This is a genomic window from Cryobacterium sp. BB736 (assembly GCF_014980265.1).
GTDB lineage: Bacteria > Actinomycetota > Actinomycetes > Actinomycetales > Microbacteriaceae > Terrimesophilobacter.
Genome location: NZ_JABXWQ010000002.1, coordinates 1 through 55,635, shown reverse-complemented (window position 1 = coordinate 55,635; position 55,635 = coordinate 1). Strand labels below are relative to the sequence as shown.

The following is a 55,635-nucleotide window of genomic DNA, read 5'->3' as shown; positions in this document are numbered from 1 at the left end:
TTCGACAAGCGCCTCGATCTCTTCCGGTGTTAGCGGCCTGGCAGGCTCCTCGTACTCGGGTCGGTGGGTGGAATACTCTTCCGGTTCATCGACCCATCGCCAGGTCGCGTGGCCCTTGAGTTCGTTCGTCTCATCGTCGAAGAGGTGGCCGACAACGGCTTCCTCCTCGCTGCGCGACTTTCCGAGATGCTGGCCCTCGGGAATATGGGGTTCGTAGGGCATCGTCAGAGCGTATCCTCGCGTGCCAGCGCCACAGCAGCCCCACAACTGAGGGCATCGACAATGCGTGGCGCTCGCGGGAGCTCCTCAACATCCAAAGACGGTGCGTGCTGCTGGACGCGCGAGGGTTACCAGCGGCTCGTCGCTGACTGTCTCGAAGAACAGTGGGACATCACGTTCCAGCAGGCCGAAGGCGGCTCGGGTCGCGAGATCCTCTTCGACATCGGTACTGGCCCGGACGCTCAGCAACGGATGAGCCAGTACCGGGACGCATCGCATGGTGTGCGGGTGCGCTTCCGCCGGTGCCCGAGCCTCAGACCGACGACGACGTTCGCGCCATGTACGACCACAAGCTCGAGTAGTACGAGTGCCTGCGGGAGAGCGGCTTCTCCCCTGCCGAGCCGTCGTCGTTCCAGACCCACCTCGACGACTTCTAGGCACCGGCGCGATCTGGGATCCGATTGGCTCACTGCTCCAGGATGAGACCGGCCTTGGCCAGCGTGCCTGCCCGCTCAACCCGGCAAGCTGGTGGTGAGGTTCCGCCTGATAAGTGCGCTTATGTCGCATGCCTCGGGATTACGCAAAGAGTTAGATCTGCTGGAAACCTCGTGTCGGTAAAAGCCAAGCGCTCATCGCCAAGTAGCGGACACAGTCGGGGCGTAATGCGACCACGTTCACCCGCTTCTTTGAACACTTGTCTTAAATATCGGCGGTGACCACGCTTAGCTAGTCCGGCCGATGAAGTTATCGCTTGACGATCACTGGCTGGCGATCTCGTGCCACGCAAACACCTTCCTTGACAACGTAGACCTCTACGTAATGTCGACCAACGTACTTGGTGGTCTCGTAGCGGGTTAGCGAACCTTGGTCGCGCTCTACTTGTCCCCGAATCTGGTTCGCGTCCATCGCGTCTTTTCCCGTGTTTCGCACCTTCCAGTACAGCTCGTACGGTTCTTGGACGGTGCAGGACTCCACCCTGAAGTCAACGCCTTGTCGCCTTTCGACAACGTTGCCGCGACTAGGAAGGTCATATGGTCTACGGATTCCGTTCCCTCGAACGCGGCCGACCACGCGCACTCCGACTTGAGGGTTGATTCGCACAGGGATCCCCCAACGAGCGTGGATGTCCTCGTTCGTGTCGGTAACGTCGCTTCTGAGGCGGTGGGCGGCCGACGCGCTGATCGCAGTCTCGGATGCGTGTGTGCCGAAGTCCGATCCGAACACCCTGCGCCACTTCACATAACTTTCCTCGCGTTCAGGATCGTCGTACGCCTCGCGGATCCACAGCGTGTAGGTGTGAATCCAGTTGCGAAAATTGGCGTAAAGGTCTTGGTCCCAACGGTGGTTGAAGGTTTCGCCCTCGCAGCTTGGGTCGTCGATGTTCGGCATTAGCTCGTTGGACTGGAGGTACTCATCGAGGTCCTCGAAGAGATTCACTAGGGCGGTTGGCAGATCTTTGTAGCGCTCAGGGTCCGCCCAAAGTGCGGCATCACTGACTCGCTCGCCCAGAAGGATCGTGAGGATAACCGATGGGACACTAAACGTGTTCTTGAGATCACGGAGGAACTTTGCGAGGCGGATGACCTTTACGAGGCGCCCGCTTGTAATCCTGTTTCGCTCGTCAAGCCAGTCGTTGAAACCTTCCGGGTTGGTCCGCTCGAACTGGTTGGTGTTGCGATTTGTAATGTATTTTTCGCCTGCCCGTGCGAGGTAGGGAACGACATCCATGTGGAACTCGCCGGAGTAGTTGAGCGTCACACAGCGGCTACGCCGGGTGACCTTTTCACGGTAGGTGCCGCTCTCTCGGAAGCGCTTGTAAAGCTCCTCAACGTAGGAATCGGCTCCCCAGCCGTCGACCTCTGTCAACTCGAGCAGCACGTCGGCATCGAACCCGTCCCCTGCGGAGACCGGATTGATGATGGTGCGGTGTGCATACGACCCCTGAGCGATAAGGTCGAGGAAACTCTCGGCTATAGTCCCGTCGCCTCCGGCGAGAAAGTCACGCACTGCACTTACGTGACCGTCGAGCCGATCAATACGTGATTCGTTGAGGTCAACGCGCTGCTTCATGAATACGTTGAACGTTTGAACTAGCTTCATCTTGCGCCCTTCTGCCGGACACACTTCACGTGAGTGCTCCTCGTGTCCAACGCTACTGTGGAGCACTGACATAAAGGAGTGACGTGACAGATTCAAGAGACGAGGCTGTTCGCGACAGCTCAGTGCGCGTAGCCGTTTCGGAATCGGAGAAGATTAAGGTTTGGGCCAAGGCTGCGGGCCGCTGCGTGATCTGCTGCGAGTACTTGATCGGGGAGACCTCGTTTTTTCACACCACTCTCGTGGGCGAAGTGGCGCACAATGTCGGCGCAACAAACGCGAAGGGCTCTCCTCGGGGAGATTCTGATCTCGATTTGCCGGCGCGCGCTCTTGAGCCGAATCTGCTCCTGCTCTGCCACACATGCCATCGAAAAGTAGATTCACGAGGGCTTGCCGAGCATTACAACCAGGACATGCTCGCAGCGGTTAAGAAGAAGCATGAGAGCCGCGTGCGCTCCGCAACGAATTTTGCGACGCTCGCTCCGACTTTCGTTCTCCGTATGGGGTCGTCAGTGCGCGGATCGTTCGCTCGGGCATCCGACCGCCAGATGGCAGAAGCACTGAGGGTCTCCGGGCTCACACATGGGGCAGACGACTCCCGAGACGCCACAGTGGATATCGACCTTCCGGATCCTGAGACCTGGGAAACAACCTGGGACAGAACGAAGCAAATCGTCTCCACCCAAGTCGACAAAGTCCAGCGTGATGCGGCCCTGGCGCGTGTCGACACGATCAGCGTCTTCGCCATCGGGCCAATCCCCACCTTGGTCCTTCTCGGTTATCAACTCGACGACAAGACATCCGTGAAGATATTCGCCCCTTCCCGGCGAGACGACGATTCCAGATGGATGTGGCCGGAAATCACCGACTCCACTCCGAAGTTCGACACCAGGATTACCGATGGCGATTCGAGCGACTCAACCGAAATCCTGCTCACCGTCGGTATCACGGCACCTGTTCGACTTGAAGAACTACCACCAAGACTCGCCGCGATGCCGCGCGTCGAGGTAACTCCGGAAGACACGTTCGGGCCGAACGTGCTTTCTACCCACGATGCCCTTGAGGCATTCGCGACAGCGTGGCGAGACGCCTTCGCGCGAGTTGAAGCCGCCTTCCCAAAGCTACTAACAATCCACCTTGTGGCAGTCGCCCCAGCAGTTGCAGCGATTGAGATCGGGCGTTCATACATGCGCGACGCGCAGCCGAAGGTCATTGTCTATCAACGCCAGCGAGAGAAGTTTGTCGCCGCAATAATGTTGGAATAGTGTGTCTGGTTTCGCGTGGCGCGGACCAGGAGAGCAGCTAGCAGTCGAGGAGGATCACTGTCCCGCTGCTTCGAGCTTTAGCCTTTCTAGGTCCTTTTTGAACCAAGAAACCTTCTTTGACTTCACTCGCCAATCATTCAGGCGCGTCATCACGGTAGCGAACATCTTGATGAGCTCCGCATCCCTTTCGGCGCTGCTTCCCTTAGTTTCTCGAAGCACCGTCCAGAGCATTTCCCATGCCCAGTCAGCCACAGGTCGTTCTCTTTTCTTGAGCAGCCAGGCAAAACGCCAGGACTTCACCAGCATGTCCTGAACGTCCGCAGAGGTGGGCGGTTTTTTGGTTGTGTACGCAAGCCGTGCAGCACTCATCGTTTCCATCAGACGTTCCGCTGCGGCTTCAAGCCTGTCCCTTTGCTCGGAACGCCGCACCGCGCTCTGTTGCAAGAAGAACAAGAGGACGACGCCCGCGAGCGCCAGGAGTCCGCCTGTCAGACTCGGTGCGGTTGCGTTTAGAAAAGCAGCAAGATCTTCGGGTTTCCATTCCATGGTCGAACCCTATTCGTGCCCAAGGAAGCGCGTGCGGCCCAGTACAGGGGTGGCGACCCTCTCCGACCACAGCTGTATGCCATGCGCGCAACGTGATGCCGATAACAGCACATATGCCACCAAGGTGGATGGCAGGCAATTCTCGAAAGGGCGGCCTTACAGCGTACGTCCAACCGTACGTGTGTCGCCGACACATGTGTCGTGTCCTTCGGCAACGCGGTCGACTCCCCCGCCTAGGATGCCGGCGAACCACGACGGAACGCATAGCCTAAGCCTTGTCACCGTACGAGAAGAGGGGCATATGGCAGGCTCAGAGGCTGGCGAGCTCGAAGTCACTGTAGATTCCGACGACGAATTCGAGGATTCTTATGACGATCCCGGCTCGCTAGGTTCAGAAGACGTCGTAGGCACGGTAATTTACCCGCTGGACTGGACCGTCGGCACGATCGTGAGTCAGATCGATGCTGACCCCGACGACCCGGAATCACCCGGGATACTGGTCACGGACCCACCATTCCAGAGACGCACTGCATGGAATCCCGCGCGACAGAGTCTCTTTATTGAGTCGCTCATGCTGGGCTTACCGATTCCCCCTCTCGTACTGGCGGAGAGTGTCGCGCATCCGGGGCAGTTCTACGTCCTCGACGGTAAGCAACGGCTCACAGCGCTGAGACGCTTTTTCATAGACGAAGAGCCGTTGAAATTGAGTGGATTGGAACTCCTGGACAACGAACTGCGTGGCTTGAATCTTGCTCAGATTCGGGCGAGCGCCGCGCTTCGAAAGTATGCCCAAGCTCTCACGTCCCAGCCTGTTCGAACGATTGTCGTTCGAAACTGGCGAACTCCGGCTCTCCTGCATCTGATTTTCTCCAGACTCAACCGAGCTGCAGTCCCTCTTGCGTCTCACGAGTTGCGTCAATCGCTTTTCCCGGGCAAGTTTACGAACTTCGTTAATATGGAAAGCGGTCGAAGGCCTGGTGTTCAGCAAGCCCGACGGCTATCTGAGCCGGATTTCCGTCTTCGAGACGCCGAGACGTTGCTTCGATACGTCGGTGTTCGAACGAATCGTGAGAACTACGGAGGGGACCTCAAACAGTTCTTGGATCGCGTCTTGAAAGGCGGCAACGACCACTTCGATGAGATCGCACCAAACCTAGACATAGTCGCCTCAGAACTCGACAGTGCCGTAGAGACGACCTTCTCTATTTTCGGCGATGCCGCCTTCCTCCGGTATGACCCTGCGCGGGAGAAGTACATGCCCCGATTCAACGCGGCGGTCTTCGACGCAATGACCTGGCATTTCTCTCTGCCCCAGGTTGCAGAAGCAGCTCTGGCTGATCCTAAATCCGTGAAGGCAGCTTTCGAGACCCTGTCTAGAACGAATCCCACCTTTACCTCGTACCTGACTTCAACTACGAAGACTAGCGAGGCTCTAAATGGACGAATCGACCTGTGGGGCGAAGCGCTCTCAGACGCCATCGGGTTCAAGTGGAACCAGGATGATATCGCCTTGCATTGGTTGCCTATCGCGTCCAAACGGATGACTGCCCGCTAACTCCCCATGCTCGAACTAGACGCGAGTATCGGGGCGCCAGGATTCACGGGACGCAGGGCCCAACGGCTGAGGGCGCGGTTAGTCACCTTAGCTTCGGGCCTGGGCGTGGGCGGTGTGCCTGCTACACAGGACGATGTTGACCGTATACATGCATATCGCCTTCTGGCGCATGCGGAAATCCAGAACTTCATCGAAGACCTGGTGGAAGGGATCCTTGCGCAGTCGGAGAACATGTTCGACTCACGTGGGCACATCACCCATGCAGCACATCATCTCGTTGTCTATGACGCAGTGCTGAAGTTAAGTGACAAGCGAAATGCGTCTGAGGCGTCCTATCCGATGTTCTCTAGCGCGTCCATCCAACTCGTGCAGAAGATTCAACTCGAATCAGCGGTAAGAAGTCATCGAAAAAAGTTGAAGTTGAACAGCGGGGTGAAGGCATCCAACCTTCGCCCCCTGCTCGGACCTTTGGGGTACAGAGACGTGTGGTTTCCGCTTTCCTTCATGGATCAGATGGATGCATTCGGGGCATCACGTGGGGACGTTGCCCATTCCTCTGGTCTGATCGGGGCTTCCCAGTGGCCAAGCGGATCGAGCGAACTCGCGACTGTCAAGGCGCTTCAACCTGGGCTCAAGGCGATCGATGTATACGCGGCACGAGTCTTGATGCCCGTCTAGATGTCTCGTTACATGCGCCCACTGTGGCTTCGCGTCGTGCAGCCGGCTCCGACGGCGCCACCAAGTTTGGCGCTGCGGCCGCGATGGTTTCCGGCGGCAGCTCGGGCCGCCGACGGTGAGCCGCTCCGGGATCAAAGGTATTGACGATCAAACGGCGATTCTTGGCCGTATAGCGACCGCAATTTTGCCCCCGCAGACGCTCTAGGCTCTTGACCAAGGGCGGTCCGCAAGCGGAAGACCCCTGACGTGAGCAAGCCGTTCCCCTCCGCCGTCCCGGGGAGCCGAGCGATCGGCACATGACCGAGCAAGCGCCATTTCATCCGCCCCCGCGCCTCCGTGGTGGTGAGTACCTTCACCGCCTAGGCTCCGAGGCCCGAGCCACAACTCCGCCGGTGGATGGGGGCCGAAGGCCCAGAATCATCGGTAAGCGCAAAGTCGTGTGGAATTCGGGAGGTTATTACGTGGAAATGCTTCCTGGAACCGTTGGAAACTGCCCAGTGCCCATGGGGAGAAATGGATTGTCCGAACCTCCCACAAGACTGAATTACTCCGGAAACCCCGTTATTCAACGGTGGTTTCGCACGCGGCGGCCAGTTCCGCTGCACTTCCGGACATCCGCGCCCCGCGCAACTGGCGCGGCTGTCCGCACCGCGCGTGTCGTCGCCGTCGGCTCGCCGCCAAGTGCCCTTGCAGCGACGTCGATGGAATGACTGGACTGAGAGTGCTGGTTTCGCTCAGCCGCTGACTCCTGCAGACCATTGGGGCTGAGGGCAGGATTCGTTCAGTTGACGGTAGGTGTCTTCGTCCATGTTCCTGAGATCTACGTAGCTCCACGCAGCCCAGAGCATGGTGTTGTACGTCTCAACGTATGTTTGAAGTGTCGGTGCCGGCGGGATCTCGTGGCCATGGTCGAGCAAGCATTCTCGTGTCCGCACCTCTGCGTCGTGGAGGCGTTCTTTCTCATCGTCGTCCAGAACCTGCATGGCATCAATCTCGGCCATGCACTCATCAGCATCTTCCTCGTATAGCGGCTTCTGCTCGATGGGAATCGTGCGGCTGTCCGCGAGAACTCCACCATCCCAATCAATGGTCACGTCCCAGCCGTGGTCTCTGAGGCAGAGGTACAGCAGGTCACCTAACGGTGACTTGCTCAGCGGGTCCGGTGGCGAGGGAGCACTCGAGCTAGCCGGCGACGTCACGGACGGTTCGCTGCACCCAGACGGGGAGCCTGTCCCCAGAAGTAAAACAGTAATCGGGCCGATCGATCGGATCATCTCTCCTCCGGACTCGGCGAGGCAATCTGGCATTCACTCATAGGCGGTGCCCACTCTGTGAGGTCACCCGATGAAGTTGTCCGGAACTTGCGGACAGACCCGGTTGATGCGCGCCAGTTCGTCCGGGCCGACAGCGGCGTCCGCAACACCGGCATAGATGAACCAACCGCCATCTGTGCGATATGTCTCCTGGAAGCGCTGCAGGCTTGGGGCTGGCGGCACCTCATAACCCTCGCCTTCAAGGCAGGGCTTGAGTGAGTTCAGGTAGTAGTCGTACAGCTGCGTGATCTTTGCATCGGTCATTGGCGCGTTGTACTTCGGATGCACCGGATACATCGCCTCGCACGTGTAGAAGGCGAGGAAGTACGGTTCGCTTTCTGGCCCCCCGTAGACCGTCCACGAGCCCAGCTCGTCCGGAACGACGTGGTGCCCCATTTCGGCTAGGCAGTCGGGAATGATCGTTGTCCAGTCGGCTTGGTCGATCAGGCGAACTCGGTCCACCTCGGGGCGTATCGCGTCGGGATGGATGCTGACAACGTTGCGCCACGCGTAATCGAGGTACTTGCTGACGAACTGCTCCTCGACCGGCGTGAGGTCCTGGTTCAGCGATTCGGTTGGCTCAGGTGAAGGCTCGGTTGCGTCGGCACAACCGGACAGCGCAAGAGCACAAACCACGCCGACAGCGGTGGACACTGCTGCACCCCATGAGCCACGTCCGGACATCCGCGCCCTGCGCAACCGGCGCGAATGTCCGGAGCGCGAGCGAGAGACCGGAAGAGTCATGGGACGCGCAGCTCCTTCAGTGGGTCGCGGCGGGCTGCCGCGAGTGCGGGCACAAGGGCGGCGACCAGCCCGGTGACGATGGCCAGGATTGCGACGGCTGCGAAGAATGCGATGCCGGGGAGTGGGTCGCCGGATGCCGCCAGCCCGATCGCCGCGGCCGCGCATCCAACGACCGCCCCGACCAGGGCGAGTGCGCCGATCTGTGTCAGCAGCAGTGCAACGATGAGGCTTTGGGAGGCGCCGAGGGCGCGGCGGCGGCCGAAGTCCTTGCGGCGCAGCATCACCAGCCCGTACAGGATGGCGGCGACCAGCACCGCGGTGAGCGCGAAGATCACGATCACGAGTCCGCGGCCGAAGCTGCCGAGTTGGCCCTCGACGATGGCGCGCAGTTGGGCGAGGCTCTCGCTGGTGGACAGGGTGACCTTGGTGATGTCGTCGACCGCGAGCACGGATTGAACTGCTGCCGACACCGGGGCGACCAGGTCCGGGCGTTCTGCGATCACCACCAGCACGCTGACCGGCTGCTCGGCGATGTCCGGGCCGCGCTGTTGCGGCACGATCACCAGCGGTTGGAGGAAGCTGAGGTAGTCGGGCACGGCGAACTCGGCGATCACCGCGAACTGGTCGCCGTCGACGGTGGCGATGCCGCCGGCGGCATCCGGCATCCCGAGCTGGGTGAGCGCTGCGGTGGAGGCGAACGCCGACCGGTCGGCCACCGGCGATGCGGCGAGCCCGAGGTCGCTGAGGTTGTCGCCCCAGGCCAGGCGCACCGGCACCCGGGTGCCGTCGGCGAAGGCGGTGTTCTGGGTGTCCCGGGCGGGTCCGAAGGCGCCGGCCCACTCGATGCCGTCGAGGTTCGCCAGCCGGTCGAGCACGCCGGTGTTGAGCCCGGCGTCGGCTTCGGCGCGCACCACGATGGAGCGGGTGCCGGCGGAGTCGATGGTGCCGATGACCGCCTGTTCGGCGCCGACCGTGCGACCGGTGGTGAGCAGCACGGTGGCGCACATCCCGGCGACCATCACGATGGTGACCACGGATGCCACCGGCTGGCTGAGCGCGGACGCCAGCGCCTCGCGCACCACCGCCCACCACCGGGTCATAGCTGGATCACCCGGTCGCAGCGGGCCACCAGGGCGGGGTCGTGGGTGGCGACGATCACTGTCGATCCGGAGACGGCGTGGGAGCGCATCGCGTCCACCACCACGGTGGCTGAGTCCTGGTCGAGGTTGCCGGTGGGTTCGTCGGCGAGCAGGATCCGGGGCCGGTTCAGCAGTGCCCGGCAGAGCGCGATGCGCTGCGCTTGCCCGCCGGAGACCTGCCCGGGCTTGTGGGTGGCGCGCAGGTCGACCCCGAACTGGGCCATCAGCTCCAGCGCCCGCGCCTTCGCCTCCTCCCGCGGCTGACCGCGGTAGAGGGCGGTCTCGATCACGTTGTCGAGCACGGTGCGGGTGGCATCCAGCGCGGCGTCCTGGAACACGAATCCGAACAGGCCGGCCCGCATCCGGGCGCGTGCCGCGTCGCGCTGGGAGGCGGCGTCCGCCCCGTCCACCAGCACCTGCCCGGCGCGAGGCGCGAGCATCAGCCCGAGCAGGTAGAGCAGGGTCGACTTGCCGCGACCGGACGGGCCGGTGATCGCCACCACCTCGCCGGCCTCGAAGCGGGCGTCCCAGCCGTCGAGGATCGGCACGCCGCGGCCGTAGCCGAAGCTGATCCCGCGCGCCTCGAGCAGTGCCATCTCAGCCCTCGGACGCCGGCACGCGCACTCGGACACCCGCCGCCACGCCCTCGATCACCGACATCCCGCGGGCGCTGGTCACCACCGTCACCGGATGCGACTGGCCCGCCTCATCGACAACTGACACCGCACCACCGGCCGATGACAGCAGCGCGGCGCTCGGCACCACCAGCCCCTGCACCGTCTCCACTGTCACGATCCTCGATCGCAGCAGCGTCTGCCCGGTCACCGGGAGACTCGCGCAGTCGTCGCCGCAAATCGACGCACCGTCGACGTCCGCGAGCTTGACCACGGTGCCGGATGCCGGGTCGGTCACCCGATCCACGACGAAGGCCTCCCAGGTGCCGGCATCGGTGACGATCTCAACCCGGGTGCCGTTCGGCATCATCGCCGACTGGTTGTCGCTCACCGGAACCGTGAACGCCGGCTCCACCGACAACCCGCGCACGACCGCCTCTCCCCCGGCCAGGCTCGCCCCACGGTGGATCACCTCGGTGTCGAGCGCCACCCGGGTCGGCAGGCTCGGCACGAACACGATGTCACCGGGCTGCACAACCCCGTCCCTCGGGATGCCCAGGCTCTTCTGCCACGCCCGCACCGCAGCATCCGTCGCCGCACCGAACTTGCCATCCGGAGTCCCCTTGAAGAACCCGAGCGCCGCCAGCAGACCCTGCATCTGCTGGGTGTCGGCACCATCGGTGCCGCGCGCCAGCGGCCGGAACCCCGGCACCGCCCCCTGCCCGATCACCACCGGACGCAGATTCACCGTGTACAAGACCGACCCGTGGGTCACCTCGTCACCGGCGGTGACCTCCACCGTCGTGACCGTGCCGGATGCCTGGTTCGTGCCAATCGGGACCGGCGTCCACTCCGCCACCGTGTTCAGGTTGATGCTCGACCCCACCTCGCCGGGCACCACCTCGACATGGGTGAACGACGTGGACTCGAGGACATCCTTCGCCGGGGTGAGCACGGTCGCTCCCGCCCAGCCGATCCCGGCCCCCGCGACCAGGGCAGCCACCGTCACGCCTACCCACCGGACCCAGCGACCGGAGCGCCGGCCGGTAATGGAGTCACCCTCACGCATGGTTCATACTGACACAGCCCGAGGCCGAGGCGCTGGAACGGTCGGTCAACGTGCATGGTCGGTGAGGGTTTCCAGGTTACGGCGCGGCCCGATGGGGGTATCCACGCCGAGCTCATCCCACCTGAGCAGGGTGAGGCTCAGGCGATCGCCTTCTATGTCTGCTCGGTGCGTTACCCGATCGACCCGATCTACTTGGTTCCCTTGGCCGAGGACCAGATGTATTACCTCTACGACTATTACGTGCTCGAGCTTGTCCCCTGTCTTGAGGCCGAGGGCCATGCGATCAGCGAACCTCCGTCGTGGCAGGTGTTTCGTGACGGATATCTGACTGACCCGTGGTCCCCATTCTCCGATCTACCGCCCAGTGACGAGGACGACTGGATCGCGATCAATGAGAAGTGCCCGCAACAGCCTGCGAACCTCTTTGGGCCCGGCACCTAGCGGCCGGCGGCCTCGCACAATCCTGGCTGCTACGACCCACACATCTGTCCAATCGTTCGCCAGGACAGTAGGGTGAGCGGATGTCAGCACTTTCCATGCGTAAGACTGCTTCGACAGCGAAGCGGGAGCGCCGTACGTTCGATCGGGTTGCGCTGCTTCTTGCCACGACTTGTGCCGGACTTTTCCTGCTGACCGCCTGCACCGTTTACGACACGCATGCATCTCCGCCATCGCCACCTGCAACCCCGTCGTCTGACCAACCGTTCAACGCGATGGATCTGGCCGCCGACATTGCATGGGAGAAAGTCTTGGTCAGATTCCCTGACGCGACCCGACCGGATGTCCATTACATCCGCACACCTGAACACGACGCATACATGGCAACCATCGTCGATTGCCTGTCGGACGAGGGTGTCGAGGCAGCCCTCGCTGAGAACGGCGGTGGCTACGAGTTTCTTAATGGGTACACCGAGCAGGTGGCTGTCGCCGAGTACATCTGCAATGTGATGTACCCGATCGACCCATCGCTCTACCCGATCGCAACGAAAGATCAGATCGGGCAGATACACGACTACTTCGTGACCGAGCTCACCCCATGCCTGGAGCAGGAGGGGCATGAGATCGACGCGCCACCGAGCCGACAATACTTCGTCGACAACTGGCCCCATGCCGGATGGAACCCCTACTTCAGCGTTGACACTTCGGACCCAGACCGGACGACCATCCTCGAAGAGAAGTGCCCTCCGGTTTGGCCAGGGTAGAGTCCCGGCGGCGCATGACACGAAGCCGCGCAGTATTGGGAATGTCCCTTGTCGCGGTGCTGCTGGTCTCCTGCAGCGCCCTCGGGGATGCACCAGCTCGGGCAACGGAATCCCCGGTGGCGACCGCCCTGCCGACCGCCCTGCCGACCGCCAAGCCGCAGCGCATTCCCCAGGGTCTGGTCGCGTCGGGCACATTTCACTCGACTGATGGGACCACGACGGGCGCCGTCGACGTGGTCGTGACCGGGCACCTTGCCGAACTCGTGCTCCGCGACCTCGTGTCGACCCATGAGCGGCTCGGCGTGCGTGCACCGCTCCGCGACTCAGAAGGGGACCCCTGCGTGGACAGTCACGCGTTTGCGTTCACCGACATCGTCGCGGGCACCCCGACCGACCCGCTGATCATGCCCTTGTCGTTGGGTCGCGGCGACCCGACATTCATCAGCGAGATCGTCCTGACGACAATGACCCAAGCGGATGGCAGCAGCCACTGCATCAACCTAGTCGTGGCCCGCGCCCCGCTCGTGTGGACCTTCGGCCCCCTGCGTCCTTACCTCGACACTCTCGTCGACGACGGGATCCGGGGTGGCGCGAGCGGCGAAGTGGTCTTCGATGCAACTGGCCGCCCGGTGACCTACACCGTTGCCCCGAACGACCTGCTCCCGGAGGTGGCCGGCCGGTTTGGTATCACTGTCGACGATGTGTTTTACCTCAATCCCGCCCGTGGTCCGTCGCCTCAGGATCCGATGCTGTATGTGGACGAGGTCCTCAACCTGAACCTCCGCGAACGGTGAGTCGCCTGCGACGCAATCGCTCCGACGCAAGACAAAGCCCGGCCGGAGGCGTTCGCCTCGGGCCGGGCTAGTTATCGGTTCGGTTCGCGGGATCCGCGTCCGTCATTTCTCCGGCAGGTACCATCCCGAGCCGGTGCCGGTCGCGTAGCCATCCGCCGTGACCGACACGGTGGCAGTGTGCGGGCGGCCGAAGTCGTAGACGACGTTGTTGAAGGTGCTGTTATCCCCGACGTTGAACGAGATGACGATCGGGTCGTAGGCTGCTCCGCGGGTCAGCGGTGCGGTCGAGCGGAAGGTCCAGGTCGTCACCATGGATGGGTCCGAGACGGTGGGATCTCCAACGAGTTCCCACGCGCTGTTCCCGAGAGAACCGTACTGTCCAACCGGAATCCAAGAGAAGAATCGGTCCTGAGGCGTCATCGTCATGGTGACGGTAGCAACCGCGGCGTCGCCAGCACCAGCACCGGACAGGGAGACCGGCACCGTGACCGTCAACACTTCATTGCCGGCCGCCTGAGTGATCGGCACGGTCCTCCTCGCCTCGTAGCTCGTCGGATGAGCGAAGGGGCCCACCCACTTGTGCCAGCTCGGGTCGGGAGGCGTCAGGCCACGAGCAAGAGTGCCGAACAGAGACGCCTCGAACGTCACGGTCCCGACGTTGGCAGCGGTCAGGTGCTGCAACGCGTTCGAGAGAGAGACGCACTGGCCCTGGTTGCTGAACAGCGTGCCGAAGCTCTCCCATCCACCGGCCATGCAGTCCGCCTTGGTCAGCGATACGGTCTCCAGCCGGAAGAAGGCATCCGAGCCGCTGTCGATGCCGTTCCAGATGGCCTTGTTCACAAACTCCAAGGAGTGCGATCCAGGACCAACATAGAAGGTGCCCTGGCTGAACGTCGGGTCGGTCATCGAGATGTCGGCACGGGCAATGGCCGACAAGTAGAAACGGGTCGGACACGTGCGGAGCTCTGCAGGGATCTCGGCAGTGGTACCGATGAGCACGCCGTTGTCGAAGACGGAGAACTCATCGCCGTGGCAGAACGAGTCGGTGACCGTCACCTTCGTCAGCTTGGTGGTCTCGAAGACGTACGGCCCGTCGACTGTGCCGCCGCCCACGCCGCCCTGGGTCGTGAACTGCTGCCATCCCGTGTCGACGATGGTGTTCGTGGTCGCGCTTGCCGTCGTTGGCGAGGCAACCACCATGAGGGCGAGTGAGGCGAGCACCGCTAACAGTCGTGTCCGCACGGCTCGCATGGGCGTCCCGGCCAGCTGAGCCGCGGCGCGCGTCTCCCGGTGTCGGTTCTTGTCTGGAGGGTCTTCCGGTTGGACGGTGGCTAACGTGAACATGGTTTCTCTTTTCTACGGGTTAGAAGGCGACAGGCCTGGATTGGCCAGGGCTTCTAATAACAGCGAACTTTAACGTTAGAAGCTACCATGTCTTTTGCTCGCTTTGAAGCCCCCAGTTGCACGGCTTCTTGGGCTGGACAGGAGAAGCTTCGAAGGTGCGGATGCGGTTGCGCGGCTGGCGGCGCGGACCCCGCCTCAATACTCAGTACGCTGACCAGAAGCAGCAGACACCAGCGGAAGGACGCATCAATGACGAGAGTTGCCGTAGCCCAGATCGGGTCGCGAGTGTTCGACACCCCGGCGACCATGCAGCGGTTGCGGGACATCGTCGCGGAGGCATCCGAGAAGCAGGTCGAGTTCCTGGTGTTTCCGGAGGCCTTCATCGGCGGCTATCCGAAGGGGTTGAATTTCGGAGCCGTCGTCGGCTCGCGCACACCGGAAGGACGTGATGACTTCCTGCGCTACTCCGAATCGGCGATCAGCGTGCCCGGCCCGGAGACTGAAGAGATCGGTGAACTGGCAGCATCCGCGGGCATGACCATTGTCGTCGGCGTCATCGAGCGCGATGGCGGAACCCTGTACTGCACGGCCGTCTACATCGGTGCCGACGGTTCGCTGGTCGGGAAACACCGCAAACTGATGCCAACCGCGAGCGAGCGCCTGATCTGGGGGCAGGGTGACGGTTCCACCCTGGAGGTCTTCGACTCCCCCGCCGGCCGGTACGCCGCCACCATCTGCTGGGAGAACTACATGCCCCAGCTGCGCCTGGCGACCTACCAGCAGGGCATCCAGCTGTGGTGCGCGCCAACCGTGGACGACCGCGAGATCTGGCAGTCCAGCATGCGCCACATCGCCTACGAGGGGCGGATGTTCGTGCTCAGCGCCTGCCAGTACCTGACCCGCGCTGATTGTCCAGACGACTACGAGGCGGTGCAGGGCAACGATCCGGAGACCGAACTCATCCGCGGTGGAAGCGTGATCGTCTCGCCGCTCGGCGAGGTTCTCGCCGGCCCGATCTACGGCGAGAGCGCACTGCTGGTGGCGGACATCGATCTCGCCGACCAGGTGCGCGGCCAGTACGACCTGGATGTGACCGGCCACTACTCCCGCAGCGACATCTTCCAGCTCACGGTGAACACCGAGCCGCGGGCATCCGTTCGCCGCGTCGCGGAGATTTCAGACTGAGTCCGGAAGCTGAACCCACGTGGACGACCAGTCCTCCAGCTCCGAGATGACAGCATCGGGTCGGCTCGCCCAACCGAAGTGCGGCCGCTTGCCGGCATCCAAGACCAGATGACGGCGGGTAACCCGGGCGCTCGGCAGGAGAGCCGCGAGCCCGCCCACGGCGCGCTGCGGGGCCAATGTGTCCCCGTGCAACGAGAGAACCAGCACCGGCAACTCGAGGACCGCTAGTGACTGGCCCGCGTCGACAGGAGGTCGGCCGTACGTGAGCCGGCCGGTGCGCGCCAGGCGAGCCCAGTCGCGCATCACACCGCGCGCTTCCCTTCCCGCGAAGCTCACAAGACGCCCGGGGAAATGGCCGACAACCGCGGCGAGGGCAGCGAATAGTTGAATGGCGACGAGGTAGCGAAGTGGCCAGAGTCGCCAGTGAACCGACCCCGCGGCAACGAACGCCAGAGCATCTACGGTCGCACCTCCGCGTGCGACGCTGACACACGCCACCTGGGCACCCAGGCTGTGACCCAAGACAACCACCGGTGAACCGGGAGCGCGTTCCCGAACTTCCTCTATCGCTGCATCGAGGTCATCCGCCAGATCCGCGTATCCGAAGTCCCGCCGACGCCCGGGGATCGACGGTTGCATCCCCTCGTGCCCCCGCAGTTCGGTGACAGCGACACCGCTCCCGTTCTCGGCTAGCGCATCCGCGAACTGGCGGTAGAAACGAGCGCCGACCCCCATCGCCGGAACAACGACATACACCGGAGCCCTCGGTGTGGAAGGCGCCCGCCACTGGACCGCGAAGTGTGAGCCATCCAGGCGCCGAATTGGCACGCTCTCTATTTCGACCAACACACTTCCTCTTTCAGCTGCGGGAGTTATCCGTTCAGCACATGGTCTCATCGACATGGCGACCGCTGCGCCGCTCTCGAGAACGTCGACCACCGGGCCGCTTCCCATTCCCGATACGGTTGGCACAGTCTTGTCCCGCCACAACGGTGGAATCGCAGAGGAGAACCATGAAGATCCAGGACAGCATCAGCATCAATGCCGACCGCTCGAGGGTGTTCGGGGTGTTCTGCGACCTCGAGAATGCGGCGGCCAACATCGGCGCGATTACCAAGGTCGAGGTGCTCTCCGGGGCATCGCAACTCAACGTTGGCACCAAGTGGCGGGAGACCCGCACCATGTTCGGCAAAGAGGCGACCGAGGAGATGTGGGTCACGGCGTACGAACAGGACGCGTCTTACGTTGCCGAAGCTGAGTCCCGTGGTGCCCACTACCGCACCGAGTACCGATTCACTCCGGAAGGCAGCGGTACCCGAGTCGACATGACGTTCGAGGGTGTCCCGCTCACGTTCGGCGCCCGCCTATCCGGCATCATCGGGACGCTGTTTGTCGGTGCGGCCAAGAAGGCGCTGCACCAGGACCTGGTCGACCTGAAGCGGGTGTGCGAAGCGGCGTGAACCGCGGCAGCTGACGACTGCCATCTTCGTTGCTGGATGCGATCCGAGGTAGCGTGGACGCAGACTTCCGGCTTTGGCCGGCGGGTACTGGTTGAGACAGTGCATGAACCCCCGGCTACTTGTGGCCGGGGGTTCTTCCGTTTCCAACAGTCGCGGGGATCGGTGGAATCCTGCTCGAAATGCAGTAGCAAGACGCGCGAGGTTGCAGTCCGCTACGCGCCTTAGATCTACCCCGCCGCAGTACGCTGGTTGTCCCGGAAGATAGCGAGGAAACCATGGCAACGAAGCAGCCAGCGATGTCACCGTCCGACCTGCCGGTCGCGGAGGTGCTGGACCGCGCCACCGGCCCACGGCGCGCCGAGGCGGACGAACTGCTCGCGATCTTCCGCGACGTCAGCGGCGAGCAACCGGTCGTGTGGGCGGGCCGCATCATCGGTTTCGGAGAGTACGAGTACCGCTACGACAGCGGCCACGGGGGTCGCGCTCCCCTGCTCGCCTTCGCATCCGGTCCCAGGGAACATACGATCTACATGCCCAACGATTTTGCGGAGCGTTGGCCCGATCTTCTAGCTCGGCTCGGCCCCCATCGTGCGAGCAAGGTGTGCCTTTACTTCACACGGTTGACGGGTGTGGATCGCGACGCGCTGCGGATGCTGCTCGAGCTAGTGCTTGATGATGCGAGGTCGCAGGCGGTCTGAGACGGGCACGTTTTGTCTAAACCCTCCCCCTGGCGGCGGGTCGACATCCACGCGCAGGCCAAGCGGGCAGGGTTCAGATCATCGAGGTAATACGGATGCCCGGGGCAGCAATCAAGGAGAAATCGACGTCTCTGCGGCAAAACCTCCTCGATTCAGTGCTGGTGGGGCAACAAGTCCTCGGTCAGGATCGCCCCAATCTCCGAACGACGGCCGATGAGCCCTACTTCCGTGCCGCGTGCGTGTCTGCGAGAGTGAGGGCAACCTGGGAACGAAGGGATCACGATGCGCGGTGTTGTCATGTACGGCCCCGGCGATGTTCGGGTCGAAGAGCGCGAAGATCCGAGCATCCGGGAACCCACCGACGCGATCATCCGCGTGACCGCCGCGTGCATCTGCGGCTCTGACCTCTGGCCGTATCGGGGCGCCGACAAACCCAGGTGGCCGATCCCGATGGGGCACGAGTACGTGGGCGTGGTCGAAGAGGTCGGAGATCAGGTCGGGACAATCAAGGTCGGCGACTTCGTCGTCGGATCGTTCTTCGCCTCCGACAACACCTGCGAGATCTGCCAAGCCGGATACCAGAGCCGCTGCGTCCACGCCGTCGGCATGGGTCGGATGGGCACCCAGGCGGAGCGGCTGCGGGTTCCTCTCGCGGACGGCACGCTCGTCGCCATTCCGACGCGGCCTACCGAAGCCCAAGAACGGGGCCTGCTCGCCGCATCCGACGTCTTGGGAACCGGGTGGTTCGGCGCGGTCGCCGCGCAGGCCGGACCCGGCAAGACCGTCGCGGTGGTCGGTCGGTTGCTGTGCCTGGCCGCGTCCCGGACGGGTTCGAAGCGGTCGCTGCACTTCGCTGCTCCCTGGAACTTACCCTCTCCCCCGCGCCTGACCGTGAGCCCGTGCCATTGGAGTTCTGGTCAGAGGGCGGTCCCCCACCTAACGTCGAGACGCCGGAGAACGCCGCTGGCGGCGAGGTCGTTTGGCGAGTCGAACGTCTCGAAGGCGACCTGACCCGGCTGCTCAATGCTCTTGCCGCTCCGGATGACGTGCCATCGGCGGGGCTCGCGTGCACGGCCGACATGGAGATTGTGCCCGCCCTCTGGCTCGAATCCCGGTCCGGCGAATTCGTGCCCGTACACTATCCACGCAACGGCTGCGGCAAGACGAAGCCGGCGGTTCGGGATGCGCTCGCTGGGTTGCAGGTCACGATCGTGGTAGCGCCGCTGACAAGTGAATAAGTCGAGTTCGGCATCGTCGTCACTGCGAAAGCGAGCGGGATTCGAGGAGCTATTACCCTCGCACTCATCGACGATCCTCGAAACCGCGTCGGCGGACACCTCTCTCCTCGAATCCGGTCGGTCGCCGCGCGTCTTCGTCGGCGGCGGGCACGGTAGGTGGGGCATCACGCTCGGCCGCTCGACCGGCGAGGAGTCAGCGCTTGCGTGGTTTGCGAATCAGCGCCCAAACAGCCATCAGCAGCAGGACGCCGACGACTGCGATGATTCCACTGAGGACGAGGACGATCGGTTCGATGCCGAACATCGCTACATCCGTGGATCGTCGCGGCGCGTCGTGTCAGGGCGCACTGTGTCGTGCTGGTCCGGCACGGTGTCGTCGAGACGGTCCGTGCCCGAGGATTCCGGGACTGAATCATCCCGATGCCGTCCACCAGACTTCACATCCGGATCGATTTCGTCCGCCTTGCGTGCGGCCTCGGTCGACTCTCCTCGGACCTCTTGGGCACTCTGCTGGCGCTGTGCAGCCTCTCGGCGCAGACGCTCTGCGTCGAGTTCCGCTTGGCGGGCCTCCGCTTCCGCCCTCGATGCGGCGACCTCCCTTTCGCGGGCGATCAGGTCGGAATCAGCGGCCTGATCACGCATTTCAGTCGCTCGCTGGCGGTTGGTTTCGTCGCGCCGCTTGCGGCCCAGGTACGCAACAATGCCGATGATCACCAGAACGACAACGACCGCCACGATGATCCAGATGATGGTGCTCGTATCCACGGAATCCACCTCGATTCGCTAGAGCGACTATGTTCGTCACGATATGGGCGCAACCTGTGGCCTGCCCGTGAGAGTTCCACGCTTTGCGGGCGGTTCGTCCACAATCGCAGCACGAGAGAGGTGTGCAGTGGAACAACCGGATATGCGCCTGGCCGGCCCGGTGCTCAGCAGCCCGGAGCCGCGGAAGCTCGCCGACTTCTACCTCCGGATGCTGCCCGGATGGACGGTCGTGCACAGTTCCCCAGACTTCATCATGATCCGTCCAGAGGGCGGCGGCACCGGCATCCATTTCCACGTCGAGCAGTACTACGTGCGGCCGGTGTGGCCGTCACAGCCCGGCGAGCAGTTGCAGATGACGCACCTCGACATCGCGGTGCGGGACCTCAGCGTCGGCGTCGAGTGGGCGAAGTCGGTGGGCGCGGTTGAAGCCGACTACCAACCCAGCGACAGCCACACGGTCATGCTCGACCCTGATGGGCATCCGTTCTGCCTGTTCGAGGCGCAGTTCGCGCCGAAGCCGTAGGGCTACCGGGACTCGGTGCCCGCCGACTCCAGGTACTCGTCCCAGTCGTGGTGCTTGCGCACGTACGCGGAGATGAAGGAGCACTCCGGGACGATCCGCTTGCCGCTGCCCGCCGCGTCGTTCAACACGAACTCGGCCAGCCGGGAACCGAGGCCGCGGCCGCCGTACCGGTCATCCATCACGGTGTGCGTGAAAGTCACCCGATCGCCGCTGAGCGAGTAGGCGGCTATGCCGATGATCGTGTCGCCCTCGTGCATCTCGAACCGGTTGCGCTCCGGCACGCGCACGATGGCGAACTCGTCCTCCATGGCTAGGCGGGACCTCCGGATGCGGTGTCCTCCTCGGTCTGCGCGTTGTGGTGCTCCTGCTTCGACGGCTCGCCGGACTTCTGCGAGTCGGGTTGCTGCTCGGACTGCTGCTCGTCGTCGGCGTGCTCTTCTTCTCGGTCGTGGTGTGTCATTTCTTCTCCTCGTCGATGAGCTCCATGAGCTCGCCCAATACCTTTCGGATATCGTCGTGGTTGTGCTGGCTGGCCCGGCTCTCCGCGGAGATCACCGCACAGCGGTGGATCTTCTTGAAGTCGCCGTACGGGAACGAGAAACGCCCTTTCGTCTCCTCGCTCGCCTCGTCGTCGACGCCGAGGTGCCACTCGGAGAACTCGCCCCAGCCGTTCTTGTCGACGAAGCGATTCTCCTCGGCGGCGTCCGGTGCGTGCTCGCTCCAGTCGTCGCGTTCGTCACGGACGACGTCGCCGTCCCGGATGAGCTTGCGCGCGTGCTCGTAACCCTTTCGGTTCAGGTTCACGGTCATGGCTCTACCCAACCACCGCGCCGGCGATGGGGCTATCGGCGGGTGTCCAGATAGGCGGCGGGTGGCGGACGCACAATGAGCCATGAAAATCACGCGGCGACCCGAACCACCCGCCCCAGTCGCGTCGGACCCGCCATCCGTTCGCGCTCAGCTCCTCGCCACCGAGCACTGGAGCATCCTGGCCACCAGGAGCATGACCCAGAGCGAAGTGCTCGTGCGGATCACGATGTTCCTGACCCTCGTGTCGGCGAGCGTTGTGAGTCTTGCGCTGATCGGGCAGGCGACCGGCTTCGGTCCGTTCTTCACGGTGTTCGCGCTCGTGCTGCTCGGCATTGTCGTGGTGATCGGCTCGCTGACGACGATCCGGCTATACAACGGCGCGATGGAGGATCTCGCGCACGTGCTCGCCATGAACCGATTGCGCGCCGCTTATGTGGAGCTCGATCCGGGCATTGAGAAGTACTTCCTCAACTCGACGCACGATGACGAGACCGGAATGGGCGTCACCTACAACCATCTCGGCGGCAACGATCGAAGTCAGGTGCTCGGCAGCAGCATGATCTTCATCACTGCAGTGAACGCAGCGCTCCTCGGCGTGTTTGTCGCGATTGCAACGTTCGCGCTCGGTGCGCCGACGTGGGCGATCTATGTCGCGGCTACGCTGGCGGCGCTTGCCTATCTCGGCGTGGCGGTCAGGCACGGGTACGGCAGGTACAGCAGAGTGTGGACGACCTTCGTGCCGCTGTCGCCTACGCCTTCGTAGGCCGCGAACTGCGGCAAATTCGAGGTTCGCGCGCCGGTGACCCCGAACTTGCCGCAACTCGCGACTCGAGTTTTGGTGAAGGGGTCTTCGCCTGAGTAGGCATTGCATTGCTCGAACATGTGTTCGATAATTAAGAGATGTCGAACGCCGCCATTGCTCCCGAACTCGGCCCGACCGGGCAGAGCGAGCTGGTGCGCGAACTGCAGGATCGCATCCGGAAGCTGCAGTCAACGAAGCTCGACTCGCGGGACCTCCCCACCAACCCGGCGATCGCCCGACTGCTGCCCGGCGGTGCGCTGAAGCAGGGGTCGGCGTACTCGGTGGAGCGGTCGGCGACCCTGCTGATGGCGCTGCTCGCTCCCCCGTCGGCGGCCGGCACCTGGGTCGGCGTGGTCGGCGTGCCCGAGTTCGGGGTGGAGGCTGCCGCCGGCTTCGGCATCGATCTTGACCGGTTGGCGTTGGTGCCGCATCCGGGCGACCAGTGGCTCGCGGTCACCGCGGCGATCGCGGATGTCATGGGCATCGTGGTCACCCGGCCGCCGCAGAAAGCGAGCGACGGCAGCATCGCGCGGCTCGCGGCGCGACTGCGGCAGCGCGGCACCACCCTCATCGTGCTCGGCAGCTGGCCGCAGAGCGAGGCGATGCTGACCCTCGAGGAGAGCAGCTGGGTCGGCATCGGCGAAGGACACGGGCACCTGACCGCGCGGCAGGCGACGGTGATCGTCTCCAGCAGTACCGGACGGCCGCGGCGGGCGAGGCTGTGGCTTCCGGATGCGGGTTACCAGGTGCGGGAGGCGGGTATGCGGCCGGTTGATACCGCGGACGCGCCCGTTGCGGACATCCGCGCCCCGCGCACCTGGCGCGCCTGACCGGAGGGTGCGCGCCTGACCGGAAGGTGCGCGCCCGACCGGAACGGTAGCCGATGACCGGAAGCCGGGCGGATCGGTTGCTACCGGTCGTCCTCAAGCTCGCCGTACAAGCCGTCGGGAGCCTGCTCGCAGCGGTACTGAAGCCAGCCCGGCGCTGCCACTTCCGCCATCGGCACCCATTCGCGCGGTGTGCCGACGTCAGCGAGATACGCCTGAAAACTCGGGATCTCACCGACGTCGAAACCCGCCTTCTCAATGCACGGGACGAGCTCATTGACCAGGAACTCATAGAGGAACTCGTGCTGCGACTCGTTGAGTGGGGCCAAGTACTTGGGATCGGGCGGGTATTTCGCGTTGCACACGTAGTGCGCCAAAGCGAAGGCGGCCCGTTGCTCTATCCGATGCCCAATCGACAGACCGCCATCGGGTTCAACGTCGGCGTCAAACCCTTCTTCTCTCAGACACTGAGCAATCGCTTCTGGAGATTCCGAAGGATCAAGTAAGCGCACACGAGCCACATCCGGAATCTGCACCGTCGGATCCGCGATGCGCGCCTCATCCGCGTAGAACTCGAGGTGCTCCTCAATCAAGCGCTCTGCGTCGGCTGCAGAGAGTGGATCGGGAGTCGGCAGGCTGCGGCCGGTTGCCACGCACGAGGTGAGCAGCAAGGCGGTTGCGGCGGCCGCGATCATTGTGATCGCTCTCAGGTGGTTACGGATCGCCCAGCGACCAGGTCGACGGCCAGTTATGGAGTCCCCCTCACGCATGGGGGTCATCCTGCCACACGGGGTCGCGGGTTTCGATGGACCTGTCGGCAGTGTGATCAGCCTTAAGGCGCGAGCGCCGCGCGATTAGGCGAGCGCGCCTGCAATATCGTGCGCGCTCGCACATTTGGACGGCGCTCGGCAGGCGGGTGGAAGGCGGCCGAACCTGAGCGTTTCCGCGTTGCGCTGCTCGAACAAAGGTTCGATAATTGGTGGATGAAGCAACCGATCCAGCCGCCGGGCACCGCGCCAGAGCGCGTCATGCTGCTCTGGTGCCCGGATTGGCCCGTGATCGCCGCCATCCGCACGCACGGGCTGAAACCGGATGCCCGGATCGCGCTGATCGAATCCGGTCGAGTGTACGCGTGCTCGGGATCCGCTCGCGCCGAAGGCGTCAAGCGCGGCCTCAAGCTGCGTGAGGCGCAAGCCCGCTGCCCCGACCTCATCGTGCAGCCCTACCGCGCCGACGAGGACGCCCGCGCTTTCGAACCGGTGCTCACCGCGATCGAGGAGGCCATGCCGGGTGTGCAGCCGCTGCGCCCCGGGGTGTGCGCCATCCGATCCCGCGGCCCAGCCCAGTTCTACGGCAGCGAGGAGGAAGCAGCGCTCTGGCTGCTCGACCACGTCGACGCGCTCGGCGTCCCGGCCAGCCGGGTTGGCATCGCCGACGGCGTGTTCACCGCGGAGCAGGCCGCGCGCAGCCCGCAACCGCAGCGCATCCGGATCGTGCCGGCCGGCGACGCGGCAGCCAGCCTCGCTCCACTGCCGGTCAGCATCCTCGACGACCTCGCACTTACAGGGCTGCTGCGCCGGCTCGGTGTCTACACCCTCGGCGAGTTCGCCGCACTGCCCGCCGAGCTTGTGCTCGACCGCTTCGGCGACTCCGGCGCCCGGCTGCACTCGCTCGCCGGCGGACGCGACTCCCGCCCGGTCATCGCCCGCGTCCCACCGGACGAGCTCGACGCCTCGATCGACTTCGAACCGCCGCTCGACCGCGTCGACCAGGTCGCGTTCGGCGTGCGCGCGACGGCGGATGCCTTCATCCGCTCGCTCACCGACACGAAACTCGTGTGCACCGCGGTGCTCGTGCAGCTCGAGTCGGCGAACGGCGAACTGTCCGAACGCAGCTGGCTGCACCCGCGCTCGTTCACCGCGGCCGAGGTCGTCGACCGGGTGCGCTGGCAGCTGCAGGGCGGCAGCACCGAGACCGGGCTCTCAGCACCGATCGAGCGCGTGCGGCTCATCCCGGAGGCGATCGACTCGATCGGCAACCACGAGGAGGGGCTGTGGGGGTCCGGCCCGGACGAACGCATCCACCACGCCCTCTCCCGCGTGCAGTCGATGCTCGGCCGCACCGCGGTGCTCACCCCGGCGATCGGCGGCGGCCGCGCTCCGGCCGACCGGATGACGCTGGTCCCGTGGGGCGACCGGGTGCTGCACGAGCGCGAACCGGACCGCCCGTGGCCGGGACGCCTGCCCGACCCCGCCCCGGCCACCGTGTTCGAGCCGCCGCGCCCTGTCACCGTGTTCGCGGCATCCGGGGCCGAGGTCGCCGTCGACGACCGCGGCGCCCTCTCCGAACCGCCCGCGACGGTGAGCGCCGGCAGCAGCACACTGCGTGTTGCAGCGTGGGCCGGACCGTGGATGGTCGACGAGCGCTGGTGGGATCCGGATGCCACGAGCCGGGTCAGCCGATTCCAGCTGGTCGACGCGAGCGGTGTTGCATGGCTGCTCGCCCTCGAGCACGGCCACTGGTGGGCAGAAGCGAGGTACGACTGACATGGGCTGGCAGAACCCCCCGATCCCCTGGTCGGAGTTCGAGCGGACCCTTTCCGGCAACCGGCAGGGACTGCCGCCGGTCGGCGCGGATGGCGGCGACAGCCCGGCCTGGTCGCGTAAGCGGGCGCCGTTCCAGCCGACCGACATCGAACCGGTCAGCGGACCGGTCGTTCCGTACGCGGAGCTGCACGCGCACTCCAACTTCAGCTTCCTCGACGGGGCGAGCCAGCCCGAGGAACTGCTCGAGGAGGCCGCCCGCCTACGCCTGCACGGCCTCGCCCTCACCGACCACGACGGCTTCTACGGTGTCGTGCGGATGGCCGAGGCCGCCGAAACCCACCCGCAGGTGAAGACCATGTTCGGCGCCGAGCTGTCGCTCGGGCTGCGCGCCCCGCAGAACGGCGAGGCCGACCCGGAAGGCACCCACCTACTGGTGCTCGCCCGCAAGCAGGAGGGCTACCACCGGCTCGCCGCCGCGCTCACCGCCGGGCAGCTCGCCGGCGGCGAGAAGGGCCGCCCGGTGTACGACCTCACCGACCTGGCCGACCGCGCCGCCGGGCACTGGCTCGTGCTCACCGGATGCCGCAAGGGCAGCGTCCGCAACGCCCTCGCCACCGAGGGCGAAGACGCCGCCGAGCGCGAACTGGCGACCCTGATCGACCTGTTCGGACGCGACAACGTCGTCGTCGAGCTCACCCACCATGGGCATCCGCTCGACGACGCCCACAACGACGCCCTCGCCGCGATCGCCGCCCGTGCGCACCTGCCGGTCGTCGCCACGGGCAACGTGCACTACGCCACCCCGGCACGGCACCACCTCGCCACCGCCCTCGCCGCGGTGCGGGCACGCCGCAGTCTCGACGAGCTCGACGGCTGGCTGCCGGCATCCGGGGCCGCCCACCTGCGCAGCGGTGCCGAGATGGCCGCCCTGTTCAACCGCTACGCGGGCGCGATCGAGCGCACCGTCGAGCTCGCCGACGACCTGTCGTTCCGGCTGCGGAGCCTGAAGCCGGGGCTGCCGAAGCAGCAGGTCCCGGATGGCCACACACCGATGAGCTGGCTGCGTCACCTGGTGTGGGAGGCGGTGCCGGTGAAGTACCCGAACCTGCCGGATGCCGACCGCGACCGGATCGAGCGCGAGCTGGCGGTGATCGAGCAGAAGGACTTCCCCGGCTACTTCCTGATCGTGCACGACATCGTGCGGGAGGCGCGCAGCCGCGGCATCCTGTGCCAGGGGCGCGGCTCGGCGGCGAACTCGGCGGTCTGCTACCTGCTGAACATCACCGCGGTTGACTCCATCTATTACAAGCTGCCGTTCGAGCGGTTTCTCTCCAGCATGCGCGACGAGGAACCCGACATCGACGTCGACTTCGACTCCGACCGGCGTGAGGAGATCATCCAGTACGTCTACGAGAAGTACGGGCGGCAGAACGCCGCGCAGGTCGCCAACGTCATCAGCTACCGGCCGAAGATCGCGGTGCGCGACATGGCGAAAGCGCTCGGGCACTCCCCCGGGCAGCAGGATGCCTGGTCGCGGCAGGTGGAACGCTGGGGCGCGCTCGTCGAGAGTGGCGACCATGACATCCCGGAGCCGGTGATCGAACTCGCGCAGCAGGTGCTGACCTTCCCCCGGCACCTGGGCATCCACTCCGGCGGGATGGTGCTCACCGACCGGCCGGTGGGCGAGGTCGCGCCGATCGAGCACGGGCGGATGGACGGCCGCACCGTGCTGCAGTGGGACAAGGACGACTGTGCCTGGATGGGGCTGGTCAAGTTCGACCTGCTCGGCCTCGGGATGCTCGCCGCGCTGCAGTACTGCTTCGATATGATCCGGGACTCGCTCGGCGAACAGTACGCGCTCGACACCATCCCGCGGGAGGAGGCCGGCGTGTACGACATGTTGTGCCGAGCCGACTCGATCGGGGTGTTCCAGGTGGAGAGCCGCGCGCAGATGGGGCTGCTGCCGAGGCTGCGGCCGCGTTGCTTCTACGACCTCGTCGTGGAGATCGCGATGATCCGCCCCGGGCCGATCCAGGGTGGGGCTGTGCACCCGTATGTGCGGCGCCGGATGGGGCAGGAGCCGATCACCTACGCGCATCCGAAGCTCGTCGAACCGCTCGAGCGCACCCTGGGGATACCGGTGTTCCAGGAGCAGCTGATGCAGGTCGCGATGGCGGTCGGCGAGTGCAGTGCAGAGGACGCCGACCTGCTGCGCCGCGCGATGGGGTCGAAGCGCGGGGTCGAGCGCATCGAGTCGCTGCGCGAGAAGCTGTACGCCGGGATGGCAACGAACGGCATCATCGGCGTGGTCGCCGACGACATCTACAGCAAGATTCAGGCATTCGCGAACTTCGGCTTCGCGGAGAGCCACTCGTTGAGCTTCGCACTGCTCGTCTATGCGAGCTCGTGGCTCAAGCTGCACTACCCGGCGGCGTTTTTGGCGGCGCTGCTGCGCGCGCAGCCGATGGGGTTCTACTCCCCCGCGTCGCTGGTGGCGGATGCGCGGCGGCACGGAGTCGAGGTGCGTCGACCCGACCTGGCGCTCTCGGGGGTGTCGGCCGGATTGGAGCCGGTCGAGGCGGTTCCGGATGCTCGGGGCGCGGCATCCGGGAGCGACACCTGCCTCGGCGAGCAGCCGCCGATCCCGCCGTTCGACCCGCGCCTGCCGCTGGACTTCGACGCGCACCGGCGCGACGCATCCGTCGCCGTGCGGCTCGGGCTCGCCGAGGTGAAGGGCATCGGCACCGAGCTGGCGGAGCGCATCGTCGCCGAGCGGGACGCCCGCGGCGACTATCTGGACATGCCCGACCTGGTGCGGCGGGTCGGGCTCAGCACCGCGCAACTCGAGGCGCTGGCGGCTGCCGGCGCGTTCGAGGGCTTCGGGATGGGCATGCGCGAGGCGCTGTGGGTCGCAGGGTCGGCGGCGCAGAACCGCGCCGAGTACCTGGAGGGGACGGTGATGGCGGTGCAGCCGCCGCTGTTCCGGATGCCGTCGGACTCGGAGCGGCTGGTCGCCGACCTGTGGGCGACCGGGTTGTCGACCGACGACCATCCGGTGAGGCACCTGCGACCCCTGCTGGACGAGCGGGGTGCGCTGTCGGCGGCAGAGCTGCTCGGCGCGGAATCGGGTCGGCGGCTCGAGGTCGGCGGGGTGGTGACGCACAGGCAGCGACCGGCGACCGCGAGCGGCATCACGTTCATGAACCTTGAGGACGAGACCGGGCTGGTCAACGTGATCTGCAGCACCGGCGTGTGGAAGCGGTACCGGCGGGTCGCGCGGGAATCGCCAGCGCTCGTGGTGCGCGGCATCCTGGAGCGATCCGATGAGGGTGTGGTCAACATCGTCGCCGACCGGCTCGAGCCGCTGCTCGTGGCGCCACACGTGAAGTCGCGGGACTTCCACTGACGGGTGTCTCTGTGACCAGCGCGACTAGTCCAGCGGGGTGAAGCGTTGCACCTCGGTGCCGTCGACCGTGGTCGTGCCGAAGAACATGTCCTTCGGCCGCACCCACAGCTCCCCCGCCGGTGACCGGTAGACGACGAGTTCCTCTTCCGTCTCGCTGTGCCGGGCGATGCCGATCACCTCGTAGACGTTGCCCTTGAAATGCCGGTAGCGCCCAGGCATCCGGATGCTCAGTCCTGCCCGGCCTTGCGGCGTTCGGCGTCGCGTTCCTTCACTCGACGGTTCTCGGCGCGCACCGCAGCCTGAGTCGCGCGCTCCTGAACCAGCCACTGTGGTGGGTTCTCGAGAAGCGACTTGATCTCGGACGTCGTGAGCGCATCCGTCAACCCGCCGCGCGCGAGCCCGGCGATCGAGACGCCGAGCTTCGCCGCGACTACCGGCCGCGGGTGCGGACCGTTCTTGCGCAGCTCCACCAGCCACTCCGGCGGCTCCGCGTTCAGCGCGTTGAACTGGCCGCGGGTGATCGGCGCCGACTGGAACTCCTCCGGCGTCGCCGGCAGGTAGACCCCGAGCTTCTTCGCCGCAGTGGCGGGCTTCATCATCTGGTCGTACGCATCCGAGGTCATCCCGACAGCGTAACCTGAGACCACACCGGACGCAGGCGGGAGGCAGAGTGTTCAGGATCGCCTTCGTGCCCGGCGTGACCATCACCAAGTGGACCCGTGCGTGGGAAGAGCGCCGGCGCGACCCGCTGCAGCTGCTGCCGACACTGCCGAGCGACCAGGTTGCTGTGGTGCACCGCGGTGAGGCGGATGTCGCGTTCGTGCGGTTGCCGATCGACCGGGACGGCCTGAGCGTCATCCGGCTGTACACCGAGTCACCGGTAGTGATTGCGCCCAAGGACCACGCTTTCGAGGCCGCGGACGAGCTGACTGTGTCTGACCTCGACGGCGAGAACGTGATCGAGGTGGGCGAGGACCCGAAGGACGCCGTCGAGTTGGTCGCCGCGAACGTGGGGGTTGCGGTGCTCCCCCAGTCGGTCGCCAGGCTGCACGCGCGCAAGGACGTCATCGCGAGGCCGCTGACGGATGCGCCGGGCACCGACATCGCGATCGTCTGGCTGGCGGATGCCGAGACGCCAGACATCGAGGAGTTCGTGGGGATCGTGCGCGGGCGGACCGTGCGGAGCTCGCGCGGCCCGGGGGTTGCGCTACCCGCGCCGCAGAAGACCAAGTCGGCGAACGCGTCGAAGCGCCCCAGCCCGAAGCATCCGTCCCGCCGCCGTCGCTCCCGCTAGGAGTCAGCCGCGACGCAGGTAGTCGATCCGCGACTGCAATTGCGCCACGGTCGCCTGCCCCACCGGCGGACCGCCGCAACGGCGGCGCAACTCCGCGTGGATGTGCGCGTGCGGCTCCCCCGTGCGCTTCGCGCGGGATGCGACCAGCGAGTTGAGCAGCCCGCGCTGCTCCTTCAGGGTGCGGTACAGCGGCTTCGACTCCTGAACCCCGCGGTCAGCGCGCCGCCGCGACTGCCGAGCCTGCCGCTGCTGCAGCAGCTCCCGCACCTGCTCCGGTTCCAGGATGCCGGGCAGCCCGATGAAGTCGAGTTCCTCGAGGGTGCCGACGTCTGCAGCGAAGCCGAACTCGGCGCCGTCGAACAGTACCCGGTCGAAGTTCGCATCCGACTCGAGCGCCTTGAAATCAAACAAGTCGGCATCGGCGGATGCGCTCTCCGACGCGTTTGCCTCGTCGACCGCGTCGTCATCGAGCAGGATCTCCTCGAGCCCCTCGCCCGGCTGCCGATCCAGCGCATGGTCACGCTCCAGCTCCAGCTGCGAGGCCAGGTTCATCAGCTGCGGCACGCTCGGCAGGAAGATCGACGCCGTCTCACCGCGCCGCCGCGTGCGCACGAATCGGCCGACCGCCTGCGCGAAGAACAGCGGAGTCGATGCTGAAGTCGCGTACACGCCAACCGCCAGTCGAGGCACGTCGACTCCCTCAGAGACCATCCGTACGGCGACCATCCAGCGCGAGTCGCCTTGCGAGAACTCGGCGATCCGGTCGCTCGCGCCCTTGTCGTCCGACAGCACGACAGTCGGCTCCTCGCGCGTGATCTCCTTCAGCAGAGACGCGTACGCCTTTGCCGCGTAGTGATCGGTCGCGATCACCAGCGCCCCGGCATCCGGGACGTGGTGCCGAACCTCGGTCAGTCGGCGGTTCGCGGCACGCAGCACCGACGGGATCCACTCGCCCTCGGGGTTCAGCGCCGTGCGCCAGGCTTGCGCGGTGACGTCCTTGGTGTCGCCCTCGCCGAGCCGCGCCTCCATCTCGTCGCCAGTGCGGGTTCGCCAGCGCATCCGTCCGGCGTACGCCATGAAGATCACCGGTCGCACGACCCCGTCGGCGAGGGCGCGCCCGTAGCCGTAGCTGTAGTCGGCGCGGGAGGTGCGGATGCCCTGCTCGTCCGGGTAATAGGTGACGAACGGGATGGGCGCGGTGTCGGAGCGGAACGGGGTTCCGGTAAGCGACAGCCGACGGGTTGCCGGTTCGAATGCCTCACGAATGCCGTCGCCCCAGCTGAGCGCGTCACCGCCGTGGTGCACTTCGTCGAGGATCACAAGCGTGCGCGAGCCCTCGGTGAGGCTGCGGTGCAGCGCCGGACGCAGCGCCACTTGTGCGTAGGTGACAGCGACGCCGTGGTAGTGCCGCGCTTGCCGGCCGTGCGCGTTCCGGAAGCCCGGGTCGAGGCGCACACCGACGCGGTGTGCTGCATCCGCCCACTGCCGCTTCAGGTGCTCGGTCGGCGCGACGACCGTGACTCGGTCGATGGTGCGGCTTGCCAGCAGTTCGGTGACCAGCCGGAGCGCGAAGGTCGTCTTGCCTGCGCCCGGCGTTGCGGCGACAAGGAAGTCGCGGGGTTCGCGCTGGAAGTAGACCTCGAGGGCCTCGGCCTGCCAGGCGCGCAGCCGGTCCGCAGTACCGCGAGGCGCTCGACCCGGAAAGGCCGGTGAGAGGTGTTCTGCTGCCGAGGTTCCGACCGGGGGACGATGGATCGGGTCGGTGCTCACTGGATAGAACTTTACCGTGTCGCCACTGACACCAGTGGCCGGAGGTCTCGACAAGCTCGACCACCGAGGGACGCTCGACCACCGAGAACGGAAGAGAGCGCCGCGACTTTCGTCAGCGGCGCTCTCTCCGTTCAGTCCGGTGTCACACCGGGCCGGGCGTGGTCACGCTCGGGTCGTGGTGCTTCCACTACGGCGGGTGATCAGGCCCCAGATCAGCAGCACGACGATCGCGCCGATGATGGCAATGAGCCAGGACTGGATGGACCAGAAGTCCTCGTACCCGATACCGAACAGCAGACCGCCCAGCCAACCACCGAGCAGTGCGCCGATGACACCGAGGATCAGGGTCGCCACCCATCCTCCCCCTTGACGTCCCGGCAGAATCAGCTTGGCGATAGCACCAGCGATCAGTCCGAGGATGATGAATGCGATCCAACTCATGACGACCTCCCAGTCGTTCAATTCGTCTTGCAGGGACCGAGTCTCGGTCGCCTTTGATAAGCGTGGCATGCCCCCCATACGGGGGCAACCGTTCGACACGGAGTCGCGGAATGTTCACAGGTGGGTGAATTTCGGGTCTGCTAGGGGGGATCCGGGCATTCCGATCTGGCAGTGTTGGGTGTATGTCTGCACAGCATCCGTGGTCGAGGTATATCGCGTTGGGAGACTCCTTCACGGAGGGAATCGGTGACCCTGAGCCGCGCAGCCCAGGCGGCCATCGCGGCTGGGCGGACCGTGTCGCGGAGGAGCTGAGCTCCCTCACCGAGGACTTCGCCTACGCCAACCTCGCCATCCGCGGCCGCCTGCTGCAGCAGATCATCGACGAGCAGGTCGAGCCGGCGCTCGAGTTGCGCCCCGACCTCGTTACCATCTCCGCGGGGGGCAACGACATCATTCGCCCCGGCACCGACCCGGATGACGTAGCCAGCCGGCTCGAAGCCGCCGCCGCGCGACTGCGCTCCAACGGTGCAACGGTTGTGCTGTTCACCGGACCGGATGTCGGCACTACGGCGGTGCTCGGACGCATCCGCGGCAAGGTGGCCATCTACAACGAGAACCTACGCACGATCGCCTTGCGCCACGACCTGGTCATCGCCGACATGTGGGCGCTGCGCGAGCTCAAGGACACCCGGATGTGGGCGCCTGATCGCCTGCACTTCTCCCCCACCGGGCACCACATGATTGCGCGCATGGTGCTCGACTCGCTCGGCGTCGAGCACGCGCTCGAGCCGTATCAGCCCGAGCCGCTGCCCGCCGTCTCCTGGCGTCAGGCGAAGATTCAGGACATCGGCTGGGCGCGCGAGTATCTCGTGCCGTGGGTGGTGCGCCGCATCCGGCACCAGTCATCCGGTGACGGAATCCTGCCGAAGCGCCCGGATGCGTCCCCGTTTCGCCACGCGATCAAGCCGGACGCCACCGACGCCTAGCGTCCGAACTGTGCCGCGGCCGGGCAGTCGAACGGATCGCGGCCAGCGGCAAGTCCGACCCTGTTCAGGTACCGGATGACGATGCCGTACGACTCCACGAGCGTCGTCTCGGTGAACGGGATGTTGTGGGTGGCGCAGTACTCGCGAGCGATCTCGTTCGCCTTGCGCAGGTGCGGCCTGGGCATGTTGGGGAACAGGTGGTGCTCGACCTGGTAGTTGAGGCCGCCCATGAAGGTGTCCATGAACCACCCGCCCTTGATGTTGCGGGACGTCAACACCTGGCGGCGCAGGAAGTCGACCTTGGAGTCGTGCGGCAGGATCGGCATGCCCTTGTGGTTGGGGGCGAAGGATGCGCCCATGTAGACGCCGAACACCGCGAGCTGCACGCCGAGGAAGGCAAACGCCATCCCCAGCGGCAGGAACAGGAAGATCACCGCGACATACGCGCCGACACGGGTGACGAGCATGGTTGCCTCTACCCAGCGGCGCTCCACCTTGCCGCGTGAGAACACCGTGCGGAAGCCGTGGATGTGCAGGTTGATGCCCTCGAGCAGCAGCGCGGGGAAGAACAGCCAGCCCTGACGGCGGGTGGCCCAGCCATACAGCCCCTTGGCTCGAGCGGCATCCGTCTCGGTGAACGAGATGAAGTCGCGCTCGATGTCGGGGTCCTTGCCGAGGATGTTCGGGTTGGCGTGGTGACGGCTGTGCTTGGTCATCCACCACTGGTAGCTGATGCCGACGAACAGGTTCGCGAGCGTACGTCCGGCGCGGTCGTTGGCGGGGCCGGAGGCGAACACCTGACGGTGGGCGGCCTCGTGCGCAAGGAACGCGTACTGGGTCAGGATGACGCCGAGCGCCCCAGCGATGAGCAACTGGAACCAGCTGTCACCGAGCAGGATGAATCCGGTGACCGCACCGCCGAGTGCGAGCGTGATGCCGGAGAACATCAGCCAGTAGAAACCGGTGCGGCGCCGCAGAAGGCCCGCATCCCTAATGGTGTGAAGAAGGGCCGAGTACTCGGATGTCGAGTTTCCCCGACCTCCGCCCGGCCTCGTCTTCGTGAACGTCACTGTTGGCGTTGCAGAGGTCACGGAACCCTCGTTTCACTAGGTACAACCAGAAGCCCTAGCGAAGCGGATGCCGATTGAAGAATGTGACGCCAGCCTATGGGCGGTTGCTGGGAATATGTCTCGCCACGCGGAATATGTCCTATCCGAACAGTTCGGCAGGGTTGGTCAGCCGCCAGAGCGCATCCGGTGGGCCGATCGAAGAGTCGAGCACGAGCGGCACTGAGAGGTGTGTGGTGCCCACCTGCACCGCGAGTCTGCCCACTCGGTCCCCTGCGGCGCCGTCGCGCACCTGGTCGGCCACAACGTCGTAGGACACCGGCGTGCCGCGCCAGGTCACGACCGTGTAGGTCTCGCCGGCAACAGCGCTCGCATGCTGGCCCCACGGCGTCACGTAGTCGGCGAACCGGGCGCCGGCCTCGACGACGTCGAGCTCGACGAATCCGGATGTCGCACTCGCCAGCAGGGAACGCACGGACTCACGCACCGCATCTGGGTCCTCGCCGCCCATTACGACCCCGACGAGTTGCACGGTCTGATGACCGACCGGCAGGTCAGCGGAGAACAGCAGGTTCGACTGGTCGAGGCGTCCGGTCTTGATTCCGTCAACGCCGAACTCACCCAGCAGCTTGTTGGAGTTCTCCAGCTCCTCGAAGCCGGGAACCGTTGTACTTGCTGTCGCGACGATCTCGGCGATGACCGGGTCGGCGAGGGCGAGCTTGCCGAGCTGGATGAGGTCAGTCGTCGTGCTGACGTTCGCGGGGTCAATGCCGGTCGGTTCCACCACGCGTGTGTCCGGCATCCCGTTGCGCTGCAGCCAGGACGTTGCAGCGGCGACGAACTCGTCGTTGGACCCGAACGCCCAATCCGCGAGCGATGCCGCGTAGTTGTTGGCGGAGGTGATGAGGGTGAAGTCCAGGACCTGACGCTGGGACAGCGTGAGACCGGACCACACCGGCTTGGTGCCGCCGCCGAGCCGCTGGTAGTGGCCGATGAGGGCTTGGTCGTTCGCAGTGAACCTGATCTGCTCTCCGCTCTCGCCGGGCGCCAGCGGCTTCGTCTCGAGCACGACCAGGCTCGTGATGACCTTGGTGATGCTGGCCATCGGCAGGGATTCGCTGGAGCCACCGGATGCGAGTACACCCGGATAGCCGACCGCGCCGATCGCGCTCGCCCCGTAGGCGGGCCAGGTCAACTCCACCGCGGGTTCGTGGATCGCATCAGCCGCCGTCAATTGTGGGGCGATCGCGTCGACCGGGGCGAGCAAGGTGAGCGGTAGGTAGGCGCTCGCGGTGATCAGCGCGAGCACGCCACCGACAACGCCGAACCGGCGACGAATGTACGTCGCGCGGGTTGGTGCCATGCATTCATCTTATGAGCGGGGTTCCGCCCTTATGCTCGCTGAATGGATCCCCAGCCTTTCGATCAGGTTGCCATGGCCGCCTACCCAGACAAGTCCAGCTGGCAGACGGTGGCCGGTGAACTGCTCCTCGACACGCTGAGCCGCTGGAAGCTTGCGCTGGCCGGCTCGCACGAGGGTGGGCGCGCGGGCATCGTCGTCGAGGTCGTGCAGGAGGACGGCACACCCGCGGTGCTGAAGATCGGTGTCCCGCACGAGGAGGGACGCTGGGAAGCTGTCGCGTTGGCAGCCTTCCCGAAGGGAACCGCCCCGCAGTTGCTCCGGCAGGATGCGACGACCTGGGCGCTCCTGCTCGAAAGCGTCCGGCCGGGCACTCCCCTGCGAGACGCGGGACTCGACCCGATGGAGGCTCTGACGATCGGAGGGACGCTGCACGGGCGCATCGCGTCGTCCTCCCCAGTGCGCGGCAGCACGCTGCCCCGCGTCTCCGACTTCGCGGCGTCCGGTGCGCTGCGCATGCGCGACAGGATCGCCCGCGAAGCCGACCTGTTCGAGCGCCTTGAGATCGAGCCGGAGCCGCTGCACCGTGCTGCCGATGAACTGCTCAGACTCGCGGACCTGTCGACTGCTGGTGCGCTAGTGCACGGCGATTTCAACCCTGGCAACATCGTGCACTCGATGGATGACGACAGCGAACGCTGGATGGTCATCGACCCGAAGGGCATGGTCGGCGACCCGGCCTATGACCTCTGGCCGCTCGTGACCCAGCTCGGCGATCCGCTGAACGACCCGGATCCGGCCGGCCGCCTGTCCGAGCAGCTCATGGTGGCCGCGAACGCTGCCGGATGCGATCCGCGCCGGACCGCGGAATGGGCCTTCGCCCGAGCCGGTCAGGTCACAGTGTGGTTCGCAGAGGACGGCGACTACGACCTCGCGCGCAACGAGGCCCGTGTGCAGGCCCTGTGGGCCGAGGTGCTCGCCGGCTAGCTGCCGCTGGCGTGCCCGCGGACGAACGCGGCGACCGAGGGCGCGAGCGAAGCGCCGACCTGCGCCGGGGTGCGCTTGATGCCCGCAACCTCGAAGGAATGCCCGCCGCCCTCCACCCACTCGAGCAGCGCGCTGGCGCCGATGCGACCCACGACGCCATCGAGCAGCTCGGGCGTCGCGAAGGGGTCCTTGGTCCCCTGCAGGAAGAGCATCGGCACTCGGATGCCGTACAGGTGCTCGTCGCGCAATGCCTCCGGCTTGCCAGGCGGATGCAGCGGATAGCCGAGGTACACCAGGGCGGCAGCGGGCATGCCCTCTGCGACCGCCATCGACGCCATCCGCCCGCCGTACGACTTGCCGGCTGCAAGCACGGGCAACCCGGCCGACTCGGTCTCCGCCCAGCGCAACGCATCGCGCCAGGCGGCGATCGCGTCGGCCGGGCGGCCGGGCATCCGTCGTCCGGCTTCTCGGTACGGCAGGTTGAACCGCAGGGTCGCGACACCGTCGGCGTTGAGCGCGTCGCTGAAGCCGACCAGGAACGGGTGGTCATAGCCGGCCCCGGCTCCGTGGGTCACGGCAATGACCGCCCAGGCGTCGTCCGGTCGCTCCCAGACGGCCGAGACACTCGCGTCGCCCACAGGAACCCTGATCTCGGTCACTCGTCCATTCTCCCCCGCCACAGTTGGCGATCCTTGTCGAGATACGTCGCGCGGGTGATCCTTTCACGCGCGGGTCAAATTCGACCGGCGCATGAAAGTTCGACCCGCTGCGAGCGCGATCAGTGTCAGACCCGCAGCTCCCACAGCGCCACCGCGCTCGCCGCCGCCACGTTGAGCGAGTCCACGCCCCGCAGCATCGGGATCGTCACCACCGTGTCGGCCTCCGCGATCGCCTTGCGCGTGAGCCCGTCGCCCTCGGTGCCGAGCAGCAGCGCGACCCGCTCCGGCGCGTTGGCGGCGTACTCGTCGAGCGGCACGGCGCCGTCCTCGAGTGCGAGCGCAGCCAGTTGAAAGCCGGCCGCGCGCAGGGGTGCAGCGCCGTCCGGCCACCACGGGATGCGTGTCCACGGCACCTGCAGCACCGTGCCCATGCTCACGCGCACACTGCGCCGGTACAGCGGATCCGCGCAGCGCGGCGTCACCAGCACCGCGTCGGCGCCCAGCCCGGCCGCCGCGCGGAAGATCGCGCCGACGTTCGTGTGATCGGCGATGTCCTCAAGCACCACGACGCGCCGCGCATACCGGAGCAACTCCTCCACCGCGGGCAGCTCAGGGCGGTGCATCGCCGCGATAGCGCCGCGATGCAGATTGAAGCCCGTGATCGACTCGAGCACCGCAGCGTCGGCGACATACACCGGCACGTCGAAGCCGTCGAGCAGCGGCTCAAGCTCGGGCAGCCACTGTTCCTGAAGCAGGACCGACCGCGGGCGATGCCCGGCGGCGAGTGCACGCGTGATGACCTTGGTCGACTCGGCCAGGTAGAGGCCGCCCGCCGGCTCAAGCTTCCGCCGCAACGCGACGTCGGTGAGGCTCGTGAAGTCGGCGAGCCCCGGCTCGCTCAGGTCGGTGATTCGGATGATGCGCAGCGGCTTCTCCTCATAGCTTCAGCGGCGCAAGGAACAACCCGCCCGCTCTCGCGTTTACTCTAGGGACATTCGCTAGAGAGGTTTCCATTGACTGCCCCCGCACCAAACCCGATCGAGTCCGATGGTGGCCTCGACGCCGTGCTCGAAGTGCTGCAGGGGCGCAAGCTGGCCATCCTCACCGGCGCAGGACTCAGCACCGACTCCGGCATCCCCGACTATCGCGGGGCTGGCGCACCGCCGCGGAACCCCATGACGTTCCAGCAGTTCCTCGCCGACGAGGACTACCGCAAGCGCTACTGGGCTGGCAGTCACCTCGGCTGGCAGCGCTTCAGTTCGGTCACCCCCAACGCCGGCCACCGCGCGGTAGCGGCTTTGGAGGCATCCGGGGTCGCCACGGGCGTCATCACCCAGAATGTCGACGGCCTGCACCGCCGTGCGGGGTCGCTGCGGGTCATCGAACTGCACGGCAGCATGGATCGTGTGCGCTGCCTCGACTGCGGCCAGTTCTACTCGCGCAGGGACATCGCCTCTCAGCTCGCGCACCGCAACCCGTGGCTGGACCGGGTTACAGAGCGTGAGCTCGGCCCTGATGGCGACGTGATCATCGAGGACCCGTCCGCGTTCGACGTTCCGGTGTGCGGTGTGTGCGGCGGCATGCTGAAGCCCGACGTCGTCTACTTCGGCGAGTTTGTGCCGTCGGCGCAGTTCCGGGCCGCCAGCGCGATCATCGGTGCGGCCGATGCGCTGCTGGTCGCCGGGTCATCGCTCGTCGTGAACTCCGGGATGCGTTTGCTCGACCAGGCGATCAAGCGCGGCCACCCCACGGTGATCGTCAACCGGGGGCCCACTAAGGGCGATCCACGAGCAACGGTTAAGCTGGACGCAGGGACCTCCGAGGTGCTGACCGTTCTGGCCAAGGAACTTCGCGGCTGAAAAAGGCACTCACGTCCCGACGCGACCGGAAGGACGTTGATAGGGATGACGACGCTGATCTACCTCGTGCGGCACGGCGAGACCGACTGGAACCAAGTTCACCGCATTCAAGGCAGTTCCGACATCCCACTGAACGACAACGGGCGCGCACAAGCCAGCAGGGCGGGAGCCCTGCTCGCCCGCCGAAGCTGGGACGGCATCTACTCAAGCCCTCTCGGGCGGGCGATGGAGACCGCGACCATCATCTCTGACCGGCTCGACCTCGGCGACCCGACTCCCCTGCCATCCATGGTCGAACGCCACTACGGCGAGGCCGAGGGGCTGACCAACGACGAGGTCGCCGAACGGTATCCCTCGTACGCGCCGGTGCCGGGGCGGGAGTCGCGGGAAGAGGTCATCGCCCGCGTCATGGCGACCCTGAGCACGCTGGCCAAGGAGCGCCCCGGCGAGCACCTCATTGTCGCCACCCACGGCGGTGTCATCCGCGCCACGCTGCTCGCGGTGGGAGCGGACATCGACCGCAGCATCCCGATCACGAACGGCTCCATCCACAGCTTCCGCCGGATCGACGGCGGCTTCCAACTGCTCGCCTTCAACGACCCGATCGAGGTTGCATCCGTTGTTCCCGGCGACGAGGGCATCGAGGAGCAGAACGTCATCGAGGGCCGCGAAGAGAAGGTGGCCGGCTGATGGCGGCGCTCGACCGCTTCCTCACCCGGCTCGAGCAGCTCGGTGTCGAGCTGGACGTCCGGGAGATGGACAGCAGTACCCACACGGCGGCGGATGCTGCTGCCGCCGTCGGCGTCCAGGTCGGGCAGATCGTCAAGAGCCTGCTCTTCATGGCCGACGGTGAGCCGCTGCTCGTGCTGGTTTCCGGACCGAACCGGGTCGATACCGCGGCTCTCGGGAAGCGCCTCGGCACCCCGGTGACCATGGCGGACGCCAAGCGCGTGCGCGAACTGTCCGGGTTCAGCATCGGCGGGGTGCCGCCGTTCGGCCACCCGGCGCCGCTGCGCACAATCGTCGATCCCGACCTGCTGAGCTACGACCAGGTGTGGGCGGCCGCCGGGTCAGCGACAACCGTGTTCGGCATCGAGCCGTCGCGACTTCTCGAGCTCACCCGCGGAGAGGTGCTGCCGGTCGGGGCAGACAGCGGCGCCGAACGCGTCAGCGCCGACTAGGTTCGCGTCGCTCGTCAACGAGCGAGGTCGCGAGTTCGAGCAGGGTCGCCGCGGACGCCTGCCAGGTGTACTCCCCCGCGCGCTGCAGCGAGAGCTCTGAGCGGCGCTTCCACTCCGCGGTGTCCTCGAGCGTGCGCACCTGCGCGGCGAACGCGGCCGGGTCGTCCGGGTTAGCGAACAGCGCTGCGTCGCCCCCGACCTCGCGGAACACCTCAATGTCGCTGCAGACCACCGGCGTGCCGTGCGCCATCGCCTCGATCAGCGGGATGCCGAAGCCCTCATCCCGCGACGCGGTGAGCAACGCGGTGGCGGATGCCAGCAGTTCGGCGTACTGCTCATCACTCACGCCGTTCAGGAACTCGATGCTGCCCGCGGGGGCCAGCGCAGAAAGGCGTGCGCGGTCGCGATCGGTGACCTTGCTGAGCAGTTGCAGCCGGTAGCCGGGAAGGAGCGAGACCGCACGCGCGAGCGTTTCCGCGTTCTTGTACGGCATGAACGAGCCCATGTAGACGAGAGTCCGCTCGCGCGGCCGCGGCGGGGTGGTCGCCGGGTCAACGGCGCTGGAGATGACCGTGATCGGCAGCTGGGTCAGGCGCGCCTCCTGCAGCTCCCGCTTGGCGGTGTGCGAGCCGGTCACGATCGCATCCGCTCGACGCAGCGCCCACCGCTGCGGTGCGAAGCTGAAGTGGTACGCCCGCCAAATGAGCCTCACGATCCAGGGCAGGTTCCGCGGCGGCGTGCGATGCCGGTAGTAGATCAGGTCGTGCACAGTGAGGATCAGCTGGTACTTCGCGCCGGTGCCGCCCATCGTCTGCATGGGGCAGAACACCACATCCGGATGCTCATCGTTCAGGTAGCGCGGCACCCACGGCTCGCTGAGTTTCGTCGGATCCGGCCCGAGAATCCAAGGCAGGTCGGGCAGGTTCGCCAGCTGGCGCTCGTCGCTGATGAACATCGTCACCGGATGCAGCTGGGCCAGCGCCCCGACGATGCCCGCGGTGTACCGGCTGATGCCATCGTGCCGCCCGATGCGGGTGTAGCGGCAGTCGAAGACGATCTTCACGTGGTTTACTTCAGCGCGTCGACGAAGTCACGGATGGCGTCGGCGGCTCGTTCCGGCACCTCGTAGTGGATGAGGTGGCCGACTCCGCCGAGCACCCGCAGCGTTGCATCCGGGAATCGCTCCTGCAGCGTGTACTGGGCGGAGACGGGCGTGATGTCGTCCAGTTCGGCGGCGACCAGCAGTGTTGGCACGGTGATCCGTTCGGCGTACTCGCTGACGTCGGCTGAGATCGACGCGTCGAAAGCCTCGACGACGGTGTCCCGGTCGCTGAAGTTGTTGAAGTAGGTGTGGTGCTGATCGTGGATCCACCTGCGCAGGTCACGATCCTTGGTCTTCACAAGGTTGGAGCTCATGAACTGCACGATCATCCGGTTGCGCAGCAGCGCATCGCCGAGCCGCGTCGGCAGCTTGGATGCTGCACGGTAGTAGCCGACGGTGAGCGCGGTGGCGAACTTGCGCGGCCCGTCGAGGCCGGGCATCGCGATCGGGTTGATCAGCATGAGCGCGGGCGCCTGCATCCCGGACGCGAACGCGTGGGAGGTGACGATCGTGCCGAACGAGTGGCCGAGGATGAGCGCCTCTCCCGTCAGGCCGAGGTCGTCGACGAACGCCTGGAACCACTTCGCGTAGCCGTCGATGCTGTGCGGCACCTCGGTCAGCGGCGTGGACTCTCCGAAGCCGGGCAAGTCGGGTCCGATGAACCGGATGCCGGGAAGGTGGGCGATGACCGGCTCCAGGCCGTGGTGCTCGCCGCGGTAGCCGTGCGCGACGACGACGGTGTGCTCGGCGTCCGGGTCGCCGTACTCCCAGTAGCGGGTGGTGCTGCCGAGCACCTCGGTCTCCCGACGGCGGATCGGGATGGACGCGAGGCGCGTTGCGTAGGGCGAAGTGACACTCATCCGCTCCAGTCTAGGGAGTGGCCGCCGATGATCAGGGCCGCAGGAACGTTGCTTAGACTCTCTGGGACGAAGCGCGCCCTTCGCCAACTCCCACAGACAACCCTTCGAGAGGAACCTCGTGAGCTTCACCGCGCCGATCCAGCTGCCCGGTCTGACCCTGGACCCACTCTGGTACCGCCGCTCGGTGTTCTACGAGGTGCTCGTGAGGGGATTTGTCGACTCGAACGGTGACGGCACTGGCGACCTCGCCGGGCTGATCTCCCGGCTCGACTACCTGCAGTGGCTCGGCGTCGACGCACTGTGGATCCCGCCGTTCTTCAACTCGCCGCTGCGGGACGGTGGCTACGACGTCTCGGACTACCGGTCGATTCTGCCCGAGTTCGGCACCCTCGACGAGTTCCAGGAGCTCGTCACCAAGGCGCACGAGCGCAACATGCGGATCATCATGGACCTGCCGCTGAACCACACCTCGGACCAGCACGAATGGTTCCAGCAGTCCCGGTCGGATCCGGATGGCCCGTACGGCGACTACTACGTGTGGAGCGACACCGACGAGAAGTGGCCGGACATCCGGATCATCTTCACTGACTACGAGGAGTCGAACTGGGCATTCGACTCTGAGCGCCGGCAGTTCTACTTCCACCGGTTCTTCTCGCACCAGCCCGACCTCAACTACAACAACCCGGCGGTCGCCGAGGAGATCTTCGAGATCACGCGGTTCTGGCTGTCGATGGGCGTTGACGGTCTGCGGCTCGACGCGGTGCCGTACCTGTACGAGTCGGACGAGGGCAACGGTGAGGGCGAGCCCCCGACGCACGAGTTCCTGAAGAAGCTGCGGAACCTGGTCGACACGGAATTCCCGGGCAGAGTGCTGATCGCCGAGGCCAACCAGTGGCCGCGCGAGGTCGCAGCGTTCTTCGGCACCGATGAGGAGCCGGAGTGCCACATGGCCTTCGACTTCCCGGTGATGCCGCGCATCTTCTACTCGCTGCGCTCGCAGCAGGCGGACGAGCTGGTCCGGGTGCTGTCGGAGACCACCGACATCCCGGAGACCGCGGGGTGGGGCATCTTCCTGCGCAACCACGACGAGCTGACCCTCGAGATGGTCTCCGAGGAGTACCGCCAGGCGATGTACGGCTGGTACGCCTATGACCCGCGGATGCGTGTCAACGTCGGCATCCGGCGGCGCCTGGCCACGCTCCTGGACAACTCGCGCGCGGAGCTCGAGCTGGCGCACGCCCTGCTGTTCTCGCTGCCGGGCAGCCCGTTCCTCTACTACGGCGACGAGATCGGGATGGGCGACAACATCTGGCTCCCCGACCGTGACGCCAGCCGCACGCCGATGCAGTGGACGCCGGACCGCAATGCGGGCTTCTCCTCCGCGGACCCAGGCAAGCTGTACCTGCCGGTGGTGCAGTCGCTCGTCTACAACTACTCGCTCGTGAACGTGGAGTCGCAGCTGGCCCAGTCCCGCTCGCTGCTGCACTGGGTGCGCAATGTCATTCACGTGCGGAAGGCGCATCCGACCTTCGGCCTCGGCTCGATGACGGTCGTCGACTCCGATCACGAATCGGTGCTCGCGTTCGTACGCTCGTACGAGGGGGCGGCCAGCGGCACGCAGTTCGGGGATGCGCCGGAGAACGTGCTGTGCGTGTTCTCGTTCGCGCATAACCCGATCTCGGTGACCATCCGGGCGCCGGAGCATGCGGGCAGCGACCTCTACGACCTGTTCGGCGGCGCCAAGTTCCCGGCGTTCGACGAGAACGGCGAGGTCACCATCACGATGGGCTCGCAGCAGTTCTTCTGGCTGCACATCGGCACACCTAGCCGAGGATTGCCTCGAACCGCGTGATCGCGGCAGCCAGCTGATCGGCCGGCGCCGCCTGCGCTCCCTCGAACCAGTCGATCGAGACTCCGTCGTCGCCGAGGGACCACGTGCCGGACACGACCCCGTCCGTGATGACCAGATTGGCGCCGCGGCTCACCGCCTCGCGGTGCGCTGACGGGACGATGCTGGTGTCGGCCGTGCCGGGGCCGAGCACCCACTGGTCGAAGGCGGGCAGGAGCCGGACCGATGGGGTCTCGGGCGTCGACAGCAACTCGTCGACGTCGTCACCGAGCACATGCGCGGCCGTGCCCTCAACGTCGATCGGCACGAGCCGGCCGCCGAGGTCGGCGATCCACTTCGTGATGCGCCTGCCGACACCCAGGCCATCGCCCAGCCAATAGTCCAGATTGGAGCGGGTCGCCGGTCCGTACGCGCGGAAGTACGCCTCCACCGCGCGGATACCGGCATCCTGCAGGTCGGGGATTCCCGCCCAGCGCGGGTTGGAGGTGAGGTTCTGCAGCGTCGGATGCCCGTCCCGTGATGCTCCGACACTGAGTTCGCCCTGCCACGCGACGGCCTTCAGAAGCGTGCGTGGATCCGCCGCGAAGACAAAGTCGAGGTGCGCAAACTTCGGTACCGCGGTGATCTTCCGGCCTAGTTCGGCGAAGGTGAGCGGCTGGTCGGCCAGCGCTTCCCGCACCACTTCCAGGAACGCGGGCCAGTCGCCGGGAGCAAGCCCGTAGAAGGTCCGCCAGCTTGCGCGTTCCCACATCCGCCCGGCCGCTCGCAAAGCCAGATAGACACCGCCATCCTCAGGCGTCAGCAGGTGGGTTGCTCCGCGGAAGGTGAACGTCTTGATTAGCTCGCCGTTCGCGAGGGCTGCTGCCACTTCACCCGGCCTGGAGCGCTCACGTCTGACGCGAATTGCGAGTTCTGCAGCGGAGTCGGTGCCGGCCGGTATCGCGCCCAAGCGCCGCACGACGCCCGCCACGGACTCCGTGCCGACCGGCTGGAGCAGGTGCCGCTGCATCCGCCATGCGAGGGCTCGCGCTCGAGTGACTGACACCATTGGCCCGTTTTACCGCATCCGCCCTCGGTGAGACTGCAGAAACCGGCGTTATCGCGCTCGATTACGCACTTTCATGCAGTCTCGGCGGGGGCTCCCGGGGCGTGCCGGTGGTCGCCCCTAGCCTTAGCCCCATGGCAGGCAATTGGTATGACATCCTCGGAGTTTTCGACCTTGAGACGACCGGAATAGATGTCGATACCAGTCGCATCGTCACCGCGAACGTGAGCGTCATCGGCCCGGACGGCGGCGTGCTGGAGCGCACCGACTGGATGGCCGACCCGGGCGTGCCGATACCGCCGCAGGCGACCGCCGTGCACGGCATCACCACCGAGCGCGCCCAGCACCAGGGCAGGCCAGCCGCCGAGGTGGTGGAGGAGATCATCGCCGCGCTGCGCGGCATCCTGGACCGCGGCATCCCGGTGGTCGTCTACAACGCTCCGTACGACCTGAGCCTGCTGAACCGCGAAGCGGTGCGGTACGGCATCGAGCCGCTGCGCGACCCGTGCCCGATCATCGACCCGCTTGTGCTCGACCGCGCCGTGGACCGGTACCGCAAGGGCAAGCGCACCCTCGAGGTGGCGTCGCTCGTCTACGGGGTCATCCTCGACTCGGCGCACGACGCTGGCGCCGACGCCATCGCGGCCGGCCGTGTGGCGCAGGCGATCGCGCGCCAGTACAGCGATCAGCTGGGTGACGATGTGCTGGCGCTGCACGATTCGCAGGTCGGCTGGTGCCGTGATCAGGCCGCGAGCTTCCAGGAGTACATGCGCCGCGTGAAGGACCCCGCGTTCACCGCGGACGGGTCCTGGCCGGAGCGGGTCGCTGCACCGCTCGCGCGCGAACTCGACCCGATCGTCTGACGAGACGAAAGCGCAGGTTAACGACGAGAGCCGGATGCCCGAGGGCATCCGGCTCATCGCGTGACGTGCTGATTAGGAGCCGAAGCCCTTGTAGCGCGTGTTGAACTTCTCGACGCGGCCTGCGCTGTCGAGGATGCGCTGCTTGCCCGTGTAGAACGGGTGCGACTCGCTGGAGATCTCGACGTCGATCACCGGGTAGGTGGTGCCGTCTTCCCACTCGATCGTCTTGTCGCTCGACACGGTCGAGCGGGTGAGGAACGTTGCACCGGATGCGAGGTCACGGAAGACCACGGGCGCATAGTTCGGGTGGATGTCAGACTTCATGGTGGTTCCTCGCGAGTGGATTGGGAATTAAGGGAAAAGTCTCTCGGCGTCTTAGCCGACTGACCACTTTACCAGAATCAAGAGCGTCGGGTGCGGATCACGCGGCCCGGGCGGTAAACCGGTTGTCGGTGCGCTCGACCTTGAGGTCGACACCGAAGACATCGCTCAGGTTCCCGGCGGTGACGACCTCTTCGATCGGGCCAGAGTCGTGCACCTCGCCCTGCGACAGCAGCAGTGCGTGGCTGAAGCCCGGCGGGATCTCCTCGACGTGATGGGTGACCATGACGATCGCTGGCGCATCCGGTGCGCTCGCGTAGCCGCCGAGCAGCTGCAGCAGCTCCTCACGGGCGCCCAGGTCGAGGCTCGCCGCCGGCTCATCGAGCAGCAACACCTCGGGGTCCGTCATCACGGCACGGGCGATCTGCACGCGCTTCTGCTCGCCGTCGCTGAGGTTGCCGAAGCGGCGGTCCTCGAGGTGGCTGAGCTTCCACTCCCCGAGCACGCGGCGTGCGCGGCGGGTGTCGATCTCCTCGTACTCCTCGTTCCAGCGCCCTGTGACCGAGTACGAGGCGGTGAGCACGACATCCAGCACCGTCTCGTTCGCCGGGATGCGACGGGCAAGCGCCGTCGAGGCGAAGCCGATGCGGGGGCGCAGGTCGAACACGTCGACCGCGCCGAGGGTGCTGTCGAGCACCACCGCTTCGCCGTGGCTGGGGTGGATCTGCGCCGCAGCCAGTTGTAGCAGGGTCGTTTTGCCCGCGCCATTCGGTCCGAGAATGACCCAGCGCTCCTTGCTGTCGACGTTCCAATCAACAGAATCGAGGATCGTGTTCCCGTCGCGCACGACCGACACATCTGAGAACTGGAGAACGCTGGCCATATGCTCAAGCCTAAGCCACGGGCGGGGTGCGACCCGGCAGCGCTAGAGGAGCGTTGCGTACAGTTCGCGGGTGCGCGCCGCGATGCGATCCCAGCCGAACTGGCGCTCGGCACGCTCACGTCCGGCGGCCCCGAACTGCTTGGCGCGCTCCGGATCGGAGACCATCTCGCCGAGCGCTGCGGCGAGGTCGCCGATGAAGCGCTCCGAGTCCACCGGAAGTCCCGTGCCGTCGTTCGCCTGCTCGATCGGCACCAAGAAGCCGGTGACACCGTCATCCACCACCTCCGGGATCCCCCCGGTTGCCGTCCCGACTACGGGGGCGCCGCACGCCATCGCCTCCAGGTTCACGATGCCGAGCGGCTCGTAGATCGACGGGCAGACGAACGTGGTCGCCGCGGTCAGCACGGCGCGAAGTTCGCGCTGGCTGAGCAGCCGGTCGATCCACACCACACCGGTGCGGGTCTCCTGCAGGTGCGCGACGCCGGCCTGCACCTCCGCCAGGATCTCCGGCGTGTCCGGCGCGCCCGCGCACAGCACCAGCTGCACGTCCGGGTGCAGCCGCTCCGTCGCTGCCAGCAGGTAGCTGAGGCCCTTCTGCCTGGTGATGCGGCCAACGAACACGACCGACGGCCGGTCGGGGTCGATGCCGAGCGAACGCACGAGGTCGTCGTCCGAGGTGGGACGCCACCGGTCCAGGTCGATGCCATTGTGGATGACGCTGATCCGCGACGGGTCGAGACGCGGGTAGGACCGGATGATGTCCTGCCGCATTCCCTCGCTCACCGCGATGATCGCATCCGCCGCTGAAAACGCGCCGCCCTCGATCCAGCTCGACACGCGGTAGCCGCCGCCGAGCTGCTCGGCCTTCCACGGGCGCAGCGGCTCCAGGCTGTGCGCGGTGACGACGTGTGGGACGCCGTGCAGCAGCTGCGCGATGCGCCCCGCGGCGTTCGCGTACCAGGTGTGCGAGTGCACCAGCTGGGCATCACCGCAGTCCTGCGCCATCTGCAGGTCGACGCCGAGAGTCGCAATCGACGGGTTCGCCGAGACCAGTTCCGCGGGCACCAGATAGGACGTCACACCCGGTTCGTCGCGGGGCGCGCCGAAGCAGCGCACGTTCACCTCGACATCGGTGTCCCGGCGCAGCGCGTGCACCAGTTCGCCTACGTGGACGCCGGCGCCGCCGTACACTTCCGGGGGATATTCACGGGTCAGCAGGTCGACTCTCACCAACAAGACACTAGTTCCTATCACGTGGTGTCATCTACGGTGGGAGCATGGCGGCGCCCAAGATCTTCGGAATCGTGCTCGCCGGTGGTGAGGGAAAGCGGCTGATGCCGTTGACCGCCGACCGGGCCAAACCGGCGGTCCCATTTGGCGGAAACTACCGCCTCATCGACTTCGCCCTCTCCAATCTGATCAACTCCGGGCTGCGTCAGATCGTCGTGCTCACCCAGTACAAGTCGCACAGCCTCGACCGTCACGTGTCGCAGACCTGGCGGCTGCCCGGCCTGACGAACTCCTACGTCGCATCCGTGCCGGCGCAGCAACGGCTCGGCAAGCGCTGGTTCGCGGGGTCGGCGGATGCGATCCTGCAGAGCCTGAATCTGCTGAAGGATGAGAAACCCGACATCGTCATCGTCGTCGGTGCCGACCACGTCTACCGCATGGACTTCAGCCAGATGATCGACGCGCACATCGAGGCGGGCACCGGTGTGACGGTTGCAGCCATCCGGCAGCCGATCTCGCTTGCGGGCCAGTTCGGTGTCATCGAGGTCGCGCCGGGTGATCCGACGCGGATCGGGCGGTTCCTGGAGAAGCCGTCCGACCCTGTGGGGTTGGCCGACTCCCCCGGCGAGGTACTCGCGTCGATGGGCAATTACGTGTTCAACGCCCGCGATCTCATGGACGCCGTGCTGCGCGACGGCGAGCGGGCCGACTCGAACCATGACATGGGCGGTGACATCGTTCCCGACTTCGTCGAACGGGGCGACGCGGCCGTGTACGACCTGATCCGCAACGACGTTCCCGGCGCGACCGAGCGCGACCGGTACTACTGGCGCGATGTGGGGACGATCGAGTCGTTCTACGACGCCCACCAGGACCTCATCTCAGCGCTGCCGGTGTTCAACCTGTACAACACCGACTGGCCGATCTACAGCGAGCAGCTGAACTCTCCCCCGGCGAAGTTCGTCCGCGACGCGTCAGGCAACACCGGGACCCTCATCGACTCGGTCGTCTCGCTCGGGTCGCTGCTGTCCGGGGCCCACGTCGAGCGCAGCGTGCTCGGCCCCTGGGCCAACATCGAATCCGGCGCCCAGGTGATCGACTCGATCCTGTTCGAGCGGGTTCGGGTCGGCCCGGGCGCATCCGTGCGCCGCGCTATTCTGGATAAGGATGTCGTCGTCGAACCCGGCGCGACCGTAGGGGTGGATCCCGAGGCCGATCGGGCCAGGGGCTTCACCGTCACAGATACCGGAATCACCGTTGTGGGCAAGGGCGTTCACGTCGCGTGAACAGCGCGCCAGCGCTCTACCCTTGGGGGTTCAATGCCACGGTTCCTCGTCGTGCTCGACGTCGATTCGACGCTCATCGAGAACGAGGTGATCGAACTGCTCGCCGAGGCGGCGGGTTCGCTCGACAAGGTGGCCGAGATCACCAGCCGAGCCATGAACGGCGAGGTCGACTTCGAGCAGAGCCTGCGTGAGCGGGTCGCGACGCTGCGCGGCCTGCCGGTGAGCGTCTTCGGCGAGGTGGGCGAGCGCATCCGGGTGACGGATGGTGTGCCAGAGCTGATTGCGACCGTTCGGGCGAATGGTGGTGCGGTCGGCGTCGTCTCGGGTGGCTTCCATGAGCTCGTCGACCCGGTTGCAGAGCGCATCGGGCTGGACCGGTGGAAGGCCAACCGGCTCGAGGCCGCCGATGGGGTGCTCACTGGTGGGCTCACCGGGCCGATCGTCGACGCCGCCGCGAAAGCGCATACCGTGCGCGAGTGGGCCGCGGAGCTCGACATCCCGCTCCGGCAGACCATCGCGGTCGGTGACGGCGCGAACGACCTGCCGATGATGGAGATCGTCGGGCTCTCGGTGGGCTTCGACGCGAAGGCCCCGGTGCGTGAGGAGGCCGACCTGGTCATCGACCGGCGGGACCTCTCGCAGCTGCTGCCGTTGCTCGGGCTGCGCGGCTAGCGGGTTAGTGGCCCATCCCGAGGCCGCCGTCGACCGGGATGACAGCACCGGAGACGTAGGCGGCGTCGTCGCTCGCCAGCCAGGCCACTGCCGCGGCAACCTCGGCCGCTGACCCGTAGCGGCCGGCTGGGACCTGCGCCAGGTACTCCTTCTGCTTGTCCTCGCTCAGCTCCGCGGTCATGTCGGTCTCGATGAAGCCGGGTGCGACGACGTTCGCGGTGATGTTGCGTGAACCGAGCTCGCGCGTGAGCGACCGGGCGAGGCCGATGAGGCCGCTCTTGGATGCGGCGTAGTTCACCTGGCCGGCGGAGCCGAGCAGCCCGACGACGCTCGAAATGAGCACGACCCGGCCGTACTTGGCCTTCAGCATGCCCTTCGACGCGCGCTTGACGACGCGGAACGCGCCGGACAGGTTGGTGTCGATGACGTCGGTGAAGTCGTCCTCGCTCATGCGCAGCAGAAGGGTGTCGCGGGTGATGCCGGCGTTGGCGACGATCACCTCGACGGAGCCGTAGGCCTCCTCGATCTGGGTGAACGCGGCGTCGATGGACGCAGCATCCGTCACGTCTGCCCTGACGGTCAGCGACCCGGCGGGACCCTCGCCGGAGCGGGCGGTGACGGCGACCCGGTGACCGTCAGCGACGAACCTCTCGGCGATCGCGAGGCCGATCCCCCGGTTGCCCCCGGTCACCAGAACTGTCCTCGGCTCGGCCACGTCAACTCCCTGTCAGTCGGCTAGAAAAACCCACCCAATACTAGACGTAGGCTTGTAGCCACAACGATGACCAGGCATATCAACACGATCACTGCGCTGCCGCGCTCCCCCGAGGATGATCGCAGGCGACGGATGCGCCTCTACACGCTCACGATGAGTATCCGTGTCGTGTGCATCGTGCTGTGCCTGTTTGTGCGTGACTGGTGGTTGCTGCTCGCTGCCATTGGCGCGACGTTCCTGCCGTATGTGGCGGTGGTGCTCGCCAACGCGGTCGACAAACGCGGTACAAGTCCCGAGCGGCCTGGCTCGATTGTTCCGCTTGCTCCGTACCCGCCCGAGGGCGACGAGAACCTCGGGAACGGCGAGCACCGCGAGGACCGCGACGGCGGCGGTAACGGCGAGCACCGCGAGGACAAGGAGTGATCGGCGAGTTTGCCGCCACGGATGCCGCGCAGTGCGCCCGGGCAGGGTGCCGCGCCGCCGCAGCCTGGCGCGTGAACTGGCGGAATCCGCGCATCCACACTCCCGATCGAGTGAAGGTGTGGCCCGCGTGTGATGAGCACGTCGGATACCTGCGGGATTATCTGGCCAGCCGGTCGTTTCCGGTGGTCGTGACGGCGCTGGCCGATGAGGTCGAGTCGGTTCCGGATGGTGCGCGATGAGCGGGTGGCGTTTCGCGTTCACCGGGCGCTGGTTCGGCTGGCTGGCGCTGGCCATCGTGTTCGCCATCGTGTGCAGCTTCTTGGGAACCTGGCAGCTGAACCGCCGCGCCGAGGCCCAGGCCGAGATCACCCGCATTGACAACAACTACGCGAGTGAGCCGCGCCCGCTGGATGAGGTGCTGCCGACGCTCGACTCGTTCGATGAGTCGCAGAAGTGGACACCGGTGGAGATGACCGGCCAGTACCTCGCTGATGAGGAGCTGCTGGTCAGGAACCGGCCGCAGTCCGGGCAGCCCGGTTTCGAGGTGCTCACTCCCCTGCTGCTCGAGGATGGCACGGTGTTCGTCGTCGACCGGGGGTGGCTACCGGTTGGAAACGAGCAGGACGAGCCGGACATGGTGCCGGAACCGCCGACCGGCGAGGTCACGGTTGTTGCGCGCCTCAAGGCGGGCGAGCCCGTGCTCGAGGGGCGCGGTGTTCCGGCCGGGAGTGACCAGATCGCCACGATCCACCTGCCATCCGTTGAGGAGCACGTCGCACGTGATACCTATACGGGCGCATATGGGTTGATGGTGTCGGAGAACCCGCCCGCCGAGCAGCGGCCCGTTGCGGCGCTGAAGCCGATCCGGGACGAGGGTCCGCATCTCTCGTACGCACTGCAGTGGTTCGTGTTCGCGATAATGGGCTTCATGGCGCTCGGCTGGGCGCTACGCCAGGAGTACCGGGTGATCAACTCGGACGACCCGGAGGAGCAGGCTCGAGCGCACGAGCGCGAGCGTCGAAAGGCGGCCAAGGCGCCGTCGGATGCGGACATCGAGGACGCGATCCTCGACGCGCGGCCGCCGCGGTAGCATGACGCCACCTCTCCCCCAATGTGGCAACTCTGGGGTTGTTGCGCCGCCTCACCGCCCATAGCGTGCACTTCGGCCCCGCGACAACAGCCGAGGTCATCCTGATCAGGTGGGGGAAACTATGGGTAGGCGCGCGCCGCTTTTTCGGTTGACGGCGATGGGCGCAGCGGTGACCATGCTTCTCACGGGGTGTGTTTTCGGTCTCGGTACGCAGCCGGGCACCGACTCCGTCGACCACCGCATCTACCTCGGCGACTTCCCAGCACCGCTGTCGTTGCCAGCACTACCCGCCATCCCGCCGCAACCCGTGCAACCCGCTGACACAACCGACTCGGCTGCGATGGATGCGTACTATCTCGCGCAAGCCGACTACAACAACGCAGTCATGGAAATGCAGGACGAGTTCGCAATCCACGGCGCCGCGATCGCTGAGGCAGCGGTCACCGCAGCCCAAGGTGGCCGCGACGCGGTGGCCGCGTGGCAATCGCTTATGGTCACCGCTGGCGTGAGCGTTACCGACGCCAGCGGTTCCCTGGTTGAAGTGGGCGGCAGTTCGGGTTTCGGTTGGCCGATGTCGGATGCGCAGCTGCGGCTCCACGCCGTGCTCGGTGCGTCAAGCGGTGGACTTGGGCTCGCCGACCTCGCGGAAGCGCTCCAAGGGATCCCAGAACTAGCCGATGCGGACCTCGTTACGATGCTGTACGACGAGCTGCTCAACTACCAGGATTATGGCTTCGGAGCGGTGTTCGCACAGTTGGCACCCGGGACCTTCATGACCGGTCCAATTGTGAAGGCGCCTGAAGAGGTCGTGCTGTCATGGGCCCAGGTGAGTCTTGTGCTTCACCGGCTCGCCGCCGAGCTCGCGATCATGGACAGCGTTGACGGCCAGGACACGGTGTCCAGCCAGAGTGGCTCGGCATACGACGCTGCACCGTCCGTCGTGACTGCGTCGTTCACGGGCGACGCTGCCTCCTCGAAGCGCGCGTGTGATGTCGGGATCGAGAACCCCTGGGCCGCAGAGCTTCTCAATCAGTTCAACAAGGCACACGCCACCGTTGTCTTTGACAAGGTCGTCGCATACGTCGATGAGGGACTCGGCACCAACGCCGGGGGCAAGATCGGCATCGCACGGGTGATCTCGGCCTTCGCAACCATGCTCGCGAAAGCCGCCGCGCTCCGGGCGGACTTCTCGGTTTCGGATACGCCGCTCGTGCGCACGAAGAACACGCAGCCTGGTGAGGTTCGCGACTTGGCGGTGAAGCTGCGGTTCGACGCGGACTCATGGGAGGAGATCCGGGGGTGCATGAACCTCTTCATGTCGCCCTTCGGTCTCGAGCTACCGGGCGCCCAGTCCGGTTTCGCCCAGAACATCGACATCGACCTCTCAAGCGAGGAGCCTTGGCGACTGCGGATTGGCGACGGCGCCGGAGGAGACAAGCCCGTCACTCGTGGCAAGACCGACGGCAACGGTGAAGCACGGTTCAAGCTCTCCGGTGCGCCGCAGGCCGACCTCATCCCCGAAGTCGCCGAACCGGAAGAAGTTGACGTGACAGTCCGCGCGGTGACCAACCTCGGCGGCAACGACTTCTACAAGGACGTGGCGGCGTTGCCGTGGGACGCGCTCGACGCGGCCGGCACGGCCGGAATCAGCCTCGTGCCGCAGGTGCTCAGCCGGATGAAGTTGATCATGCTCACCGGCGCGGTTCCAGTGCGCGACTGGAACCTGGAGGCGGATTTCGAGGCGACCGTCGTCGCCTCCATCAGCTCGCGCTCGGCGACGCATTACCTCCCGGCAGCAGACTGCGGCCAGAGGCCGGTCAGCACCTCGTCGACCGAGGCGGCAGTGTCGCTCGCGTCCGACACCGTCGAGATCTCTGCCGTCCTGTTGAGCAACCCCGATGGCAATCTCGGCGATCAGGCAGTGGTGTTCGTTCCCCGCGGCGAGGAGTTCCAGGGCTACGGTTACGGCGACGGCGTGCTCCAGTTCGAGACCACTGGGAACTACACCGCGACCAAGTCGCATTTCAAGCCCGCCGTTGGCGAACTTCCCCCGGTTCGAGTCGGTCAGGGCAACGGCGTCTGCGATGCGCAAGGCGTCGGCGGCCCGTACATTCCACCGACTCCGGATTGCGGCGAACGGACGTACTCCGAGGCGCTTCAGGTGACCATTCCCTCGGCGCGCACGCTGCACGTGTCCCACCTTTCCTCAACCGCCTCCGAGCTGTGGAGGCACTGCGGCGACGCCGTTGTTGTTGTCGCTCCCCGGCTCATCGAATGTCTGGGCGACGTGCAGCGCCATGGGGGCAAGTTCCCTTCGATCGCTGACATCTACGATTCGTCCAAGACCGTGATTGAGGTCACTGGCACGCTTAGTTGCACAGATATGCGGGAGGGCTATCTGGAGGAGTTCCAGTACGAATGGACGTTGGTGCTCTGTCGCATCGTCGACGGAGAATCTGCCTGCTGAGGGTGCTCGTCAAGAACCTCCACCCAGCGTGGGAATCGGTTCCACCGCTCCTCCACAGGTAGCCCGGAAAGTAGTTTCTAACAGATTCTCAAATCTGCTTGTGTAGCTGTGTTCGAGGCTGGGACAATTGATGCATGAGATCTTCCGCAGCTACGTTCAGCACCTCGCTCGAGGTTCTGCTGGCCGCGGCGGCCCGGATCGGCGTCGACGCGCCGGGTGCCCGGGGGCTGGGTGACAAGCAGCTTCTGGCGGCGCAGGCGTCGTTGGCGGAGGCGAAGCGCAGTCTTGATGCTTGCGCGTCGGTGCTGGCCGGTGAGGTGGTGCGCCGCTCATCGGTGGAGGCGGGGTTCGGTGGGTTGGCGCGGAAGGAGGGGTTCCGCACCCCG

The 55,635-nt window shown here is 65.9% G+C and carries 59 protein-coding genes and 1 pseudogene (1 of these 60 only partly in view); 30 read left to right on the top strand and 30 right to left on the bottom strand.

What is annotated here, in order from left to right; translation table 11 throughout:
* A protein-coding gene (locus IRG63_RS06710) for a hypothetical protein (RefSeq protein WP_193509619.1) crosses the window boundary here: on the bottom strand, positions 1–222 show its beginning. It extends 519 nt beyond the left edge of the window; only the first 222 of its 741 coding nucleotides appear in the window; its start codon is at positions 220–222; its stop codon lies beyond the left edge, outside the window.
* Positions 223–963: 741 nt separating this feature from the next.
* Positions 964–2,319 (bottom strand): cyclic GMP-AMP synthase DncV-like nucleotidyltransferase, encoded by a 1,356-nt coding sequence (locus IRG63_RS06705; RefSeq protein WP_193509618.1) that lies wholly within the window; start codon positions 2,317–2,319, stop codon positions 964–966.
* An 83-nt stretch (positions 2,320–2,402) separates the two neighbouring features.
* Here IRG63_RS06705 and IRG63_RS14055 point away from each other — a divergent pair, with 83 nt between their 5' ends.
* Positions 2,403–3,581 carry an SAVED domain-containing protein gene (locus IRG63_RS14055; RefSeq protein ID WP_193509617.1) on the top strand — a complete coding sequence of 393 codons (1,179 nt, stop codon included), beginning with the start codon at positions 2,403–2,405 and terminating at the stop codon, positions 3,579–3,581.
* A gap of 54 nt (positions 3,582–3,635) precedes the next feature.
* On the opposite strand, the gene IRG63_RS06695 is transcribed toward IRG63_RS14055, so the two are convergent.
* Entirely contained in the window at positions 3,636–4,127 is a 492-nt protein-coding gene (locus tag IRG63_RS06695) for a hypothetical protein (protein WP_193509616.1), read from the bottom strand.
* Between the two features lie 301 nt (positions 4,128–4,428).
* On the opposite strand from IRG63_RS06695, the gene IRG63_RS06690 reads away from it, so the two are divergent.
* Together IRG63_RS06690 and IRG63_RS06685 are read left to right on the top strand one after the other, a co-directional pair.
* Positions 4,429–5,682, top strand: a complete 1,254-nt coding sequence (locus IRG63_RS06690; protein ID WP_193509615.1) for a DUF262 domain-containing protein — start codon at positions 4,429–4,431, stop codon at positions 5,680–5,682.
* 114 nt (positions 5,683–5,796) lie between these two features.
* Positions 5,797–6,360, top strand: coding sequence for a hypothetical protein (locus IRG63_RS06685; RefSeq protein ID WP_193509614.1), 564 nt, complete (start codon positions 5,797–5,799; stop codon positions 6,358–6,360).
* Between the two features lie 734 nt (positions 6,361–7,094).
* On the opposite strand, the gene IRG63_RS06680 is transcribed toward IRG63_RS06685, so the two are convergent.
* The 5 genes from IRG63_RS06680 to IRG63_RS06660 all read right to left on the bottom strand — a co-directional run bounded on the left by IRG63_RS06680 (position 7,095) and on the right by IRG63_RS06660 (position 11,173).
* The gene (locus tag IRG63_RS06680; RefSeq protein WP_193509613.1) at positions 7,095–7,454 is read right to left on the bottom strand and encodes a hypothetical protein; all 360 of its coding nucleotides are present in this window, start codon (positions 7,452–7,454) and stop codon (positions 7,095–7,097) included.
* A gap of 243 nt (positions 7,455–7,697) precedes the next feature.
* Entirely contained in the window at positions 7,698–8,327 is a 630-nt protein-coding gene (locus tag IRG63_RS06675) for a hypothetical protein (RefSeq protein WP_193509612.1), read from the bottom strand.
* A gap of 86 nt (positions 8,328–8,413) precedes the next feature.
* Positions 8,414–9,517: an FtsX-like permease family protein gene (locus IRG63_RS06670; RefSeq protein ID WP_227411904.1), complete on the bottom strand. Its 1,104-nt coding sequence runs from the start codon at positions 9,515–9,517 to the stop codon at positions 8,414–8,416.
* Positions 9,514–10,152 carry an ABC transporter ATP-binding protein gene (locus IRG63_RS06665; protein ID WP_168627204.1) on the bottom strand — a complete coding sequence of 213 codons (639 nt, stop codon included), beginning with the start codon at positions 10,150–10,152 and terminating at the stop codon, positions 9,514–9,516. Before IRG63_RS06665 ends, IRG63_RS06670 begins: the two co-directional genes overlap by 4 nt.
* 1 nt (position 10,153) lies before the next feature.
* Positions 10,154–11,173, bottom strand: a complete 1,020-nt coding sequence (locus IRG63_RS06660) for a peptidoglycan-binding protein (protein WP_370566194.1) — start codon at positions 11,171–11,173, stop codon at positions 10,154–10,156.
* Between the two features lie 120 nt (positions 11,174–11,293).
* On the opposite strand from IRG63_RS06660, the gene IRG63_RS06655 reads away from it, so the two are divergent.
* The 3 genes from IRG63_RS06655 to IRG63_RS06645 all read left to right on the top strand — a co-directional run bounded on the left by IRG63_RS06655 (position 11,294) and on the right by IRG63_RS06645 (position 13,235).
* Complete coding sequence (locus IRG63_RS06655; RefSeq protein ID WP_193509611.1) at positions 11,294–11,680, top strand: hypothetical protein; 387 nt, start codon at positions 11,294–11,296, stop codon at positions 11,678–11,680.
* Positions 11,681–11,760: 80 nt separating this feature from the next.
* Positions 11,761–12,441, top strand: coding sequence for a hypothetical protein (locus tag IRG63_RS06650; protein ID WP_193509610.1), 681 nt, complete (start codon positions 11,761–11,763; stop codon positions 12,439–12,441).
* 116 nt (positions 12,442–12,557) lie between these two features.
* Complete coding sequence (locus tag IRG63_RS06645; protein WP_193509609.1) at positions 12,558–13,235, top strand: LysM domain-containing protein; 678 nt, start codon at positions 12,558–12,560, stop codon at positions 13,233–13,235.
* A 102-nt stretch (positions 13,236–13,337) separates the two neighbouring features.
* Here IRG63_RS06645 and IRG63_RS06640 read toward each other — a convergent pair whose 3' ends face one another.
* Positions 13,338–14,579, bottom strand: a complete 1,242-nt coding sequence (locus IRG63_RS06640) for a hypothetical protein (RefSeq protein WP_193509608.1) — start codon at positions 14,577–14,579, stop codon at positions 13,338–13,340.
* 249 nt (positions 14,580–14,828) lie between these two features.
* Here IRG63_RS06640 and IRG63_RS06635 point away from each other — a divergent pair, with 249 nt between their 5' ends.
* A complete protein-coding gene (locus IRG63_RS06635; protein WP_168627211.1) occupies positions 14,829–15,764 on the top strand; it encodes a carbon-nitrogen hydrolase family protein in 936 nt (311 codons plus the stop codon).
* Here IRG63_RS06635 and IRG63_RS06630 read toward each other — a convergent pair.
* A complete protein-coding gene (locus IRG63_RS06630; RefSeq protein ID WP_168627212.1) occupies positions 15,756–16,520 on the bottom strand; it encodes an alpha/beta fold hydrolase in 765 nt (254 codons plus the stop codon). The genes IRG63_RS06635 and IRG63_RS06630 overlap by 9 nt on opposite strands.
* Before the next feature lie 257 nt (positions 16,521–16,777).
* Between IRG63_RS06630 and IRG63_RS06625 the strand changes: the two genes are divergently transcribed.
* From IRG63_RS06625 to IRG63_RS06615, 3 genes and pseudogenes are all read left to right on the top strand, one after another.
* Entirely contained in the window at positions 16,778–17,224 is a 447-nt protein-coding gene (locus tag IRG63_RS06625; RefSeq protein ID WP_193509607.1) for an SRPBCC family protein, read from the top strand.
* Positions 17,225–17,499: 275 nt separating this feature from the next.
* Positions 17,500–17,922, top strand: a complete 423-nt coding sequence (locus tag IRG63_RS06620) for a DUF1801 domain-containing protein (protein WP_168627214.1) — start codon at positions 17,500–17,502, stop codon at positions 17,920–17,922.
* 282 nt (positions 17,923–18,204) lie between these two features.
* Positions 18,205–18,762, top strand: a pseudogene (locus IRG63_RS06615) (alcohol dehydrogenase catalytic domain-containing protein); the annotation flags it as partial.
* Between the two features lie 704 nt (positions 18,763–19,466).
* Here the strand turns inward: IRG63_RS06615 and IRG63_RS06610 are convergent.
* Positions 19,467–19,925, bottom strand: coding sequence for a DUF6479 family protein (locus IRG63_RS06610; RefSeq protein WP_193509605.1), 459 nt, complete (start codon positions 19,923–19,925; stop codon positions 19,467–19,469).
* Positions 19,926–20,052: 127 nt separating this feature from the next.
* On the opposite strand from IRG63_RS06610, the gene IRG63_RS06605 reads away from it, so the two are divergent.
* Complete coding sequence (locus tag IRG63_RS06605; RefSeq protein WP_349236182.1) at positions 20,053–20,448, top strand: VOC family protein; 396 nt, start codon at positions 20,053–20,055, stop codon at positions 20,446–20,448.
* 2 nt (positions 20,449–20,450) lie between these two features.
* On the opposite strand, the gene IRG63_RS06600 is transcribed toward IRG63_RS06605, so the two are convergent.
* From IRG63_RS06600 to IRG63_RS06590, 3 genes are read right to left on the bottom strand one after another with little or no spacing between them, the layout of a single operon-like run.
* Positions 20,451–20,756 (bottom strand): GNAT family N-acetyltransferase, encoded by a 306-nt coding sequence (locus IRG63_RS06600; protein ID WP_193509604.1) that lies wholly within the window; start codon positions 20,754–20,756, stop codon positions 20,451–20,453.
* Between the two features lie 2 nt (positions 20,757–20,758).
* Positions 20,759–20,908, bottom strand: a complete 150-nt coding sequence (locus IRG63_RS06595) for a hypothetical protein (protein WP_168627222.1) — start codon at positions 20,906–20,908, stop codon at positions 20,759–20,761.
* Positions 20,905–21,258, bottom strand: a complete 354-nt coding sequence (locus IRG63_RS06590; protein ID WP_168627223.1) for a hypothetical protein — start codon at positions 21,256–21,258, stop codon at positions 20,905–20,907. The genes IRG63_RS06595 and IRG63_RS06590 overlap by 4 nt, the downstream gene beginning before the upstream one ends.
* An 82-nt stretch (positions 21,259–21,340) precedes the next feature.
* On the opposite strand from IRG63_RS06590, the gene IRG63_RS06585 reads away from it, so the two are divergent.
* A complete protein-coding gene (locus IRG63_RS06585) occupies positions 21,341–22,021 on the top strand; it encodes a hypothetical protein (protein ID WP_168627224.1) in 681 nt (226 codons plus the stop codon).
* A gap of 137 nt (positions 22,022–22,158) precedes the next feature.
* A complete protein-coding gene (locus IRG63_RS06580) occupies positions 22,159–22,890 on the top strand; it encodes a hypothetical protein (protein ID WP_193509603.1) in 732 nt (243 codons plus the stop codon).
* 80 nt (positions 22,891–22,970) lie between these two features.
* Here the strand turns inward: IRG63_RS06580 and IRG63_RS06575 are convergent, their stop codons facing one another.
* The gene (locus IRG63_RS06575; RefSeq protein WP_193509602.1) at positions 22,971–23,582 is read right to left on the bottom strand and encodes a hypothetical protein; all 612 of its coding nucleotides are present in this window, start codon (positions 23,580–23,582) and stop codon (positions 22,971–22,973) included.
* 288 nt (positions 23,583–23,870) lie between these two features.
* Between IRG63_RS06575 and IRG63_RS06570 the strand changes: the two genes are divergently transcribed.
* Both IRG63_RS06570 and IRG63_RS06565 read left to right on the top strand, forming a co-directional pair.
* The gene (locus IRG63_RS06570) at positions 23,871–25,433 is read left to right on the top strand and encodes a DNA polymerase Y family protein (protein WP_193509601.1); all 1,563 of its coding nucleotides are present in this window, start codon (positions 23,871–23,873) and stop codon (positions 25,431–25,433) included.
* A 1-nt stretch (position 25,434) separates the two neighbouring features.
* The gene (locus IRG63_RS06565) at positions 25,435–28,839 is read left to right on the top strand and encodes an error-prone DNA polymerase (protein ID WP_193509600.1); all 3,405 of its coding nucleotides are present in this window, start codon (positions 25,435–25,437) and stop codon (positions 28,837–28,839) included.
* Between the two features lie 24 nt (positions 28,840–28,863).
* Here IRG63_RS06565 and IRG63_RS06560 read toward each other — a convergent pair whose 3' ends face one another.
* Together IRG63_RS06560 and IRG63_RS06555 are read right to left on the bottom strand one after the other, a co-directional pair.
* Entirely contained in the window at positions 28,864–29,058 is a 195-nt protein-coding gene (locus IRG63_RS06560) for a DUF1653 domain-containing protein (protein WP_193509599.1), read from the bottom strand.
* Between the two features lie 8 nt (positions 29,059–29,066).
* Entirely contained in the window at positions 29,067–29,435 is a 369-nt protein-coding gene (locus IRG63_RS06555; RefSeq protein WP_370566208.1) for a DUF5997 family protein, read from the bottom strand.
* A 74-nt stretch (positions 29,436–29,509) separates the two neighbouring features.
* Between IRG63_RS06555 and IRG63_RS06550 the strand changes: the two genes are divergently transcribed.
* A complete protein-coding gene (locus IRG63_RS06550; protein ID WP_193509597.1) occupies positions 29,510–30,133 on the top strand; it encodes a LysR family substrate-binding domain-containing protein in 624 nt (207 codons plus the stop codon).
* A 3-nt stretch (positions 30,134–30,136) separates the two neighbouring features.
* Here the strand turns inward: IRG63_RS06550 and IRG63_RS06545 are convergent, their stop codons facing one another.
* Both IRG63_RS06545 and IRG63_RS06540 read right to left on the bottom strand, forming a co-directional pair.
* Positions 30,137–31,903 (bottom strand): DEAD/DEAH box helicase, encoded by a 1,767-nt coding sequence (locus tag IRG63_RS06545; RefSeq protein ID WP_168627232.1) that lies wholly within the window; start codon positions 31,901–31,903, stop codon positions 30,137–30,139.
* Positions 31,904–32,065: 162 nt separating this feature from the next.
* Complete coding sequence (locus IRG63_RS06540; protein WP_168627233.1) at positions 32,066–32,344, bottom strand: GlsB/YeaQ/YmgE family stress response membrane protein; 279 nt, start codon at positions 32,342–32,344, stop codon at positions 32,066–32,068.
* Between the two features lie 182 nt (positions 32,345–32,526).
* Between IRG63_RS06540 and IRG63_RS06535 the strand changes: the two genes are divergently transcribed.
* Positions 32,527–33,330, top strand: a complete 804-nt coding sequence (locus IRG63_RS06535) for an SGNH/GDSL hydrolase family protein (protein WP_168627234.1) — start codon at positions 32,527–32,529, stop codon at positions 33,328–33,330.
* Here IRG63_RS06535 and IRG63_RS06530 read toward each other — a convergent pair.
* Together IRG63_RS06530 and IRG63_RS06525 are read right to left on the bottom strand one after the other, a co-directional pair.
* Positions 33,327–34,421, bottom strand: a complete 1,095-nt coding sequence (locus IRG63_RS06530; protein ID WP_349236183.1) for an acyl-CoA desaturase — start codon at positions 34,419–34,421, stop codon at positions 33,327–33,329. The two genes, IRG63_RS06535 and IRG63_RS06530, sit on opposite strands and share 4 nt — an antisense overlap.
* Positions 34,422–34,539: 118 nt before the next feature.
* Positions 34,540–35,760 (bottom strand): D-alanyl-D-alanine carboxypeptidase family protein, encoded by a 1,221-nt coding sequence (locus IRG63_RS06525; protein ID WP_193509596.1) that lies wholly within the window; start codon positions 35,758–35,760, stop codon positions 34,540–34,542.
* 42 nt (positions 35,761–35,802) lie between these two features.
* Here IRG63_RS06525 and IRG63_RS06520 point away from each other — a divergent pair, with 42 nt between their 5' ends.
* Positions 35,803–36,744: an aminoglycoside phosphotransferase family protein gene (locus tag IRG63_RS06520; protein WP_168627236.1), complete on the top strand. Its 942-nt coding sequence runs from the start codon at positions 35,803–35,805 to the stop codon at positions 36,742–36,744.
* Here the strand turns inward: IRG63_RS06520 and IRG63_RS06515 are convergent.
* A complete protein-coding gene (locus tag IRG63_RS06515; protein WP_193509595.1) occupies positions 36,741–37,403 on the bottom strand; it encodes an alpha/beta family hydrolase in 663 nt (220 codons plus the stop codon). The genes IRG63_RS06520 and IRG63_RS06515 overlap by 4 nt on opposite strands.
* Positions 37,404–37,528: 125 nt before the next feature.
* Positions 37,529–38,329: an RNA methyltransferase gene (locus IRG63_RS06510; protein WP_168627734.1), complete on the bottom strand. Its 801-nt coding sequence runs from the start codon at positions 38,327–38,329 to the stop codon at positions 37,529–37,531.
* Positions 38,330–38,416: 87 nt separating this feature from the next.
* Here IRG63_RS06510 and IRG63_RS06505 point away from each other — a divergent pair, with 87 nt between their 5' ends.
* Genes IRG63_RS06505 through IRG63_RS06495 form a run of 3 tightly spaced genes read left to right on the top strand, consistent with a single transcriptional unit; the run spans position 38,417 to position 40,443 of the window.
* Complete coding sequence (locus IRG63_RS06505; RefSeq protein ID WP_168627238.1) at positions 38,417–39,262, top strand: Sir2 family NAD-dependent protein deacetylase; 846 nt, start codon at positions 38,417–38,419, stop codon at positions 39,260–39,262.
* A gap of 45 nt (positions 39,263–39,307) precedes the next feature.
* Entirely contained in the window at positions 39,308–39,952 is a 645-nt protein-coding gene (locus IRG63_RS06500) for a histidine phosphatase family protein (protein WP_168627239.1), read from the top strand.
* Positions 39,952–40,443, top strand: a complete 492-nt coding sequence (locus IRG63_RS06495) for a YbaK/EbsC family protein (RefSeq protein WP_193509594.1) — start codon at positions 39,952–39,954, stop codon at positions 40,441–40,443. Before IRG63_RS06500 ends, IRG63_RS06495 begins: the two co-directional genes overlap by 1 nt.
* Here IRG63_RS06495 and IRG63_RS06490 read toward each other — a convergent pair.
* Together IRG63_RS06490 and IRG63_RS06485 are read right to left on the bottom strand one after the other, a co-directional pair.
* Positions 40,430–41,506, bottom strand: a complete 1,077-nt coding sequence (locus IRG63_RS06490; protein ID WP_168627241.1) for a glycosyltransferase family 1 protein — start codon at positions 41,504–41,506, stop codon at positions 40,430–40,432. The genes IRG63_RS06495 and IRG63_RS06490 overlap by 14 nt on opposite strands.
* Positions 41,507–41,511: 5 nt before the next feature.
* Complete coding sequence (locus IRG63_RS06485) at positions 41,512–42,405, bottom strand: alpha/beta fold hydrolase (RefSeq protein ID WP_168627242.1); 894 nt, start codon at positions 42,403–42,405, stop codon at positions 41,512–41,514.
* 118 nt (positions 42,406–42,523) lie between these two features.
* On the opposite strand from IRG63_RS06485, the gene treS reads away from it, so the two are divergent.
* Positions 42,524–44,257 (top strand): maltose alpha-D-glucosyltransferase, encoded by a 1,734-nt coding sequence (gene treS, locus IRG63_RS06480; protein ID WP_168627243.1) that lies wholly within the window; start codon positions 42,524–42,526, stop codon positions 44,255–44,257.
* On the opposite strand, the gene IRG63_RS06475 is transcribed toward treS, so the two are convergent.
* Positions 44,229–45,302: a DNA glycosylase AlkZ-like family protein gene (locus IRG63_RS06475; RefSeq protein ID WP_168627244.1), complete on the bottom strand. Its 1,074-nt coding sequence runs from the start codon at positions 45,300–45,302 to the stop codon at positions 44,229–44,231. The two genes, treS and IRG63_RS06475, sit on opposite strands and share 29 nt — an antisense overlap.
* Before the next feature lie 131 nt (positions 45,303–45,433).
* On the opposite strand from IRG63_RS06475, the gene IRG63_RS06470 reads away from it, so the two are divergent.
* Positions 45,434–46,162, top strand: coding sequence for an exonuclease domain-containing protein (locus IRG63_RS06470; protein WP_193509593.1), 729 nt, complete (start codon positions 45,434–45,436; stop codon positions 46,160–46,162).
* 72 nt (positions 46,163–46,234) lie between these two features.
* Here the strand turns inward: IRG63_RS06470 and IRG63_RS06465 are convergent, their stop codons facing one another.
* The 3 genes from IRG63_RS06465 to glgA form a co-directional block, all read right to left on the bottom strand.
* A complete protein-coding gene (locus IRG63_RS06465; RefSeq protein ID WP_168627246.1) occupies positions 46,235–46,486 on the bottom strand; it encodes a type B 50S ribosomal protein L31 in 252 nt (83 codons plus the stop codon).
* A gap of 97 nt (positions 46,487–46,583) precedes the next feature.
* A complete protein-coding gene (locus IRG63_RS06460) occupies positions 46,584–47,366 on the bottom strand; it encodes an ABC transporter ATP-binding protein (RefSeq protein WP_168627247.1) in 783 nt (260 codons plus the stop codon).
* Between the two features lie 42 nt (positions 47,367–47,408).
* Positions 47,409–48,596: a glycogen synthase gene (gene glgA / locus IRG63_RS06455; RefSeq protein WP_168627248.1), complete on the bottom strand. Its 1,188-nt coding sequence runs from the start codon at positions 48,594–48,596 to the stop codon at positions 47,409–47,411.
* 47 nt (positions 48,597–48,643) lie between these two features.
* Between glgA and IRG63_RS06450 the strand changes: the two genes are divergently transcribed.
* Both IRG63_RS06450 and serB read left to right on the top strand, forming a co-directional pair.
* The gene (locus IRG63_RS06450; RefSeq protein WP_168627249.1) at positions 48,644–49,882 is read left to right on the top strand and encodes a glucose-1-phosphate adenylyltransferase; all 1,239 of its coding nucleotides are present in this window, start codon (positions 48,644–48,646) and stop codon (positions 49,880–49,882) included.
* Between the two features lie 33 nt (positions 49,883–49,915).
* Positions 49,916–50,554 (top strand): phosphoserine phosphatase SerB, encoded by a 639-nt coding sequence (gene serB / locus IRG63_RS06445; RefSeq protein ID WP_168627250.1) that lies wholly within the window; start codon positions 49,916–49,918, stop codon positions 50,552–50,554.
* A gap of 4 nt (positions 50,555–50,558) precedes the next feature.
* Here the strand turns inward: serB and fabG are convergent, their stop codons facing one another.
* A complete protein-coding gene (gene fabG, locus IRG63_RS06440; RefSeq protein WP_193509592.1) occupies positions 50,559–51,269 on the bottom strand; it encodes a 3-oxoacyl-ACP reductase FabG in 711 nt (236 codons plus the stop codon).
* A gap of 66 nt (positions 51,270–51,335) precedes the next feature.
* On the opposite strand from fabG, the gene IRG63_RS06435 reads away from it, so the two are divergent.
* The 5 genes from IRG63_RS06435 to IRG63_RS06415 form a co-directional block, all read left to right on the top strand.
* Entirely contained in the window at positions 51,336–51,692 is a 357-nt protein-coding gene (locus tag IRG63_RS06435) for a DUF3099 domain-containing protein (protein ID WP_193509591.1), read from the top strand.
* The gene (locus IRG63_RS06430) at positions 51,689–51,931 is read left to right on the top strand and encodes a hypothetical protein (protein ID WP_193509590.1); all 243 of its coding nucleotides are present in this window, start codon (positions 51,689–51,691) and stop codon (positions 51,929–51,931) included. Before IRG63_RS06435 ends, IRG63_RS06430 begins: the two co-directional genes overlap by 4 nt.
* Entirely contained in the window at positions 51,928–52,782 is an 855-nt protein-coding gene (locus IRG63_RS06425; protein WP_168627253.1) for an SURF1 family protein, read from the top strand. Before IRG63_RS06430 ends, IRG63_RS06425 begins: the two co-directional genes overlap by 4 nt.
* A gap of 175 nt (positions 52,783–52,957) precedes the next feature.
* Entirely contained in the window at positions 52,958–55,249 is a 2,292-nt protein-coding gene (locus tag IRG63_RS06420; protein ID WP_193509589.1) for a hypothetical protein, read from the top strand.
* Positions 55,250–55,383: 134 nt separating this feature from the next.
* Positions 55,384–55,635, top strand: a 252-nt coding sequence (locus IRG63_RS06415) for a hypothetical protein (protein WP_193509588.1), incomplete at its 3' end; no start/stop codon positions are given.

Coding starts and splice junctions, on each gene's coding strand:
- IRG63_RS06705 (WP_193509618.1), bottom strand. CDS start 2,319: ATGAAGCTAGTTCAAACGTTCAACGTATTCATGAAGCAGCGCGTTGAC.
- IRG63_RS06695 (WP_193509616.1), bottom strand. CDS start 4,127: ATGGAATGGAAACCCGAAGATCTTGCTGCTTTTCTAAACGCAACCGCA.
- IRG63_RS06690 (WP_193509615.1), top strand. CDS start 4,429: ATGGCAGGCTCAGAGGCTGGCGAGCTCGAAGTCACTGTAGATTCCGAC.
- IRG63_RS06670 (WP_227411904.1), bottom strand. CDS start 9,517: ATGACCCGGTGGTGGGCGGTGGTGCGCGAGGCGCTGGCGTCCGCGCTC.
- IRG63_RS06665 (WP_168627204.1), bottom strand. CDS start 10,152: ATGGCACTGCTCGAGGCGCGCGGGATCAGCTTCGGCTACGGCCGCGGC.
- IRG63_RS06655 (WP_193509611.1), top strand. CDS start 11,294: ATGGTCGGTGAGGGTTTCCAGGTTACGGCGCGGCCCGATGGGGGTATC.
- IRG63_RS06650 (WP_193509610.1), top strand. CDS start 11,761: ATGTCAGCACTTTCCATGCGTAAGACTGCTTCGACAGCGAAGCGGGAG.
- IRG63_RS06640 (WP_193509608.1), bottom strand. CDS start 14,579: ATGTTCACGTTAGCCACCGTCCAACCGGAAGACCCTCCAGACAAGAAC.
- IRG63_RS06635 (WP_168627211.1), top strand. CDS start 14,829: ATGACGAGAGTTGCCGTAGCCCAGATCGGGTCGCGAGTGTTCGACACC.
- IRG63_RS06625 (WP_193509607.1), top strand. CDS start 16,778: ATGAAGATCCAGGACAGCATCAGCATCAATGCCGACCGCTCGAGGGTG.
- IRG63_RS06620 (WP_168627214.1), top strand. CDS start 17,500: ATGGCAACGAAGCAGCCAGCGATGTCACCGTCCGACCTGCCGGTCGCG.
- IRG63_RS06600 (WP_193509604.1), bottom strand. CDS start 20,756: ATGGAGGACGAGTTCGCCATCGTGCGCGTGCCGGAGCGCAACCGGTTC.
- IRG63_RS06595 (WP_168627222.1), bottom strand. CDS start 20,908: ATGACACACCACGACCGAGAAGAAGAGCACGCCGACGACGAGCAGCAG.
- IRG63_RS06590 (WP_168627223.1), bottom strand. CDS start 21,258: ATGACCGTGAACCTGAACCGAAAGGGTTACGAGCACGCGCGCAAGCTC.
- IRG63_RS06585 (WP_168627224.1), top strand. CDS start 21,341: ATGAAAATCACGCGGCGACCCGAACCACCCGCCCCAGTCGCGTCGGAC.
- IRG63_RS06580 (WP_193509603.1), top strand. CDS start 22,159: ATGTCGAACGCCGCCATTGCTCCCGAACTCGGCCCGACCGGGCAGAGC.
- IRG63_RS06575 (WP_193509602.1), bottom strand. CDS start 23,582: ATGATCGCGGCCGCCGCAACCGCCTTGCTGCTCACCTCGTGCGTGGCA.
- IRG63_RS06570 (WP_193509601.1), top strand. CDS start 23,871: ATGAAGCAACCGATCCAGCCGCCGGGCACCGCGCCAGAGCGCGTCATG.
- IRG63_RS06565 (WP_193509600.1), top strand. CDS start 25,435: ATGGGCTGGCAGAACCCCCCGATCCCCTGGTCGGAGTTCGAGCGGACC.
- IRG63_RS06560 (WP_193509599.1), bottom strand. CDS start 29,058: ATGCCTGGGCGCTACCGGCATTTCAAGGGCAACGTCTACGAGGTGATC.
- IRG63_RS06555 (WP_370566208.1), bottom strand. CDS start 29,435: ATGAAGCCCGCCACTGCGGCGAAGAAGCTCGGGGTCTACCTGCCGGCG.
- IRG63_RS06540 (WP_168627233.1), bottom strand. CDS start 32,344: ATGAGTTGGATCGCATTCATCATCCTCGGACTGATCGCTGGTGCTATC.
- IRG63_RS06535 (WP_168627234.1), top strand. CDS start 32,527: ATGTCTGCACAGCATCCGTGGTCGAGGTATATCGCGTTGGGAGACTCC.
- IRG63_RS06525 (WP_193509596.1), bottom strand. CDS start 35,760: ATGGCACCAACCCGCGCGACGTACATTCGTCGCCGGTTCGGCGTTGTC.
- IRG63_RS06520 (WP_168627236.1), top strand. CDS start 35,803: ATGGATCCCCAGCCTTTCGATCAGGTTGCCATGGCCGCCTACCCAGAC.
- IRG63_RS06500 (WP_168627239.1), top strand. CDS start 39,308: ATGACGACGCTGATCTACCTCGTGCGGCACGGCGAGACCGACTGGAAC.
- IRG63_RS06495 (WP_193509594.1), top strand. CDS start 39,952: ATGGCGGCGCTCGACCGCTTCCTCACCCGGCTCGAGCAGCTCGGTGTC.
- IRG63_RS06485 (WP_168627242.1), bottom strand. CDS start 42,405: ATGAGTGTCACTTCGCCCTACGCAACGCGCCTCGCGTCCATCCCGATC.
- IRG63_RS06475 (WP_168627244.1), bottom strand. CDS start 45,302: ATGGTGTCAGTCACTCGAGCGCGAGCCCTCGCATGGCGGATGCAGCGG.
- IRG63_RS06470 (WP_193509593.1), top strand. CDS start 45,434: ATGGCAGGCAATTGGTATGACATCCTCGGAGTTTTCGACCTTGAGACG.
- IRG63_RS06465 (WP_168627246.1), bottom strand. CDS start 46,486: ATGAAGTCTGACATCCACCCGAACTATGCGCCCGTGGTCTTCCGTGAC.
- IRG63_RS06460 (WP_168627247.1), bottom strand. CDS start 47,366: ATGGCCAGCGTTCTCCAGTTCTCAGATGTGTCGGTCGTGCGCGACGGG.
- IRG63_RS06450 (WP_168627249.1), top strand. CDS start 48,644: ATGGCGGCGCCCAAGATCTTCGGAATCGTGCTCGCCGGTGGTGAGGGA.
- serB (WP_168627250.1), top strand. CDS start 49,916: ATGCCACGGTTCCTCGTCGTGCTCGACGTCGATTCGACGCTCATCGAG.
- IRG63_RS06435 (WP_193509591.1), top strand. CDS start 51,336: ATGACCAGGCATATCAACACGATCACTGCGCTGCCGCGCTCCCCCGAG.
- IRG63_RS06425 (WP_168627253.1), top strand. CDS start 51,928: ATGAGCGGGTGGCGTTTCGCGTTCACCGGGCGCTGGTTCGGCTGGCTG.
- IRG63_RS06420 (WP_193509589.1), top strand. CDS start 52,958: ATGCTTCTCACGGGGTGTGTTTTCGGTCTCGGTACGCAGCCGGGCACC.